Source organism: Rhodococcus sp. NCIMB 12038 (assembly GCF_002165735.1).
Taxonomy (GTDB): domain Bacteria; phylum Actinomycetota; class Actinomycetes; order Mycobacteriales; family Mycobacteriaceae; genus Rhodococcus_F.
Window position 1 is genome coordinate 1 of record NZ_NHML01000027.1, and the last position, 56,177, is coordinate 56,177.

Here is a 56,177-nt window from a genome sequence, read left to right on the forward strand (position 1 = left end):
ACGACGCCACACCCGTGGTCCCGCAGCAGCTCGAGGGCGCCGACCGGGAGCAGGCCTGGCAGCGCATCGCCGCCGCCCAGCCCCGCATCGCGAAGTATCAGAGCAAATCCGATCGGCAGTACCCGGTCATCCGGCTCACGGCGCGATGACCCGAACAACACTCTCGCGACGAGGGGTTCTGTGGGGACGTCAACCCGCCCGGTTGCGACTCAGAGTCCAGGTGTTGACGGTGCCGTCCCTGCGGTAGTCGAGTCGGTCGAGAACTGTGGCGGCGATCACGAGGCCGCGGCCGCGTTCGGCGAGTTCGTCCGGGAGTTCGACGGCCGTGAGATCAACCGACACCGGATCGCCGTCGTCCTCGAACCGGGCCTCGACTCTGTCCGGCAGAGCCCGGACTTCGAGTGTCATGGTCACGGTGTCACCGGAAGTGTGCTCGATGATGTTCGCGGCGATCTCGGCGACAGCGGACTCGAACTCGATGCGCCGGCGACCGTCCAGCGGGTCGTGCACCCACAGTTTCGCGAGAAGTTCGTGGACCTCGTTCAGGCTTTCCTCGCGGGCGGCCGTGCGAATCCGTCGGGAAAAGGAGCCGAGTTCAGCGGCCATCGAATGCGGCATCGACGGAGTCGTGGCTGCGGAGTACACGATTGAGGTTGGTCAGCGCGAGCACGGTCTCGACCTGCTCGGTGGGCTGTGCGATGCGGAGGTCGCCGCCGGCCTGCCGGGCGGCCTTGAGACCGGAGATGAGTGCCCCGAGCCCCGAGGAGTCGATGAAGTCGGTAACGCTCAGATCGACCACTACGCGGTTCGTTCCGCCGTCGACGAAGCCACGCAACAAATTTCGCAGGCGTGGCGCCGCCACCATGTTCAGCCTACCGACCGGACGCACCACAGCCACACCCTCTTCCGTCGTACAACTCTCGAACTCGATCATGCAGTTTCCTCCTGTCGGAATCCGCGATATCGGACCGCGGGGATGACGACACTCAAGATGACCAGGTCGAACGCAACCCAGAACAGGTTCACACCAACGCCGAGCACGGAAATGTTCCCGAGCACCAGATGAATCACGCCGATTACCGACGCGAGGACGAGTGCCGCCATAGCTATCAGCTGGTACCGCACCAGATACCACGGGGGCGCACCACGTTCCTGCCGGGTCTTGGGCGTCACCGCGAAGCCCAGCGGCCGCCCCGCGTACACGTTGAGGACAGCGGTCCAGCACGCTTTGATCCACACCGGGAAGAGAGCGAGGCTGTACTGCTGGCCTCGCCAGGTGGGAGTGCCGCGGCTGACCACGAAGAACACCAACTGGTTGAAGGCGAGGAACGGAACGAGACGGCCGAAGAACTCCCAGCTGTAAGCCTGCACGGGCATGACGCCGACGACGAGGTACACCACTGGTGCGGCGATGTAGACGACGGCGGCGAAGCCGGAGAGGTAACTCCACATCGTCGCCCAGTACATCAGTCGCTGTGCAAGGGTGAGACCGCGTTGCAGCAACGGGTTGTCCCGGAACATCACCTGGATGGTGCCCTGTGCCCACCGCAGGCGCTGGGTCAGCATCGTGCCCGCGTCTTCCGGTGCCAGACCGTGGGCGAGTATCTCGTGGTGGTATGCGGTGTGCCAACCCAGTTCGTGCAATTTCATGCACGTCGCCATGTCTTCGGTGACCGAGATGGTGACCATCGGCAACACCGGCTGTGCCTCGTCGTCACGACCGACGTCGACCGCCCGGATCAGCGTGCGGACGGACTCGATGGCGCCGAGCGGTGACCATTCGCGCTCGGCCAGACGCGTCAACGCAGCATCGTCGAGGACCGCGACGGGAGCGTCGGTGTCGTGCAGGTCCGTTTCCAGCGCGGCGATGACCGCCAGGTCGTCGCGGATCGACTCGACGTCTGCGTCGACGATCGTACGTGCGGCGGCGTCGACCCGTTGCTGGAAGTCGTAGGTGACGTCGGCGACTGGTCGGTCGCCGCGAAGCTCTTTCCGTGCCGAATGCACGGCCTCGGTGACCTCGTCGAGGACTTCAGCGATCTTCCTCTGGTCACCGGGCAACTCGGCCCGGGCCTTCGTGACAACCTTTGCGGCCGTCCGCAGTGCCCGTTGCACGTCGCGTTCGACGGCTTCGACGTATCCGGCGATGCCGAGCTGCATCAGTGCGTCGCGGCGTAGCACGGCGTTGGACCCGCAGAAGAAGGCCGCGTTCCAGCGATCTTTGCCCTGTTGAATGGGACCGTAGAACAATGGTGCCTGACTACCGAGAGGGTCGCCCGTGGGCACGTTCACGAAGTACTGCGGTGTCTGGACGATTGCCATCTGCTCGTCCGCGAAGTATCCGAGAGTGCGATCGAGGATTGCTGGATCGGGCACCTGGTCGGCGTCGAGAATGAGGATGAACTCACCCTCGGTGAGCATCAGTGCGTTGTTCAGGTTGCCGGCCTTGGCGTGCCGGGGTTTGTTCTTCCAGGACGCCGCACGGGTCACGTAGCGCACCCCGAGCTCATCTGCGGCGGAGGCCAGTTCGGGGCGATCCCCGTCGTCGAGAATCCACGTGGTGTGTGGGTACCGGATCCCGTGTGCCGCGGTTGCGGTCGCGAGCACCAGATCGTCGGGTTCGTTGTAGGTGGTGATGAAGACGTCGACGGTGAGGCCGCGGGGCGGTGGCGATGGCGCGGGTCGCTTCCGCAGGCGCCACATCGTCAACCCGAACAGCAACGAGTCGATCAGACTGTAGGTTTCAGCGGCCACCAGCGGCACGGCGATCCACCACGCCGACCAATTGACCGAGAACAGCCATCGCCACACGATGTAATTGAGACCGAGCAGGGCGGTGAGGACGATCAGTACCCGGAGACCGGCAAGCCGCAGGGGTGACACGTGTGCCTCCTCCTCAGCAATCGTGACGTCGAAGGGCGACGACGGTGATGTCGTCGAGGGGCGGGGCGACAGCGGCGAGGTCGTGAACGGCTGCCAGCAACCGTGTCGGCGACGGGTGCGCAGCGGCGAACGCGGGCACCGACTCCCATTCGCCGTCGATGGCGTCAAGGTGGTCGAGCAGGCCGTCGGAGCAGATCACGAGCATGTCGCCGGGGTGCAGCGTGCTGTACTGCACCGCCCAGGAGTCGTTGTCGACCACCCCCAGCGGCAGTCCGGAGCTGCGGAGCTGTTCCACGGTGCCGTCCCGCCTGACGATCATTGCGAGACCGTGCCCGCCATCGACGTAGTGCAGTGCGCCGGAGTCGACGTCGATCCGCGCGTGGAACAGCGTCACGAACGTGCCGGTACGGTCGAAGTCCTCGGCGAGTTGTGCCGCCACAGCGGCCACTGTGCGTCCGAGGTCGGGGCGATCCTCGCCGTACGCGGCCAGCGCATGAGTGACGCCGCGCAACGCCGACCGGACCGACGCCGTGAGGATCGCGGCGCCGAGGCCCTTTCCCATGACATCCGCGAGGCTGAACATCGCATCGGCGCCGACCCGGTAGTAGTCGTAGAAGTCACCGCCGACAGCGAAGGCCTGCACGCACGACGACTCCACTTCGTACCCCGGCAGATCGATCTCGTGTCGAGGGAGCAGTTCACGCTGAATCCTGGCGGCACGCCCGAGTTCATCGGAGTGCTCCAGTTCCCGCTGCGCCCATTCGGCGAGTTCGACGAAAGCGGCCAACTGCGTCGAGTCCAGTGTCCGGGGCTCGGTGTCGTAGATGCAGAACGTCCCTACAGGGTGGCCACCGGGCCCGTACAGCGGATAGCCGGCGTAGAACCGCACCCCTCCGTCCGCGGCCACTCCGGGGAGATCCGCGAACGCCGTCTCGCGTCGCGTGTCCTCGAGAATCAGCATCGGATCCTCCGGGTGGTGATAAGCCCGGGCGATCGTCGTCTGGCACACGGTCTGCGCTCGTGGAATGTTCTGCATGTCGAGGCCTTGCGTCGACTTGACCCACTGCCGATCCCGATCAAGGAGCGACACCGCTGACATCGGAACCCCGAAAAGGTGACGCGCCATCCGCGTGATCTGGTCGAAACGCGCCTCGGGCGTCGTATCCAGAATCGCCAGCTGTTCGAGTGACCGAAGCCGCGCTGTTTCGGTGCCTTCGGCAATCGTCGGGATGTCCATGTCAGCGGTACCTCCTCCCCAATGCTTCCGCCAGAGCGGCAGCCGATTCCGGTGTGCTCGTCAGCCGCCAGTCGGCCTCCTTGTCGTGATCGAACCATATGAAACCGGACACGTCGTCCTCCGCTGTGAGGAAGTCGACGAGCGCGCCGATCCAGTCGGCCTTCGACCCACCGGCGTCGGCGCTTCCTACCTCGGTGACCAGGATCGGCTTACGTGGCGCCAGGTTCCGCAGGTCATCCAGGCTCGGACCGAATAGCTCGGCCGGTTCCACCCACGAACTCGACGGCTGCGTCGTGCCCCAGTTGTATCCGTCCACGCCGAGAACGTCGACGTAATCATCGCCGGGATACAGGTCGGCCATCGGGCTGCTGCCCTCGAACCGGACGTTGGATGCCCATACCCAGTGCACGTTGTCGGCGCCCTTCGATGCGAACAGGTCGTGGATGTGACGCCACGCCGCGACATAGTTGCTCGGCTGCGTTCCCTGGGCCACACTCCACGGGTACCAGGTTCCGTTCGGTTCGTGGGCGAAACGGAGGTAGACCAGTTCCTTCCAGGCGATCAGTTCGTCCGCCCACCGGTACAGGTAGTCGTCGTGGACACCGGCGGCAATCGACGACGACGAGAACTCACCCGATCCGAACCGCCCCTCGTCGAGCCACCGCCAGGGTTCCCAGGTGATCACCGGCACGGCGCCGAGGTCCCGCACGGCCCGCAGGCCGTCGATCGGAGGAGGCGAGATGAAGTCGGAGTACGACAGGACCACGGTCGGTGGTTCACCGACCACCTTCGCGACACTCTCGAACTCCTCTACGGCCGTAGGGCCGCCCGGTGTGCTGACGCCGAACCGCAGGCAGGCACGTACTTCCAACGGGGTCATCGGCCCGTGGCAGCCGGATTGACTACTGCCACAGGCGGACACGACGATCGCCACCACCACCGCAGCCAAACACAAGCGAGTCGGCCTCATGACGCCTTGTTCTCATCATCCGCCCCGTACGTGCTTCCCACCGTTACCCCGGCACGGTGAGAAATTATCGCACTGACAGGCCCGCGGTGTCCCATGAAATCCTCGAGTCCCTCTGTCGACTCCGCGGATGTCGCCTCGTCGGCACCGCTCGTTACCAGTGGTGTCGCCCCTGCCACCGCTGGGACGTGTCATCCGGAATCGAGAAGCGCCGCTCACCGGGCCGCCCGTAGCGTCATGACCAGAACACGACGGTTGGACCAACAGGAGAAAGCCCTCACGACGAACAACCAAGCAGGCAAGCGCAAGCCGGGTACGCCGGGTACGTTTCCGCGATGGATGCAGCGGAAAATGAACGCCCGCATGAACCGCAAGATCCGACGCGGCCACGGCCAGTTCATGGGCATGGACGTGCTGATCCTCAACACCGTCGGCCGTCGGAGCGGTCAGCCGCGGCAGTCACCCCTGGCGTGGTTCGCCGACGGTGACGACGCCCGGCTGGTCGTCGCGTCGGGCGGGGGGAGCCAGAATCCCGACTGGCACGCCAACNTGATGGCGCATCCCGGCGAGGTGTCGATCGAANTGCCCGGCAACGACGCCACACCCGTGGTCCCGCAGCAGCTCGAGGGCGCCGACCGGGAGCAGGCCTGGCAGCGCATCGCCGCCGCCCAGCCCCGCATCGCGAAGTATCAGAGCAAATCCGATCGGCAGTACCCGGTCATCCGGCTCGTCGCGCGGTGACGTCGCGCTCGGCACCCGGAATCCTGGGTGCCGTCGCGGCCCGCGACAGGTGCATATGTCTTGACAAAGTTTCGACTAGAACGTACTAGTTGTGTACGACGTCTCCCCGACAGGAAGTGCACAGCGGTGAAAATCGGACTACTCACTGACTCCGTCAGCCATCTGCCCTTCGAAGCCGCTCTGGACCTGGCGTGCACCCACGGACTGTCGTCCGTCGAGGTCGCTACGGGAAACTGGTCGGAGAGTCCACACGCGGATCTGCCGGCCCTGGTGTCGTCCGAAGGGGCGCGGGACGAGTTCCTCGGCAAGATCACCTCGCGCGGGCTGACGCTCAGCGCCCTCACCGCCAACGGCAACCAACTCCACCCCGTCACCGGGGACCGGCAGTCCGAAGTCGTCCGCGACACCATCAGGGCGGCCAGTGCACTCGGAGTCCCGACAGTCGTCCTCATGTCGGGATTGCCGGGCGCCGAGGGTGACTCGTCACCCAATTGGATCACCACGTCCTGGCCACCGGAGAACCTGGACATCCTCGCCTACCAGTGGCAGGAGGTGGCGATCCCCTATTGGAAGGAACTCGCCGCCTACGCGCGCGACGCCGACGTGCGTCTTGCCGTCGAAGCCTGTGGCGCCCAACTCGTCCACAACGTGTCGACTCTGCACCGGCTGATCGACAGCGCCGGGGCCGACGTCGTCGGCGCCAATCTCGACCCCTCGCACCTCATGTGGATGGGCGCGGACATCCCCGCCGTCATCAGATCCCTCGGCGAGTCCATCTTCCACGTCCACGCCAAGGACATCCGGATCAACCGGTGGAACGCCGAGAACGACGGGCTGCTCGACACCGTTCCGATCACCACCCCGCACGACCGCGCATGGAACTACGTCACCCTCGGCCTGGGACATCCGGGCGGGCAGCAGTTCTGGGCCGACTTCGTGTACAACCTCCGCTCCGTCGGCTACGACGGCACGATCAACATCGAGCACGAGGACGCGCTCGTCAGTTCGACCGAGGGCGTCGGCCGGGCGGCCGATCTGCTGAAGCAGGTCGTGCTCACCGAAACCCCCGACTGGACACCGGCCCGCGTATAAGTGGACAACCGTATAGATGGACCAGCGTGTACGCCGGGTAACCCTTAATCTATGAGCGACAACGGCGCGGAAAGTCGACCCGCACAAAGTCGGACGCCGTGGGACCCGGGATACCTAGGAGCGCGACCATGCCGCTGGCACCGTTCGACCCCATCACCGCGATCTACACCCCGGCGCACGCCTGGATGTACGAGACCATCGTGGCACCGGCCGTCTACCGCTCCCGCAGCGTCATCGACGAGTACTTCCTGCCGCATCTCCCACCGAACGCGCGCGTTCTGGACGTCGGATCGGGTGGGGCGCTGTTCACCAAGTACCTCGCCGACCAGCGCCCCGACGTGCACATTCTGGGTCTCGATCTGTCGGAGGCGCAGATCAAGCGCGCGACCAAGCGCATGCGCAACTACGGCGACCGGGTGCGGTTCGACGTCGGCGACGCCACGAAGCTGCAGTTCGCCGATCGGAGCTTCGACGGCGTGATCAGCTACGGCTCCATCAAGCACTGGTCGTCGCGCGAGGCCGGGCTGGCCGAGTGCGTGCGCGTCCTGAACCCGGGCGGGCCGTTGCTGATCACCGATGCGGACCGCAGCACGAGTTTCGAGGACGCCGAGAAGTTCGTCGAGGACTACAAGGCACCGCGTTGTCTCGGTGCCGTCAACCTCGCGATCTTCCACACCTGGATCGCCGGGCGCTCCATCAGTCTCGACGAGGCTCGGGACCTGGCGAGCCGGCTCGAGCTCGACGACGCGCACGTAGCCCGCATCACCGACATGCCGCTCGTGATGATTTCCGGTCGCCGGCCTGCGTGAACATCGCCGTCAGGCGCCCGTCCTGGCCGGCAGTGACGCGATACCGCTGACGAACGCGGAGAGCAGCAACTCCGGCTCTCCCACCGCGTGGATGGTGGGGTGGGCGGTGAACAGTTCCTCGAGCATGACCCGCAGTTCCAGCTTCGCGAGGTTCACGCCCAGGCAGTGGTGGATGTCTTTCGCACCGAAACCGAGTTGCTTGCCCGCGTTCGGGCGAGTGATGTCGAACCGGTCCGGATCGTCGAAGACACGTTCGTCGTGGTTGGCGGACAGGTACCACATGACGACCTTGTCCCCGGCCGCGATGTGGGCGCCGCCGAGTTCGGTGTCTACGGTCGCGGTGCGCCGCATGTAGGGCACCGGAGACGCGAAGCGGATCACCTCGTCGATCGTGTTGTCGATGTGGCCGGGGAAATCGGCGAGCAGCAATTCCTTCTGGCCGGGGTGCTCGCCGAGCAGGTGCAGCGCCCACGCCAGCGCTTGCCGGGTCGTCTCGAAACCCGCCGTGATCAGCAGGATGACGAACGACCCGAACTCCGCCGGCGTGAGGGTCTCCCCGTCGACCATCGTCGACACCAGGCGGGACGTCAGATCGTCGCCGGGGTCCGCCTTACGTTTCTCGCCCATTTCCAGGGCGTACCCGTAGATCTGGCCGAGACCGGCCGCGCCGCCGGGGGCGGTGACGAACTCCTGATCCCCACCTCCGGAAACGACGTCGGCCGCCGCCACCAGGATCATCGGCCGGTCGCTCTCCGGGATCCCGAGCAGCTCGCAGATCACCTGCACCGGCAACCGGGTCGCGACCTCGGGGACGAAGTCGAACACCGTGTTCCGCGGCAGGTCGGCGGCGATCTGCCGGGCGTAACCGCGTACCCGCTCGGCGATGCCCCGCACCGACGCCGCAGTGAACGCCGATTGCACGATGCCCCGCAGATGCTGGTGCCGGGGGTTGTCCATCGCAATCATCGACATGGCGAATTCGAGGATCTCGACGGGGACGTCGTCGATGGTGAAGCCCTTGGCGGAGGAAAAGACCTCCGGGTTCCGGCTCACCGCCACCACGTCGTCGTAACCGACGACCGACCAGAAGCCCGGACCGGCTGTTTCGGTGTGGAACTCGATCGGCGAACGCCGGCGAAGCCCGGCGAACAATGCGCGACGATCCGCGAAGCTGCGGTCCCAGAACATGCGTGCGGCAGGCGAGATGATTGATTCGGACGCAGAACCCGTCACCGGTCCCCCTCGGTCGGTCGAACAGACACTGCGACCCTACTGGGCGAGCAGCGGTTGCGCAGGTGAGGCATCACCGCAGGTCAACGGCTATGATCTTAGATTCGGCCTCCGGTGCGCCGGAGATGAACGGGGAGGACGACCTGTGACGTTGAGGGTTCGACTCGGCGACCTGCGAGAGTTGCGCGTTCATCCGTTGGCGATGACAGAAGCAGGGTTCCGGGCCGGCTTGACCCAGCAGGACGCCTTCACCCGAGGTCGCGGCCCCTTTCCCGGCGACGCCGAGACTGTCTTCTCCGAACGTGAACTGTTCGTCACCGCACCCGACGACGAGGTGCTCGCGGTCGCGACGATCACCGGGGTCCGCGAGTACGACGGCGAGTTCCTCGTCGACGGCGACCTGGTCGTCGACCACGAGCGGGTGGGGACGCGGCTGCTGATCCGGACCCCCGCCGAGAATGTGTTCTCCTGCGCCGACGAGGAAACGGCGTGGGCGGGCTCGATCGAACGGGCACGGTGGATCTACGTGCGGGCGCTGGTCGAGGTCGCAACGGTCAAGACCGCCTCCTACGACCGTCGGCTCGCGGGCGCGGATCCCGCTGCCGACCCCGAGGCGACCCTCGCCACCGCGGACGAGACGATGCAGGTGGTGCCCCGGTACGTGATGATCCACCGCAGCGGGAAGCTACGACTCGGCGGTCCGTACGCCGACGTCGCGGACTGGGACGGGCACGTGGAACCCTGGTCCGACCACGGATACGTCGACTGCCTGCGCCTCGACGACGTCCTGGGTACCAGCGGCGACCTCGACATAGACGCTCTTCGGCCACTCACCTCGCGGGCGGCCGCCGCGGAACTCCTCGAGTCGCTGGGATGGGACAAGGTCATCCGCCGATTCGTCGACGCTCGCTGACCGCCGGACGCGCAGAATCCAACGCAAACGGCTTGGTCTGTTCGGCCGCGATCCGGGTCTGATCGGTGGCATTGTAAGTGTGGGCTTTTATCTCATCGCATGATCCGTTACCACTCGACGGGAGTTCACGCATGGCCACGCACCTCCACCTCGGACACATCTTCCACATCGCCGGCGCACCGAAAGTGACCGAAGCCGCGGCCGCCCTCGTTTCGATACCCGACGGCGCCCTGGTGCTGGACGACGGTGGGCGAATCGTGTTCTGCGGTGACCGCGCCGAGATCCCGTCCGAATACGAGTCCGGCACCGTACACGACCACCGGCCAGGGTTTCTGCTGCCCGGGTTCGTCGACACCCACGTCCATTTCCCCCAGACCTACGCCGGCGACTCCTACGGCGGCGGGCAACTTCTGGAGTGGCTGACCCTGTGCATGTTCCCGTCGGAGGCGAAATTCGCCGACCCGGAGTTCGCGCAGCAGGCGGCCGTCGAGTTCACCAACCGGCGCATCTCCGCGGGCACGACGGCCGCCATGGTGTTCGGTTCGGCGTTTCCGCATGCACAGGACGCGCTGTTCACCGAGACGCAGAAGGCCGGCCTGCGCATCGTCAGTGGCCGCGGAATTCAAACCGTCGGTGACGAAACCGCTCAGCCGCTGATGACGTCCGAGGAGGACGCCATCCGGCTCACCCGCGAGGAGATCGAGAAGTGGCACGGCGCCGACACCGGCGACGTCGACACCGCGCTCCTGCATGTGGCGATCATCCCGCGGTTCTCACTGTCGGTGACGCCGGAAACCTTGAAGAATCTCGGGGAACTCTACGACGAGGTGCGGGACCGCGGGGTGTACGTGCACTCGCATCTCAACGAGAACAACCGCCCCGGCACCGGCGAGGTCGACTCGACCAAGGAGACGTACCAGGTGAACTCGTACCTGGACACCTACGACGGGAAGTTCCTGCCCGGCTCGGCGGTCGGCGGAAAGAGTCTGCTGGGCCGGCGCACCATCCTCGCGCACTGCGTGCACTGCCAGGACGTCGAACTCGAGCGGATGGCCGAGACCGGTACGTCGGTCTCGCACTGTCCGATCTCGCAGCTGTTCCTGGGATCCGGAACGATGCCGTGGAAGCGCACGGTCGCGTCGGGTGTCACCATCTCTGTGGGAAGCGATTACGGCGGCGGTGACGAATGGCTGATCCCGCGGGTGCTCGGCGACGCGTTCAAGGTGCACATCACCGAGGCCGGTGACGACGGGGTGTCGATGCACCCCGCCGAGATGCTGTTCGTCGGCACCCTCGGCGGCGCACGGGCCCTGGACATGGAGAACCGGTTCGGCAACTTCGACACCGGGAAGGAAGCCGACTTCGTCGTCGTCGACCCGTCGGGCACACCGGCGCTCGACGGTTTGCTGCGCAACGGCTTTCGGTCGGCCGATCCCGAACTGGCTCGCGATCAGACCCTGTTCGCGCTGCTCATGGGGATCCGCGAGACGTCCATCGCCGAAGTGTACGTCGCGGGCAAACGCGCAAAATCGTCCTAGACCGACGGTGGTGGCCGACCTCGCGGGCCGGCCACCACCGCGGTGCTCAGCTGGGGTTCACCGACGAATGATGGTTGGCGATCAACCACTTTCCGTCTTCGTACCGGTACACCCACGTGACCCTCGCCGCCACGTCCTGGCCGTTGGCGTTGATGACCCAGCGACCCACGTTGTAGGCGAGGTTGCAGTCCGAATACTTGTAGCTTTCTTCCATCCGGGCCGTGGGATCGGCCTTGATCAGGTTGACGAAGTACTCCGTTATCTTCTCCGGAGTGTCGGCGATGGGCACCGACAGAGTCGGCAGCAGTATCGCGTCCGGACGGTACAGCGCGGCAACCCTGCTCGCGTCGCCGGACACCAGTGCATCGTTCCAACTCGTGAAAAGCGCATCCAACTCACTGTCACTCGCGCGGACGCAACTGTCCTCGCTTGCGGACGTACTGTCCGATGAACACGACACCACCGAAATTGCCAACGCGAGAACCGCTATGCCTGTGCCGAACGGTTTGGTGTTCATACCAACCTCCGCGGAGAAAGGCGCGTACGGGAACGACCCGCCAACCGATCAAGCGTAACTCCGCGACCATATGACGCGGACCGGATCAGCGCACCCCGACCCACGCACCCGATGCGACCGATGCGGTGATGGCGTCGAGGGTTTCGGCCGCGGCGACGGCGTCGGCGATCGTTGCGCCCTGGGGCTTTCCGTCGACGATCGAAGCGATGAAGTTGTTTCCCTCGATGACCTTGAGGTCGTCGTAGCTCATCGAGGACGCGGAACCCGGCTGGAAGCGCGCGTAGGCTCCGGCGTCGGGCCCCACCCAGACCGTCGTGACCGGCTGGTCTTGATACCTGCTGCCGAGACTCGTGCCGAGTTCGTTCATTCGGCGGAAGTCCCAGTACACCGCACCTTTCGTGCCGTGGATCTCGAACCCGTAGTTGTTCTGCTCGCCGACGGCCACGCGGCTGGCGTCCAGTGTCACCCGTCCGCCCGATGCAAGGCGGATCAGCGCGCTGACGAAGTCGTCGTTTTCCACGGCTCCCAACTTGCCGCCGGTGGCGCGCGCATGCCCGCTGGTGGCCCCCGTCGGGACGGCGCGCTGCGGGATGAAGACGGCGGTGTCGGCGACGACGGCGTCGATGTCCCCGAGCAGGTACCGGACCAGGTCGACGCCGTGGGAGGCGAGATCGCCCAGCACGCCCGACCCACCGCGCGCGTTCTCGTAACGCCAGCTCAGCGCGCCGTCCGGATGTGCGGCGTAGTCGCTGAGGAAGCGGAACCGCGAATGCGTGATGGTGCCCAGTTCGCCCGAGGCGATGAGATCGTGAGCCATCGCGACGGCAGGTGCGTGCCGGTAGTTGAACCCGACGGTCGACTGGACGCCGGCCTTCTCGACAGCGGCAGCAACAGCCTTCGCGTCCTCGGACGACAACCCGACCGGCTTCTCTATCCAGATGTGTTTGCCCGCCTCGGCCATCGCGACGCCGATCTCGCGGTGCAGGAAATTCGGTGCGGTGATGCTGACCGCGTCGATGTTCTCGTCCGCGGCGATGTCGCGCCAGTCCGTCAGCGCTGCGCCGAACCCGAACTGGGCGGCGGCTTCCTCGGCACGGCCGGGTACCTCGTCGGCGACGGCGGCCATTCGGATCGCGGGCGCTTCCGGGAAGTGGTGGCGCTGCCGCAGATACGCGTTGGTGTGCACTCGGCCCATCCAGCCGAATCCGGCCACTGCAACTGCGATCTCGGTGGGGTGGACGTTGGTCAAGGTCGACTCCGGAACTACTCGGTGCGGCGGGTGTCTCTACGACACTGCTGTGCGCCGGGAGCGAAGTCAATCGTTTGTGCGGACAAAGTGGCCCTCGAGGGGAATTTGATGGATTTTCGCCGGGCGCAGGCAAGGGACCGCCGGCCCCGGACCAGCGTTCCCCCTGACTTCCTCGACGGCTATGCGTCCGCGCGTCGCACCAACGTCGGGACGCCGGCGTCGACCCGAACCACGCACTGATCGAGCGACTCGAACATCTCGTCCCCTGACGATCCGGAAACGGAGAGATTATGCAACACTTGCCCTTCCGAGGCGAGAAGCGAGAACCATCGGTGATTCCTGCGTGGTCATGCGAGTACGCCCCCTTCGAGATGGAACCAGATGCCCGAATTCGAGCTGTTGTGAATGCCGAGCGCGTACCACTGCCTGCTGGGACCGCCGAACACCGGTTCATTGGCCGTGCCCTGCCACTGTGTCACCAGGACCTTCGTGCCGCCACCACCCTGACTGGCATCGAGTTTCGCCGTCGCCAATTGCAGCCCCTTCCAGATGTCCCCGAAGGAGAAAGTGAATTGATTCGCGATTCGGTGTCGCACCGGACCATCAGAAGGCCAAGCAGGTCCAGGAGTCGTTCGCCCGCACGATGGGACGCGACGGGCTGCGCGTCTTCTTCGACGTCGAGGTGGGCCGCGACATCACCCATGCCGAGTTGCTGCGCCGGTATCACGCCGTCGTGTACGCGGTCGGCGCCGTCGACGGCCGACAACTCGGCATCCCCGGCGAGGACCTGGCCAACAGCGCCTCGGCATCGGAGTTCGTGGCCTGGTTCAACGGACACCCGGACTTCGCCGACCGCACGTTCGACCTGTCGCACGAAACTGTGGTGGTCATCGGCAACGTCGCACTCGACGTGGCCCGGGTCCTCACCTCGGATCCCGAGGATCTGGCGCACACCGACATCGCCGATCACGCCCTCGACGCTCTCCGGCACTCGAAGGTCCGCGAGGTCGTAATCTGCGCCCGAAGGGGCCCCGAGGACGCCGCGTTCACCTCCCCCGAGTTGCTGGGGTTGTCGTCGGGCACGGGCATCGACGTCGTCGTCGATCCCGAGCAACTCGACGCACTGGCGCTCGACGACGTCCGGCTGGGGCAAACAGAGGAGGGCCGCCGGCACCTTCCCCGATGTCAGCGGCCCCTCATCCGCTCCGGGAACGCTACGCAATGTAGGTCTTACCCGGTCGCGGGTGACAGTGACGCCATATCGCCTCTCGGCAAGTGGTCGCTCGCGGCGACTTTTCTGGTGTGGTACCCGGGGTATGAGCGCCACTGTCAGTTCCTTCAACAGTGGACTGCAGGGTGATATTCCGACGAGCTCGGATAACCGCAGGGTAGCATTAGTGCTACTATTTGGCATGGAGAGTCTCGGGCTGAAAGAACTGCGCCAGCATGCCAGTGACTACGTCAAACGTGCCGAAGCCGGGGAGACGATGCTGATCACGGTCGCCGGCCGGCCGAGCGCGCTCCTCGGCCCTGCCGGGCGGAAGACGTGGTGCGCCTTCGATGAGGTCGCCGATATCTTTCGGACGGATACCGACCCAACGTGGGAGACCGACCGCCGCCTGATCGACGACCCGATCGCGGACCCCTGGGTTTCGCGGTGAGGACGGTGCTCGACACGAGCATTCTGATCTCGAGCGATGTCCCACCCATTGACGGGGAGGTCGCGATCAGTGCTGTGAGCCTGGCGGAACTGCACTTCGGGCTCCTGGTCGCCACCACGGCGGACCAGCGAGCTCAGCGGTTGCAGCGGCTGATCGCCGTGGAACGCAAGTTCGAACCCCTCCCCGTCGACGCGGGTGTCGCTCGAAGTTACGGGCAGCTTGCCGCCGCCGTGCGAGCATATGGCCGCAAACCTCATCCCCGGGCCCTTGATCTGATGATCGCAGCCACCGCGCACGCGAACAACGCCCGACTCCTCACCCGCAACGCGGACGATCTTCGCGGCATCGAACACCTAGTCGCGGTCGACACCATCTGACGATCCCCTGCGGCCGTGGAATCGCAGTCACACTACAGGCATCCGGTGATCCTTCCGGGTTACGCCGGAATCGTGAGGGTAATCGGAGTGATAGGTGCCGTGGCGTTCCGGAACACCAGCGGCGCCGAGGCTGCGCCGGTTCAGCCCGAGAGCCGGTGCCGCCGAGCCTCGTGTCCCGCAAATGAGCAATCGCAGCAAGGAGGGATCACCGTGCCACGGTCGTCGATCAAGGACGAGAAGGTGTACAAGGAAGTTCGCAAGGATGGCGCGTCGAAGGAGAAGGCCGCACGAATTGCGAACTCGGCCGCCAATCGTGGTCGGTCCGGCACCGGCCGTAAAGGCGGCAAGTCGTCGTCGTACGAGGACTGGACTGTCGACGAGTTGAAGAAAAAGGCGAAAGAGGTCGGTTTGTCGGGGTATTCGTCGAAACGGAAGGGTGAGTTGATCGACGCGCTCCGCAATCATTGATGCCTCGTACGCAGGGGTTTTCTTCCGTGCGAAAGCGCGCTATCTTTTTGCTCAGAGGTTGAGAGCACAGCCCGGTAGGTAGTCCCGCCGCCGGGAGGAACCCATGGCCTATTTCCGCTCTGTCTCCGATTCGTCAGGATCAGCGCGGCCGCGTACCGGCATGTGGGGCGGCGCCGGTCCCTCCGGCTTCCGCATCGAGATCGATGAACCCACGGGCGGCCCGGGTGTGATCCGGGTGCGCGGTGACGTCGACGCCCTTACCGCACCGGTGCTGAGCGCGTGTCTCGCCGAGGCGGTGCTCACCGGCCACAGTGCGGTCGTCGATCTCCTGCACGTTCCGTTCATCGGATGTGCCGGGCTGGCTGCACTCGATCATGCTGCCGGCCGGATGACCGAGCAGCGCTGCCGCCTCACGGTCGCCGCCCCGCCCCGGCTGCACTCGACCCTCGACCGAATTGGAATCGGTACGACGGTGCGCTGCTTCGATACCGTCGCCGAAGCATTCCATGCAGCATTCGTGCACTCTTCCGCCGACACCACAGGCCACGAACCGACGTTCCCCACCCTCGACGGGCCGCGTTCGATGCACTGCTCTCTCGATGCACTGCCTTCCGTTGTACGTCCAGACGCGGTGGACACGGCGTGATCCTGACGGTCGGCGACCTATCCCAGAGCTCGATACAGATTGTGGTGCAAAGCACTTCGCCCGTTCAGCGACTCGCGACGACTCGGAATGTCTTCAGGCTCGCATCGGTAGCATCCGGTATGGCCATACCCGCGTGGCGGGCGCTGCACAGGTAGTCGACGACGGCCGCGTCGAGGCGTTCACCCGGCACGACTGCCGGTATCCCCGGCGGGTAGGGGGTGAGTTGTTCGGCGGCGATGCGTCCGGCCGCCTTGTCGGCGTCGACCATCTCCGCCGATCCGAAGAACGCCCCACCCGGAGACATGACCGATTCGAGTTGCAGCTCGTCCGGCGTCGGAAGATCGATGCGCGGAGCCGGTTCGAACGATTCCGCGGCACGCGAGAGGAGGGAGAGCGAAGCCACGAGGCGGTCGGTGGTTGCGTCATCGTCGGCCATCGACATCGTCGCCAGGATACGTCGGTGGTCGGTCATGCCCATGTCCAGCTCACAGTGTTCGCGCAGCCAATCCGCGCACTGATACCCGGAGGCACCGGTCTCACTGACATCGATCAGAACTTGCAATCGGTCGAGATCGTGGGATGCCTCCTTGCCCAGCAGTCGGTCGTCGAGAACCTGTAATCCATCGATGTCGTCGATACGCGCACGGGTGCGATGCGCGAGCCGCAATGCCGAGCCGAGCAGGTCCGCGCCGCGCTCGACCATCTGCCGGCGCCATCCGTCGATCGCGGAATAGACCATCACATTCGGGCTCGTCGTCATGAGCAGGTCGGCGCAGGCGAACAGATGTGCGCTGTCGACGAGATCTCCCTGCACGTGCAGGACCGATCCCTGCTCGAATCCGGCACCCATCTTGTGGACACTCACCACACACACGTCCGCGCCGGCGTCCATCGCCCACGTCGGAAGCTCGTCGTGAAAGGGCAGATGCGCACCCCATGCTTCGTCGATGATCAACGGCTTACCCCGGTCGTGGCACACCTCGGCAATAGCCGCGATGTCGGCGCAGGTGCCGTACGGACTGGGACTGACCACGACAGCACCGGCCGCGTCGGGATGCTCCTCCCACGCCTGCTGCACCTGCCGGGGTGACGGCGGATGCGAGAAGTGCATGTCCGCGTCCCACCGCGGCGCGATCCAGCGGGGTGTGACCCCGCTGAAGATCAGGCCCGCGACGATCGACTTGTGCGAGTCCCGGCCGACCAGCAGACCACCGGGATCGTTCCCGGCCACGGCCATCATCGCGGCTTTCACCGACAGGGAACTGCCGCACGTGGAAAAGAACACCTTGTCGGCGCCGACCGCCTCGGCCATCAACTGCTCGGCACGCGCGAGATACCCGTTACTCGAGTTTCGGTCGTCGAGTCCGAACGAAGCCAGCACGTCGGACCGGAACGGGTCCATACCCAGCACCTGGGTCACCCGTTCGTCGGTGCCTCGCCCCTGCCGGTGACCCGGTGGGGTGAATCCGTACCTGTCTCGGCGGTGATAATCCGCCACTGCGTCCAAGAGCGGTGCTTCCGACTGATCCATACAGGTTCTTTACCCCGGCACCGCTCGAAATCAACCGGCGCCGACCGAGGGCTCGTTGTTTTCCCGTCCACAGCCGTGGGTAGACGGCCGTGACGAGGGCGGGACCGGCTCGCCCGTGGACGCACATCACACCGGAGGTTTCGATGACGCTGACCGCCACGGGACCTGCCACATCCGCTCGGCAGCGTCGCGCCGCGACGACCGATGTGGCCCGCCTGTTCGGTCAGTCGGTACTGCCGTTCGTCGCGGCCGGAGCCATCGCGCGGCGCCGTCCCGTCATGGGGCTGCTCGAGCGGTTACAAGCCGATGCAGGTGCAGTGCGACAGATACCCGCACTCCGAGAGCGGTACGGCGACGGCCCGCTGCCGTTTCGTGTATTCGGCCGGGACCTCGCCGTGGTTCTGACGGCCGAGGACGTCGACACCGTGCTGCGCACCGAGGCCGACCTCTTCACCGCGGCGAATCGCGAAAAGGTGGCTGCACTGAGCCCGTTCCAACCCGACGGGGTCCTCATCTCCCGAGGTGCGCTTCGGGATCGCCGCCGGGACGTGAACGAGCAGGCGCTGGACACCGGGCAGCCGATGCACCACCTGGCAGGCCCGATCACTGAACTGATTCGTGCCGAATCCGAAGAGTTGCTGCGTTCGGCCCGCGCGGCAGGCACCCTCGACGCCGCCACGTTCACACGCTGGTGGTGGCGGATCGTGCGAAGTGTCGTGCTGGGGGCGTCCGCACGAGACGATCACGAACTGACCGATCAGTTGTGGACGCTCCGCTCGAACGGCAATTGGTCATTCGCGCATCCGATCCGGCACGCGCTACGAGACAGGTTCACTCAGCGGCTGCAGCGGTACGTCGAATCGGCACCCGCCGAGAGTCTCGCGGGCGCTCTGCGGGAGGTCCCCGCGAATGCACCGATCGACCCCGTCGGCCAAATCCCGCATTGGTTGTTCGCATTCGACGCCGCCGGCATGGTCACCATCCGCACGATGGCACTGCTCGCGACGCACCCGCGACACCGCACGAAAGCATTCGAGCGGATCGAACCCTCGACCCTCGGCGAACCGCAACCCTACGAATACCTGCGGGGGTGCATCCTCGACAGCACAAGGCTCTGGCCGACCACCCCGGTCATCCTTCGGGATTCGCTGGCTCCGACGGAGTGGGAAGACGACCATGGCCGGTATACGATTCCGGCCGGTAGCGCGTTCGTCATCCTGGCACCCGCGTTCCACCGGGACCGGCTGGCGTTCCCGTTCGCCGACCGGTTCGAACCGGAGATATGGATCGACGGGCGGGCGGAACAGTATCGCGGCCTCGTTCCGTTCAGCGCCGGACCCACGACCTGTCCCGGGCGCAACGTCGTCTTACTGGTGACCAGTACGGTCCTCGCGAACCTCTTCACCCGCGCCGACTTCGCTGTCACCTCGCGCATCTCGCCCGATCCCGACCGGCCGCTCCCCGCCACGTTGAACAATTTCGGACTCGAGTTTTCCGTCCGATGAGGTCACCGACAACCGGTTCGGCCGGAAGGGACAGATAGTTGGCACACGTACCGCGCAAGGTCGTGATCACCGGCGCCAGCGGCAATGTCGGCACCTCGCTCCTGCGTCTCTTCGCCGCACAGGAACCCGCGACCACGGTGACCGCTATCGCCCGCCGAACGCCGCCTTGCACGCCACCCTACGAGTATGCGGATTGGCACGAGATCGACCTGGCAGGAGGTGATGCGTACAGGGAACTCGTGCCGCTGTTCGAGGATGCGGATGCCGTGGTCCACTTGGCGATCGCGTTTCAACCGGCCCGAGATCGCGATTATCTGAGACGCACGGCAGTTGACGGAACGCGGGCGGTCGCGGAAGCGGCACGGGACGCCCGGGTGCACCACCTGGTCCACCTCTCCTCGGCGGCGGTGTACTCCCCCGGTGCGTACGGCGAACGCGTGACCGAACAGAGGCCCCGCCGGGGCATGCCGGGATCGATCTACAGCGTCGACAAAGTTGCCGAGGAAGACGTCCTCGACGAGGTCGAAACCGCATCTGCGACTGACGGACACGCGCCTCTCACCGTCACCCGGCTCCGTCCCGGTCTGATCGCACAGCACGACGAGGCCACCGCTCTCCTGCGGTACGCGGCACCGAGTTTCGTGCCGCGCAGTCTGACCCGGCGGATACCGATGCTGCCGGTCCTCCCGCTCGACCGTTCGCTGACACTTCCTGTCGTCCACACGGACGACGTCGCCGACGCAGTGATGAAAGCGCTTGCCCGGCGTGCGCCCGGGGCGTTCAACATCGCGGCGGACGAACCACTGACCGCGGCGGATGTCGGGGAGGCCTTCGACGCCCATCTCGTCCACGTGCCGTCGTCGGCGTTGCGTGTTGTCGCCAACCTCGCGTGGACGCTGCATCTTTCGCCTATCCATCAGGGTTGGATCGATCTCGCCTACGCCACCCCACTGGTGGATTGTTCCCGTGCCCACACCGTGCTCGACTGGCGCCCGCACCACACCGCCGAGGAGGTGATCCGCGAACTCGTTGCGGGGATGGAGGGCCGGTCGCACAGTACGAGCGCCGTCCTCGGCGAACGGTCCCCCATCGGGAAGCTACGAAAACTCATGACGTCCGGGCCCGTGACCAGGCGTAAACTGCCGTAGCCTCAGGATTCGACGACCACACGGATTTGCCGGATGGTTCCATCGGCGGCATCGGGAATCTCCATACCGGCGTCTACGCCGCTGCGCAGATAGTCGACGACCTGCCGGTCGAGACGCTCTCCCGGCACGACGGCAGGAATGCCCGGTGGATACGGGGTGAGTGGTTCGGCGGCGATGCGTCCGGCTGCCCGGTCTGCGTCGACCATCTCGCTCGACCCGAAGAACGCGTCTCGAGGTGACATCACCGACTCGAGTTGCAGCTCTTCGGGACTCGGCAACGAGATCGGTGGTGGCCGATCGAAGGATGCCGCGGCCTGTGCCAGGTTCTCGAGGGCGGTGACGAGCCGGTTCGTGGTGTCGTCGTCGTCGGCCATCGACAAGGTCGCCGCGATGCGGCGGTGATCGTGCATGCCGACGTCGAGGTGGCAGTGCTGACGCATCCAGTCGGTGCACTGGAACCCGGACACACCGAGTTCGCTGACGTCGATGAGGATCTGCAAGCGGTCGAGGTCGTGCGAGGCCTCCTCGCCGAGCAACCGGTCCTCGAGCACGGTCAGTCCGTCGACGCCGGCAATCCTCTCCCGGGTGCGGCCAGCGAGCGCGAGAGCGCGGCCGAGGAGGTCCGTGCCGTGCTCGACCATCTGCCGCCGCCACCCGTCCATGGCCGCGTAGAGCATCACGTTCGGACTGGTGGTCGTCAACAAGTCCGCGCACTGGGACAGATGCGTGCCGTCGACCAGGTCGCCCTGCAGGTGATAGACCGATCCCTGCTCGAAGCCGGCACCCATTTTGTGGACGCTGACCACGCAGACGTCGGCGCCGGCGTCCATAGCCCAAGTCGGCAGATCGTCGTGGAAGGGAAGGTGCGCTCCCCACGCTTCGTCGACGATCAGAGGCTTGCCCCGCTCGTGGCACACCCGTGCGATGGATTCGAGGTCCGCGCACGTCCCGTACGGACTGGGGCTGACGACCAGCGCACCGGCGGCGTCGGGGTACTTCTCCCACATGGCCCGTACCTGGTCCGGCGACGGAGGATGCGAAAAGTGCATCTCCTCGTCCCACCGTGGGGTGATCCACCTGGGCGTGACACCACTGAACACCAAACCCGCCACGATGGATTTGTGGGAGTCGCGGGACACGAGCAGGCCGCCGGGGTCGTCACCCGCGACCGCCATCATCGCCGTCTTCACCGACAGTGAGCTGCCGCAGGTCGAGAAGAAGGCCTGATCGGCCCTGACCGCATCGGCCATCAGTTGCTCGGCCCTGGACAGGTAGCCGTTACTGGATCGGCGGTCGTCCAGCCCGCCGGAAGCGAGGACGTCCGAACGGAACGGGTCGATGCCGAGCACCTTGGTCACCCGACTGTCTGCGCCGCGACCCTGGCGATGTCCCGGTGGGGAAAATCCGTATCGGTCGAGCTGATGGTACTGCTCCAATGCGTCCAACAACGGTGCCTGCGAGTGGTCCATACCCGACGGGTACCCCCCGACTTGCGGCCCTGAACCTCCCCGTGCCGGCCGCACGCGCCGGTCCACTTCCACCGTCGAGCCCCACGCATCGTCTGCCGGGCGTACCGTACGCCGGTGGGTACCCACCACGTCGGTGGCTCCTCGCCCGGAAATGCTTTAGGACAGGGCAATCGTGCAGACCGAGTGGAGATGTGATGACGGTCATCGAGTGCGCAGGAGATGGACGCGCCCGCGGCCTCGCTCACGGTGAGCAGGCCCGCGAATTGATCCACACTGCACTGGACCGGTGGCGGAACGCGACGAGCGCTCGCAGTCGCGAGCACCTCGCCGCGACGGGACTGCTTGCCACCATCGAGGCGGCCGTGCCCGACCTGGCCGAGGAGATGCGCGGCATCGCCGAGGCGGCAGGAGTCCCGTTCGCGGAGATCCTCGCGTACAACTTCATGGACGAGCAGTGGTGGGTGCACCGGGAGCACCTGGAACTGGGTTGCAGCGTCCTCGGACGGTCCGACGTGGGTGGCGTGATCCTCGCCCAGAATATGGACCTTCCCGAGTTCATGGATGGATCCCAGGTCGTTCTGCGCGTCCTCCCGGAGTCAGGGCCGGAAGCACTGGTACTGAGTTCGGCGGGAATGATCGGGTTGACCGGGATCAACGCTGCCGGTGTCGGAGTCTGCGTCAACACTCTCGGCATGCTGCACCACAGCCGTGCCGGTCTGCCCGTCGCCGCCGCGATCCGGGGCGCGCTCGTCCAATCCTCTCGTGCCGCAGCGGCCGACTTCCTGCACCGCATCTCACACGCGAGCGGACAGCACTATGCGATGGCAGATGCGCACGGACTCCACGGCGTCGAGTGTTCTGCCACCGAGATCGTCGTCAGTTGCCCCGCGGGTTCGCCACTCCTGTTGCACACCAATCACCCACTGGCCAACGGCGACATCGACCCGGATGCCGCTCACGAACTCGAGCGCGACGGGCGGACAACCGATTCCCGAGTTCGCCTCGAATTTCTCGAAGAACACGTGACCTCGGTCCTCGATCTGACCGACGCCGAGCGGCTGCTCACCGACCGGACCGCGCCCCTGTGCGTCACACCGCGGCACGGCCGCCGGACGAAGACCTTCGGGTCCGTTGCCTTCGATCTCGGAACCCTCCCACCGAGAGCGCGCTTCTGCCTGGGTCTACCGGACCGCCAACCCTGGGTCGAGCCGGGATGGCACTCGCCCCGGCAGCACGCCGAGCCGACACCATAGCGACTGGGCCAGTGGTCGCACCGACCAGCTGCATCGACCAGTGTGCTTCGGGGTACACGACATTCGCCGGACACACCCGATCCCGAGGCGGCTCCCGGCGTGAGGAGGACATCATGGTCTCGAGCGGTACTCGCCTCCGGCAACGGCGCCGTCCGGCAGCGCCGCACCTTCCGTACGGGCACACCGCACGACCTGCTCGACACGATCGGGCGGACCACCCTCGCGAGACATCCGACACCACGCGAAGGCTGATCATGTTCTCCCGCATCACCTTGACGGGACGGAGAGAACGGTTCGGTCACCCCAGCAGTTGCGGGCCCCGGATTGCGCCCTCTCCCCCCGGGGTATTTCGACACATACGCCGTCGTCGTGTCCGGACGCGACGACGACCAGGCCCTCCGGTTCAGACCGGAGCCGGCAGGGCCGCCCCAAAAGTGCTGACAATCCGGATGAGTCGGTAATGAGACGTCCTCGAAGCGAGAGGTGGAAGTTTGATGAGCAGCGTGTTCGACGAGCGTGCAGAACGGATCGCTGCGGCAGCCCGTGATCGGCACCTCACCATCGCCACCGCAGAATCTCTGACGGGCGGGAGAATTTCCTCCGTTCTCGGTGCCGCCCCGTCCGCATCCGAGTGGTATCGAGGCAGCGTCGTGGCCTATGCCAGTTCCGTGAAACACGGACTGCTGCGGGTTCCCGACGGTCCGGTCGTCAGCGAACCCAGCGCACGAGCAATGGCGTCGACGGTAGCCGATCTGCTCGGAGCTGATCTGGCAGTGGCGGTCACCGGCGCAGGCGGACCACAACCTCAGGACGGACAACCGCCCGGGACGGTGTGGTTCGGGGTCTTCACCGACGGTCGGGTTCGCGCCGAACTGCGACACTTCGACGGCGACCCCGGCGACGTGGTGGACGCGACCACCATGCACGCCCTCGTTCTACTCGAAGACGCGCTGTTGCGATAAGCGCAGGGACTCTCACCGCGGCCGTCCGCTGCGGCCGCGGCGACTTCCCCGGTACGCCCCGACGCGCACACCGGCGAGCCATCCGGGCTGAAGTGCCAGCCCCGGTGGACAGTTCAGCACCGGATCGAACGTCGGTTGTTCGTCGTCCGGTCGCTCGTGTACCTGTGTCAGCGTCACCTGCCCGGCCGGAACGGCCGACCCGGTCATCGAGACGAGGTCCAGACGAAACCTCAACGGTGTGTCGGCGATGGACCGTCTCAACGCGGCCAGTGAGGTCGATTCCGGATGCCGGCCGACCGGGACCGCGAGGACCCACCGGGTGTCCGACGTGCCCGACGAATACGGCATCAGACTGCTGTAGCGGGCGCTACGCCACTGCCGGGCGGGTAGTGGGAGCATCCGAGTCACTGCGGAGGTCCCCGAGCTGGCCAGTAGAAGATCCCACTCCGTATCGGGCGGATCGAGCGGGATTTTCAACGCCAGCCCGAGCACGTCGGGTACGGCCGACGGCGTTCCCACTCCTCCGGACATCCTCGCCGTCACTTCGATCCGCCTTCCCGTCGGCAGTGTCCACCAGGGCGAATCCAGTTCGACATGCCCCGTTGCCACCAGGCCACGCGGATGAAAGACCCTGACGCCGCCTCGCAGTGCCGCGGCGACCTGAAACGGTGCGCGGACGAACACGGTCCTTGCCGCACCGCCGATTTGTCCGGTCAGGTTCACAACGCCCGCCCCTCGTATTCGTGGCCACTGTCCGTCGATCGGAGCCGGTACCCTTGCGCGGGATCGTAGGTGATCAATCCTCGATCCTCGAACGCCCGCAGCCAGCCCTGCATCGGCCATCGACCCCAACGGCGTTCAAACAGTCGGGAATTGACGAGAATGTCGCGGAGATGCTCGACGGGCGGGTCGGACACCGGATGGTACTGGTGGAATGCGTCGGCACCACCGACCCAGCGCAGGCCCACGCCCGCGGCTGCGGCGGTGTAGGCGAAATCGGTGTCTTCACCGCCGTACCCCGTGTAGTCGGTGCAAAATCCCCCGATCCGATTCCACGTATCGGCGGTGACGGCGAAGGACAACGACCAGAACAGGTCGTAGTCCGCACCCGGCACTACAGTCCCGGCGGGGGGCGCCGGCCGAGCAGAGTGAGGACGACGAGCTTCGTGGACGTGGTCGAGGTCGTATCCTCCCGGGCCGGGGGGCGGCAGATAGGTGACCGGACCGCACAGGAGAGCGCTGCGATGGCACTGCCGGCGAGCCACGTCGGCGTACCGGCGGATCATCGCGGGTCCCGCAATGCAGTCCACGTCGAGGAAAATCAACAGCTCCGCTCCTGCGGCCAGGGCTGCTGCGGCACCGGCATTCCGGGCGCGCGCCAGGGGCAGTGGTCCGCGATCGTGCTCGATCCACAGGACCGCAGCGGTGCTGCCCTCGGCCGACACCACGTCTGCCACTGCGGGGTCGCCGATCGCCACGACCACATGCGCGTTCGGAACCGATGTGCTTCGTTCGAGGGACCGCAGCTGAAGCCTCAGATGGGTGTCACGGTGGGCGGCGATCGTGACCACCGCAGTCCTCATCGCGAGGCCTCGATTCGTTTGGCCAGGCTGTCGATGACCGCTGCCGCGCGCCCGGCCGCACCTGCGGTCTGCCAGCGTGGCCAGCGGTGACCACCCACGGTCGTGGCGGCCTCGATCAGGTGCGGCCACTCGGTCAGGGACGGCCACCGCGGTACCGACACGGCGAGCTCGTTGGCTGCCAGCGCCGCCGCAGTGGCGTGCTGTTCTCCGAACGGGCGGGGTTGGGGAATGATGATCGCCGGGCGTCCGGCAGCGGCGACATCGGCGACCGCGTTCTGACCGGCGTGCGAGACGACGACGTCGGCAGTCCTCAACTGCGGCCAGGGGTCGTCCACCCAGGGTGCACCCGGGACGCCGAGCGCCTGCCACCGATATCCCCGGTGCTGGTTGGCGCACAACCGGATGTCGTCCATCGACAGATTCGAACCGCCGGTACCGCTGAGCACCAGCACCCGGGGGCGCCCCGCCGAAGGGCCGTCATCGCTTGGGCGGCCGTCGAACCGGCTGATCCCACCGACGAAGGTCGTCTTGTCCGCAAATTCTCTGAGCCACAACGGGTCGTACATCTCCTGCGGCCATGCTGCGAGGATGTGCTCGGCGAGCTGATACCCGAGGTGATGAGCAGGATCGGTTCGGTCTCCCGGCATCGCCACGACCACGACCGGCACGCCCAGAAGCCGGGCCAACACCGTCACTTCCACCGACACGTCCACCACCAGCAGACTCGGCCGGACGGTGTCGATCCAGTGGACCACCTGACCCATCCGCGACGCCAAACCCCGATCCAGCGCGGGCGCCCAGTGCAGGACGCCGTTGGCGGTCGGATTCTCGGCCGTGTCGCCGTCGTCGTCGCGGACCAGGCAGACGACGTCGGCGAAGCACTCTGCGTCCGGTTGCGGCGCCGACGTCAGTGCGGTGACGGGCGTGGTCAGAGCGGAGCAGATACTCTTCGCCCGTGCGCGGTGCCCCTGCCCGTGGTGATGAATGTAGTACCCGATCACAGCATCACCCCGTTGTGTCGCAGCGTCTTCCCGATTCCGTGCGCGTGCGTCAGTCGCCGATACGTGTCCACGTATGCATCGACCATGACGCGTTCGGAACAACGTTCCCGGGCTCGGTCGCGCGCCGCCGAACGAGAGAGCACGACGGTCTCCGGAATTGCGCGAACCAAGGCGTCGAGGTCGTCGGGTGGTACCAACCGGCCGCAGTCGGGGGTGAGCACTTCCGGAATCCCACCCCGCGCGAACGCGGCGACCGGCGTGCCACACGCGAGCGCCTCGGCCACCACCAGGCCGTAGGGCTCGTCCCACAACGGTGTTACCAGTGCCGCTGCGGAACTGCCGATCGCCGCCGCCAGCGCCGGCTGCGCGAGATGACCCAGATATGTGACGTCGGATCCGAGACGGGGCCTGATCGACCGCGCGAAGTAGTCCGGATCGCTGATCGGACCGGCCAGCACGAGCGGCAACCCCGCCCGCCTCGCGGCCGTGATCGCCAGGTGAGCACCCTTTTCCGGCACCAGACGGCCGAACCAGATCAGGCGTCGCCCTCCGTCGCCTGCCGGCCAGCCGGCGAGGTCGACGCCGTTCGGGATGACATCGATGTCGCCGACGACATGCCGCCACGCGTCGGCGGTGTGTCCGCTCACCGCAGCGAAGTGCGCCCCACGTCCGGAGCCGACGGCGATGGCCGACTCGAGCCACGGGGTCGGTGGTGTGTGGAGCGTGCACAGGATGGGTGCGGGCACCGTCGCCGCCATGGCCACGGGCAGGTAATGCAGGCTGTGGTTGTGCACCACGTCGAATTCTCCCGCCAACGGACCGGCGAGATCGAGCATCAGCTGCAGGTACGCATGATGTTCTGCCATGAACTCGAGGGGCGGCATGGACGCGTCCGCTCGGGCGGCTGCGCTGACCTCGAGCGTCCGGACCTCGAGCTGGGCACAGCCGAGTCCCGGATCCGAGCCCGGGCCGGCGAACAATGTCACCCGGTGCCCGTCCGCAGACAGACTGCGTGCCAGCCACCACACGTGCGATTCGAGGCCGCCGGCGAAGGGCTGCCGGATCGGAAATCGGCACGACGCCACGAGGGCGATCCGCAGCGGTGTGCCGCTCACGAGAGGGCTTCCTCGTAGATGGCGTAATGCGCGCGGGCCAGTTGGCGCCGCTGTGATTCGCGTTCGGTCGCGGTCGCCCGTTTCGGTTCGGCGTCGTAGAGCGCCCGGATGCAGCGTTTCAACGACTCCGCATCGAAATGCTGTTCGTCGAATCCGAAGACCGCACAGTCTTGTTGCTCCCCGTAGAAGCCGCAGCTCGGCGCTGCCACCGCCGTCCCGAGGTCGTAGCAGGCCTCCAGCCAACCCGAATGGGTGCCGAAGCGGTACGGCAGCACCGACACCGACAGCGACGTCAGGTAGTCCCACAGTTGCCCGTCCGAGAAGTACCGGTGAACGAGGACGTCGACGTCCTTCCGATCTCCGTAGCGCACGAGACGAATACCCGCTTCCGGGGCGTACCAGTGGTTCGCCGGATCGAAGATCTCGCTGTGGACGTTGATTCGCAGTCGGGCACCTTCGAGCTGGGAAACCGTGCCGGCAAGTACGTCGAGGACCGGGAACGGATCCATGTTCGCGCGGAGACTTTTCACATGCACGCCCACCACGAATTCCGCGGTGCGGTGCCGGGGCCGGTCGAGCAGATCGCGCCCGACCACGTGCGGATGGGGGAGCACCGTCGCAGTGCGAGCCCAGTTCGATTCGATCACCGACGCGGCACCCGGGGTCAGGGTGACGACGGCGGTGGCGGCGGGAACCAGCACGTCGAGCAGTTCGAGATGCGGTTCGGGGTCGGGTTGGTGGGGATTGCGCAGATCGTGCACGGTGTACACCAAGGGAATTCGATGCACAGACAGTTCGTGCAGAATGTCCTTCATGTCGGCCGGGGCGATGGCGTCGAACCCGAAGTGGATGTGAAACACGTCGAATTCGCGGTGATGCCGACTGATCCACAACGGATCCAGCATCACCGGAGGCCACCACCCGCCCGGCACCTTCCGCCCGTCGGCCGGCACCGGATCTGGAAGGCGGACCACGTGGTCATTCCCGTCGGGCTCCGCAAGATGTCGAACATATACATGCGAGGCCGGCACCGAGGCGACCCTGATCATGCGCACATCCTTTCCGACACGAAGCGTCGACGAGACGGTTCTTCTGTCCGGAGAATCCACACGGAACAGCGCGGCCGGACACTACCGGCAACCGGACTTGCTACCAATCAGAGTATTTCGATGCCGCTCTCGATTTGGCAGCATCGGCGCCAGCAGAGGCGAGGGGCGGTTCAGCCGTTCCCCGACGACTTCCTCCCGCCCCGCCTCTTGAGCGCGACGTACGCGATAACGCTGACCAGAATCAGGATTCCAATGATCTCCACGGGGGACGAGTACCCGGCAGAACGCTGTCTCAAGCGATGGACCACCGAACCGGTCTGCACTGCAGGGCCATTCGAATGCTCGTCACTTCTTGTCTTCGGCCCTACCGACGCCTCCCTGGTGCGCGGGCCCCACCCCGGAGTCGCTGCCCTCGGTCTCGGCGGTTTGAGCGGCAGGCTTCTCCTCCGCCGGTGACGCGACCGCGCCACGTGGGGTCTCCTCGGGTTTCGGTGACTGCGTGCCGCCGGTGTCGACATGCTCGTCGCGCTCCGGGCGCCCCTCCTGGGTGCTCGTCGTCCGGCCTTCGTACGGCGGGATCGGTGGCTTCGCGTCGCCGGGAGGCAACGAGCCGCCGGCTGGCGCGGGGTTCGTGCCCTCCTCGGCGGTGGAGGTGACTTCGTCCTGATCAAGCGACCCGGCCTCGCGCCCCGCCTCGTTTGCGCCGGCCTGATCCGGACCCGCATCCCGCGATCCCTGGGGTCCGCGTTCGGACTGTGGTTCCTCGTGCAGTTGCTTGCCTGGTTCGGTACCCATGATTTCTCTCCTTACCGACGCACCAGAACGCCGGACTCTCGGATTGTTCGGGGTGTGACCTCTGCATTAGCTATGCCCAGGGACGCGAATGCGAAACAGCGTCTCGCAGTCGGGACAAGTCGGGTGTCGCGCTCCCCGTGGAGCGTGATTCGGTTTTCGAACATCTGGGCACTCCGGGAAGAGCAGACCGTACAGCAACGTTGGCGCCCATCCCATCGATATTTCAGCGAGGAGCTTCGTCGTGTCCAAGAAGAACCCGCCCATTCCCGGAACTCCGGGGTCCGGTACTCCGGCGCTCGCCGAGCCCACCGAGCCCACCGAGCCGTTGCCGCCGAAGTCCGACCAGCGGGCGCCCGAACTGCGGACCGCGACTGGGCAACCCGTCGAGGGGCCGGACACGGCCCGCGGCCAGAAGGGTGAGCGCCTCACCACGGCGCAGGGCGCGCGACTTTACGACACCGACCACTCGCTCAAGGCCGGTGAGCGGGGACCGACCCTGCTGCAGGACCACCACCTACGCGAAAAGATCACGCACTTCGATCACGAGCGGATTCCGGAGCGGGTGGTGCACGCACGGGGCGCGGCCGCCCACGGCATCTTCCGTGCGTATGGTTCCGCCGAACCCGTCAGCAAGGCGGCGTTCCTCGCCAAGGACGTCGAGACGCCGGTCTTCGTCCGGTTCTCCACCGTGCTCGGCTCCCGGGGGTCGGCCGACGCCGTCCGCGACACCCGTGGATTCGCGACCAAGTTCTACACCGGCGAAGGCACCTTCGACCTGGTGGGAAACAACATTCCGGTGTTCTTCATCCAGGACGGCATCAAGTTCCCCGACATCATCCATGCCGGCAAACCGCACCCGGACCGCGAGATCCCGCAGGCACAGAGTGCGCACGACACCTTCTGGGACTTCGTGTCCCTGCACACCGAGGCGACGGCGCACACGTTGTGGAACATGTCCGATCGGGGCATCCCGCGCTCGTATCGGATGATGGAAGGCTTCGGCGTCAACACCTTCCGGATGGTGAACGCGGCGGGCGAAAGTTCACTCGTGAAGTTCCACTGGAAGCCGAAACTGGGTGTGCACTCCCTGGTGTGGGAGGAAGCGCAGATCGTCAACGGCATGGACCCCGACTATCACCGCCGCGACCTCGCCGACGCGATCGAGTCCGGTGCCTACCCGCAGTGGGAGCTGGGTATCCAGGCGTTCCCCGACACCCCGGAGCAAATGTTCGAGGGGATCGACCTGCTCGATCCGACGAAGATCGTGCCCGAGGAACTGGCGCCGGTGCAGCCGATCGGGCTGATGACGCTGGACGCGAATCCGACGAACTTCTTCGCCGAGACGGAGCAGGTGGCGTTCCACCCCGGGCACCTCGTCCCGGGGATCGATGTCACCGACGACCCACTGCTGCAGGCACGGCTGTTCTCGTACCTGGACACCCAGATCAGCCGGCTCGGCGGACCCAACTTCGGGCAGATCCCGATCAACCGGCCACACGCGGAGGTCAACGACATGCTGCGCGACGGCATGCACCAGAACGGGGTCCATCCCGGGGTGGCGCCGTACCGGCCGAATTCCCTCGACGCCGGTTGCCCGTTCCTGGCCGGGGCCGACACGGCGTTCGTCGAGGTGCCGGTGCCGATGCCGGAATCGACGAAGCTGCGGGGCGCGCCCGCCAGCTACGACGATCACTTCTCGCAGGCCCGACTGTTCTACGCCAGTCTCAGCGCCGTCGAACAGGCCCACGTTGCCCAGGCCTACACGTTCGAGCTGGGCAAGTGTTACGAGCAGGTCATCAAGGAGCGCGCCCTCGGGGTCATCGCGAATATCGACCCCGGCCTGTGCGCGACGGTCGCCGAGGGCCTCGGTCTTCCGGCACCGGAGCCGACCGTCGCGTACGACGTCGCGCCGACGCCCAGCCCGGCACTGTCACAGGTCGGCGCCGAGTGGCCCCTGGACGGCAGGAACATCGGCATCGTCGCCGACGAGTCCGCCGATCTGTCCGAAGTCGGCGACCTCGTCGAGAAGGTCGGCAAGAACAGCATGGTTCCACTCGTCATCGGACCGCACGGTGGCGAACTGGGCTCGGGCAAAGCCGCCGTGCCGGTGTCCCGAACGTTCCTCACGATGCGGTCGGTGGAGTTCGACGCCGTCGTCGTCGCGTCTCCGACGTCGGACCCGCGGGTGCAGGTGCTGCTGACGGAAGCGTTCCGGCACTGCAAGGCGATCGGGGGATGGGCCGCGGGTCGCGGACCCCTCGAAGCGGCCGGAATTCCGGCCGACGCCCCCGGCATCGTGATCGCCGACGACGCATCTGCCCTGTTCGACGGCATCACTGCGCTGATGAAGTCCCACCGGGTTTGGGAACGGCTCACATGACAGCGCAGGGATGCGTGCACCCGGGGTGCTGACATCTGACAGATGCCGCGCCGGGCCGGCAACCCGAGGATTGTCTCAACGCCGGTCCGGCCCGAGACCGACCACCTTCGCCGCGATCGCCGCGACCGGAGTGTTCGAGGTCTGGGAAAGTTTCACGAGTATCTCGAACGCCTGATCCGCACCGACGGAGAACCGTTCCATCAGCATCCCCTTCGCCTGCCCGATCAGATCGCGGTTGACCAGCGCCGAACGAAGCTGTGATTCTCGCTGACCGGAGGTGACGGCGATTGCGGCGTGCGCTGCCAGGACCTCCCCGACGGTGACCGCCTCGTCGCCGAAAGCGTGCGCCTTCATCGCCAACACATTCAGTGCACCGGCAACATCGGAGTGGGTGTAGAGCCGGAACGACACGATGCTTCGTACTCCGGACCGGACGGCCTCGCGGGTGAACTGCGGCCACCGCCGCTCGTTTTCCAGGTCGTCGCTGCGGGTGACCGACCCGTCCGCGGCCGCATCGACACACGGTCCCTCACCAAACTGTGCCTGCACTGAATCCAGCTCGGCGGGTAGAGCCGACGTCGGGGCGAACGAGTCGTACTTCCGTCGCCCGGTGATGGTGAGGATGTCCGCGCTGTCCGCGCCCGGGATCAGGTCGACCGCGGCCTTCGTCACATTGCGCAGGGTCCCGCCCAGATCGGACGGTGCCGTCCACGACCGAGCGAGATCGGCCATCATGACCCCGAGACTGTCATGATCGAAATCGTTCATCGGTGGCACCGCCCGTCGCATCAGCGTCGGTGCCCTCAGCACGTCGACACTTGCGGCCAGACTCGGCCACGCGTAGAAACCACCGCAGGCGCATTGCGCCTCACCTCGAACACTACGCCCCCACACCCTCTGCACAGCATGTTCGCCCACCGGCAAGATCAGGACGTTCAAGCCTGCCCGAACCAAGTGGGATTCGTGTGATCGACGTCAAGCGCGGGTAATCCAGGAGTGGTCGTACTCCCGATCCGCAATCAAGACCGGAACGACATCACGGAGATGGAACCCATGACGACATTGCCCCAGCCCGATCCGATCACCCGGCATGGTCGAGATGGTGAAGATCGTGCGATGGACGGACGGCACACGCTGTCGGTGGCGGAAGGCATTTTGATCCGTGAGTCTTTCGGCGCAAACCCGGTCCTTCAGGGCCGGGATAGCCGATCTGGATTTGTCGGACTGTGGGGTTATGGTCTGGGTCATGGTGGGGAGGGTGGTGAAGCGGGCGTTCAAGTACCGTTTCTATCCGACTGCGGTGCAGGCGGAACAGCTCGCGCGGACGTTCGGGAGCACCCGGTATGTCTACAACCGGGCATTGGCCGAGCGGACGCGGGCCTGGTCGCAGGAACAACGCCGGATCACGTACAGCGACACCTCGACGATGCTCACCGGATGGAAGCGCGATGCCGAGACCGCGTGGTTGGCGGAGCCGTCGAAGGGGCCGTTGCAGGAATCGCTGCGGCAATTGCAGGGCGCGTTCGAGAAGTTCTGGCGCAAGCAGACCCGCTACCCGCAATTCAAGAAAAAGGGCCAATCGAAGGATTCGGCGACCTATTATTCGAACTGCTTCACCTACCGGGGCGGGCAGCTCCGGTTGGCCAAGCAGTCCGAACCCCTGGATATTCGGTGGTCGAGGCCGCTACCGGAGAGGGCCGTGCCGACGCAGGTGACGGTGTCGCGTAATGCTCGCGGTCAGTACCACATCTCGATCCTCGTCGAAGACACCATCACCGAGCCCCCGTTGACCGATCGGGTGGTCGGGCTCGACGCCGGGATCACCAGCCTCTACACGCTCTCGACGGGGGAGAAGATCACCAACCCCCGCCATGAACGCAGGGACCGTGCGCGGCTGGCGAAGGCGCAACGGGCACTGGCCAAGAAGCAGAAAGGATCGCGTAACCGGGCCAAGGCCCGACTGAAGGTCGCGAAGATTCATGGCCGGATCGCCGATCGGCGCCGCGATTATCTGCACAAACTCTCCACTCGACTGGTGCGCGAAAACCAAGTGATCGCCATCGAGGATCTGAGTGTGCGGAACATGGTGAAGAATCGGTCGTTGTCTCGGGCGATCTCCGATGCGGCATGGTCCGAATTCCGGACCATGCTCGAGTACAAGGCCGACTGGTACGGGCGGCGGGTGGTGGCGATCGACCGGTTCTATCCGTCGTCGAAGACCTGCTCGGTGTGCGGGGCGATCGCCTCGGCGATGCCGCTGGACGTGCGGGAGTGGACGTGCCGGTGCGGCGCCGTCCACGACCGGGACGTGAATGCTGCGAAGAATATTTTGGCCGTCGGACTGACGGTGACAGCCTGCGGAGACGGTGTGAGACCACCCCGCACATAAAGTGCGGGGAGGCGACTGTCTGTGAAACAGGAACCTCGAGACGTGAGTCCCGAGGGGAATCTCGGTCGTTCACGGCCGAGAGGACGTCAATGCGCTTCGCCGTTACGGCCAGACCGATGCATTCGACGAACTGCTCCGGGTCGCGCAACGTCACCACCTCAGCGTGCTGGCCGTTGCCCACGCCCTGGTGGATCTCGCGACGAAAGCCTCTCCCCCGCTGGGGTCCCCCGACCGTCACGCGGACCCCACCGCATCCCTCGCCGAGTGGGAGTCACGTCTCGACTAACGGCCAGGGTCTCCCCGACGACGACGGACGCGCCCTGCTCGCACGGCCTCTCCGGGACGGCCGATCACCACGCGGTCAGGTCTCGTCGGGGAGGGTTTGGCCGGGGCGGTCGACATCGCCGCGCCACGCGCCGGTTTCGGTGCCGCGAGCCTCGATGAACTCCTTGAATTTGGTCATGTCGGCCTTCACTCGATGTGTCAGGACGCCCAGCTTGTCCGCGACGTTCTCTACCACACCGTTCGGATCGATATCCATCTGCGCTGTGACCCGTGTGTGGGTGTCGTCGAGCCGATGAAAGGTGATCACACCGGCATGGTCGGGGCCGGCATCGGATTTCCACGCAACCCTCTCATCCGGGTGTTGCTCGGTGATGGTGGCGTCGAATTCGCGTGTCTGCCCGGCAATGTCGATGACCCAATGAGTATGGGTGGAATCAACTTGCCGAACTTCTTTCACGCCTTCCATGAACTGGGGAAACGACTCGAACTGGGTCCATTGGTCGTAGGCCACTCGGATCGGAACATCGACATCGACAGCTTCGGTAACAGTGCTCATGCGATTTCGCTTACCCGCGCCTTCCCCGTTCTACACAGTTCGCCGGCGCGTCATTGCCCCACCGAGCCTCCACTCCCCCAACCGTATTCATCTTTACGGCAGGGTCCTGTGGTTCAGTGTGTGTTCGTCCGCGGAGCCGTTGCAGCGGGTGTACGCGAGAGGAGCAGACCCAAGGCGATCATTCCCACTCCGAGAACGAAGTGCAGCCAGTTGTCTGCGGTGTTGAGGGGCACGAAGTTAGCGGCACTGTCCTTGTCTATGAGCAGACCGTAAATCCACAGCACCAGATAGACAACCCCGCCGCCGACGAGGAATGCCTTGGCGGTGTCGGCTCGGCGGGACAGGACGAGGCCGGCGACGCCGAACAGCAAGTGCACGATGTTGTGCAGGATCGACACCTCGAAAATGCCGAGCAGCTTGGCTTCGGAGTGATGTCCGGCGAAGGTGAGAGTGTCGTAGTCGGTGGTGATGCCGGGAATGAAACCGAGGATCCCGACGAGCAGGAACACGGCGCCGACTACGAGGGCAGCGAGCTGGAGTGGGGATCGGGTCAGCGGCGAGGAGCTGGATCGTTGAGTCATCGTTCATGCGCCTTTCTCGAAGCTGTGTAAGGAGATCGGATTCTTCGTTCGTGGTGGTCCGGGCAGTCCCCGAGTGCCCGCGCCGGGCCCTGGAGAAACCAGGCGCTTTTTCTCTGTGATGTGGGAAGACCTTCGGGGTACTCACGTCGTGGGCGGACGAGTTGACCCCGCCCGGCGAAGGGATTGGCATGAACACATCGGACACCGCGGATCCGAGTCGCAGGATGGCTGCGCTCGCACGCACCCTGTCCGCGCCCCGGACGGTCGACGAGCGGCTTCGCGCCATTACCGCCTCCGTGGTCGACTTGATGCCTGCCGAGACGTGCGCCGGCATCCTGCTGGTCTCCAAAGGAACGGCGTTCGAGACGGTGGCACCGACGTCACCGCTGCTCCGAAAACTCGACTCGGTTCAGAAAGAGCTCGGGCAGGGTCCTTGCGTGGCAGCCGCGATCAAGAATCTCGTCGTCCGCAGCGACGATCTTCGTACCGAGACGCGATGGCCACAGTTCGCAGCAGCCGCGGTGGATTCGGGAATCCTCAGTTCCATCTCGTTCCAGCTGTTCACGGCCCGGGAGAAGATGGGAGCGCTGAACCTTTTCGCGTTCGAGCCGAACGCATTCGGCCCCGAGGAAGAGGCCACGGCCGAGGTGCTGGCGGCTCATGCTGCGCTGGCGTTGACGGCGGCGCGGACGGAAGAGCAGCTCCGATCCGCGATCTCCTCCCGAGACATCATCGGGCAGGCCAAGGGCATGTTGATGGAACGGTTCGGCATCAACGCAATTGAAGCTTTCGAACTTCTCACCAAGTTGTCTCAGGAAACGAACGTTCGACTCAACGCCGTCGCGCAGCAGGTCATCGAACGTAGGTGAAAGGGCTCGGGTGAGGGTGATCGAATGTCAGATCACCCCCACCCAGGGTGGGTGCCGCCGATGCGGGTCCGTATCGACCCGTCAGTCAGATGGTGGCGGCACCAAGCCCCCGCAAGCAACAGATCGGCCCTCACCCCGGCCAGGGGCACGACGTCCGCACCCGACAGCTAATCGAGTACGGCGTCGACCGTCTTCTTCAGGGCCGACGGTTGCGCAGGAGACCTGGGGGCCTTCTCCTTCAGTTCGAGCAACCGAACACCCATTTCCTGGAGTTGTTTGCGCCCCAGCTCCTCCCGCACTTTGGGGAACCACTCTTGTTCTTCTTCTTCGATGTGATGCTCGACAGATTCGATCAGCACGGTGGCCTTCGCGTCGAACCTTTCGTCATCCGGTTTCATCCCCGCAAGCTCCGTCACCAGCACGTCGGCGACGTGGTGTTCCTCGTAGGATTCGAGGATGTCGTCCTCGAGGTCAGGCGCGAGTTCACGTACGCCCGGGTACATGACCTCGTTTTCGATGTACGTGTGCACCGTCAGGGCCTCGATGATCTTGTCGACGATGCGGCCCTTTTCGACGCGGGCGTCCGGCCCGGCGCCGCGAAAGTCCCGGAACAGCTTTCGAATTTCCTTGTGGTCGCTTTTCAGGAGAACAATCGCGTCGGTCGACATTGATACCTCACAGTGGTGGTCGGGGAGAGCGGGGCGAGTGCGATGTCGTCACTACGCATTACCCACTAGCGGCGACGGCTAACACCGTCCTCTCGATCACCTGTGCCGGCGGAGTGGCCCGATCCGGAGCGAGAACGCGATCGCGGGCCGGGGTGTACCGCGCCGGACGACGACCCGGACTCGGCGTGGGCGTGACGCCGGAGGACGAGGTGCCTGCGCAGGTGACCGATCCGGAGCCGGGCCGGGGTCTTGCGCGGCGGCACGGTCGTAGGCAGCACGCCGTGCCGGGTCACGGAGCAGCGCGTAGGCGGCGAGGATGCGTTGCAGTTCCTCGTCCGCCACGGGGTCGGTGGCCGGCTGAGTGGTGCGGGTGTCCGGATGGTGTGCGTGCAACAAGCGCCGGTAGGCGCGGGCAATCTGCGCCGGGGATGCCTCAACCGTCAGTCCCAGGACTCGGTACGGGTTGCTCTCGGTGGTCATCACCGAAACCTTCTGCGAGTGGCACCGCCTCTGTGTACGACGGGCCGAATGGCGGTGACTCCGGTCGCCGGGCAACCGGAGTCACCAGAAATCAGGGCGGCCTCGGCACCAACTCGTCTCGTCGGCGCAGGCGCCGGGGCCTGCGGTTGCGGTGGGGAGCGCTGTGCGGCAAGGGAAAACATCGCTTTCGCCCCCTTCTGAGCCCTACAGTTCTCGGTCAGGCGCTGACAGCCTTCCGTTCGGAATGTCCACTGCTGATCTCGATCTTGCGCGGCTTGGCCTTCTCCGCAAACGGAATGGTCAACCGCAGCACACCGGCGTCGTAGTGCGCCTCGATCTTGTCCGCGTCGAGGTTCTCGCCCAGGAACAACTGCCGACTGAACAGGCCCCGTGGCCGCTCGGCCGCCACCATCTCCTGAGTCTCGTCGAGTGCCGGTCGTTCGGCGCGGACCGTCACTGTGTCGCGTTCGATGTCCAGATCCAGCGAGTCGGCGTCGACTCCGGGGAGGTCGAATTCGACCACGAAACGGTTGTCTTCACGCCAGGCGTCCATCGGCATCACCGCCGGACGGGCCGCGGTGCCGAGGATCTGCTGTGTCAGACGGTCGAGATCGCGGAACGGATCCGTACGCATCAACATCGTGTCCACCTCCAGAAACCCTCTCATTTCGCTAGGTAAACTGCAGCAGATGCTGTAGATTCGGTATATCACCAGCCACAAACGATGGCAAGAGAAAACCGGAGAAAATCCCGATCGGAGGCTAGATGTCCGAGAAGTTCCAGTCGAGATCCCGGCGCGGGGTCTACGGCATCTCGGTGGCCTCCGAGCTGTCCGGTTTCGGCATCGCGGCGCTGCGCCTTTACGAGGAGTACGGTCTGGTGACCCCGACGCGAACCAGCGGTGGCACCCGCCGCTACAGCGACTACGACGTGGGCCGTCTCAAACGCATCGCGGAACTCATCGACGCCGGGGTCAACCTCGTCGGGATCGGCCGGGTGCTCGACCTCGAGCACCGCACCGGCGAACTCGAACGCCACAACCGGCGCCTCGAAGCTGCCAACGCCCGTCTCCGTGGCCGAGTGGAAGCGACGGACGTCGCCGACGTGGTTCCCGAAGCCGACCGATTCGAGCAGTAAGTCCATTTACCGGGAAGGGGTGTGTGTCATGAGCGAGAACACCACAGTCCACCTGGCCCTGTCCGAGGCCACACGAGCGCTCGAAACCGTCACCACGGCGCTCGCCACGCTGCGCGACGAGGCCGCCGCCCATGAACCACTCACCGGTGTGCTCGACCGGCTCGCCCATACGGTGGTGGCCGCGGTGCCCGAGGCCGACGCCGTCACCGTCACCCATCTCGAAGTGTCCGGCCCGCGCACGGTCGCGCTGACCGACGAGTCCGTCGCCGTCATCGACGACCACCAGTACGAGGCGGGCCGCGGCCCGTGTCTGCAGGCCGCCACCTCCGGGCAACCGGTCCGCGCGGTGGTCGGCGAGTATGCCGAGCTGTGGCCGGAATTCACCGCCGCTGCGAAGGAGGCGGGAGTCCGGGCGTATCTCTCGGTCCCGCTGCTGCTCGCCACCCCGGGGGAAGGTCCGGGTGAGTTGGCAGGCTCGTTCAACATCTACGCCCGGAGCGCGGGCGCGTTCGACCCGTTCGACGAGACACTCATGGAACTGTTCAGCACCGCCGCGTCGGCCGCGATCAGCAACGCCCGCCGCTGGCACCGTGCGCGCACCCAGGTCGAGCAGCTCACCGAGGCGCTCACCACGCGGGCCGAGATCGACCAGGCCAAGGGAGTGCTGATGGCCGTGCACCGGATCACCGCCGACGAGGCTTTCGCCCGCCTCACCGACACCTCCCAACGCACCAACACCAAACTGCACGAACTCGCCCGCAACTTGATGGCTCAGTCGATCGAGCGCGGCGTCCCGACCGGGAACGGTCGCCGTGAACCGGGGCAGACGTGAACCGGGATCGAGGAGGAGTTCAACCGATGACTACGTGTCCGCACATCACCACCGATCGGGACGAGATCCGCCGGTGGATTCAGGCCCATCACGGCGCACCCGCCCGTGACGGCACGGGCGCCCTGCGGATCGACTTCCTCGGTGGCCCCGGCGAGTTCGAACACCTGTCGTGGAACGACTGGTTCACCGAGCTCGACAACCGGGGGCTCGCATTGTGTTATCCGGGCCCGCACATTCGCGGCGGCACCAGCGCCTGGTTCGAACTCGTCCCCCGGGCCGGTCGACGTGCCGGAGATGTGTCTTCCCCGCCCTGACTCGAAGTCGCAGGGAAAGCTTTAGAGCGTGTCTCATGTGGATGAAGTGATGTGTGGGACATAATGTGACGCGTGGTAGATGAGTTATCACTGAGGTTGGTTCCGGATGCGTTGTGGCAGATAGTCGAACCTTTGATCCCACGTTTTGTCGCCCGCCCGCAGGGAGGCGGAAGTACGCCGGCCGACGACCGGGCGGTGTTCACCGCGATCGTGTATGTGCTCACCAGCGGATGTGCGTGGCGGCATCTGCCGCCCTCGTTCGGGGTCACGGTTCCGACGGCGCATCGACGGTTCACAGCGTGGGTGGCGGCGGGGGTGTTCGAGAAGCTGCACTGCGAGGTGCTCGACCGGCTCGGGATCGCGGGTGAACTCGACTGGACGGCAGCAATCCTGGACGCGGCAAGCGTCCGGGCAAAAAGGGGGGCTCGCTGACCGGGCCCAGTCCCGTCGACCGCGGCAAGAAGGGATCGAAGATCCACGTTCTGTCCGAAGCGAATGGAATCCCGCTGGCCGTGGACGTATCCGGGGCGAACACCCACGACAGCACGATGCTGCAACCATTGGTTGCCGCGATCCCGGCGGTGAGGTCCCGGCGTGGACCACGCCGCCGCAAGCCGGGAAAGCTTCGCGCCGACAAGGGCTACGACTACGACATACACCGACGGTGGCTTCGCGAACACGGCATCATCCCGCGGATCGCCCGCCGCGGCATCGAGCGAAATGATCGCCTCGGCCGGTACCGGTGGAAGATCGAACGCACCATCGCCTGGCTCACCGGCTACCGACGCATGACCATCCGCTACGAACGCCACGGCGAACACTTCACCGGATTCCTCCACCTCGCCGCCGCACTCACCTGCTTCAAGAAACTTCCCACATGAGACACGCTCTAAGAGTCTTTCCAGTGAATCTGCACGATTCGAACCATTCCCATTCCATCGCCACTCGATGACAGTGGTCGGATCGATCCACACCCGTCACCGATGAAGGGACCACCGAGTGAGCGGCCGGCTTCACATCAACGTCAACATCCTCAACGCCGGGGTCTTCGGTGGATCGTGGCGGTTTCCCGGGACGGACGGCCTGGCCAGCTACTCGATCGACCACTACACCTCGATCGCGAAGAAGGCGGAGGCCGCCAAGCTCGACGCCGTCTTCCTTGCCGACGGACCTTCGCTCGACCCGAGTGTCACGCACCGGACAGGCAACAACCTCGAGCCGACCACCGTACTGGCGAGGGTTGCTGCACAGACCGAGCGGATCGGGCTGATTGCGACGCTGTCATCGTCCTACAACGATCCCGTCGAGCTCGCCAGACGACTCGGCGACCTCGATCACCTCAGTGGTGGCCGGTTCGGCTGGAACGTCGTCACGACGGTGGGGCCGATCGCCGCGCGAAACTTCGGACGCACCGGCGAGCCGGACCACGGCCTCCGCTACCGGCGGGCAGCGGAATTCGTGGAGCAAGTCGTCGCCGCATGGGCCGCCCGAACCGACTTCCCTTCGCCCCAGGGTCGACCGGTCGTCGTTCAGGCGGGAGGCTCCAGCGACGGCAAGCAGCTGGCATCGCGTGTCGGCGAGGTCGTCTTCTCCGCCGAGCAGGATATTCGGAAGGCAAAGGGCTTCCGCACCGAGTTGCGCGAAGGCGCCCGGTGTTTCGGCCGGGACCCGGACGGGATCGTGATCCTGCCTGGACTGTCGACTGTTCTCGGTAGCACGGAGGCCGAGGCGATCGAGCGGCGCGAACTGCTGGACGACCTGCTCCCCGACGCCTACGCGCGCGGCCGGCTCGCGGGACAACTCGGCTTCTCGCTGGACGGGCTTGCCGACGACGAGCCGATCCCTGCGGAGCTGCTCACCGAGCCGGACGAGGCAGGCGGGTCACAGACCTTCTACCGGGTCGTGAAGGACATCATCGACCGGGAAAACCCGACCCTGGGACAGCTGTTGAAGAAGCTGTCAGGGGGTGGTGGGCATCGCATCGTGGTCGGCACCCCCGAGCAGGTCGCGGACGACATCGAGCGATGGTTCCGCCACGGCGCAGCTGACGGGTTCAACGTGATGCCCGACGTATTGCCTTCCGGATTCAATGACTTCGTCGACCACGTCATCCCCGAGCTGCAGCGGCGCGGTCTCTTCCGCACGGAGTACGACGGGACGACCCTGCGAGACCACCTCGGTCTCGACGTCCCGGACGTACCGGCCGGAGTGTGGGACAGCGACCTCTCGAAGCCGCTCGCTGAGCGCTCCCACGGAACCAGAAGAGGCAACACATGAGCACCCCGATCCTGATCGACCTCGCCGTCGGCGACGCACGCGCAGGTGCCGAGACCGACCGCTTCGACCCGGTCACGCTCGCCGCGGCTGTCGCGGTCACCGAAGCGGCGCAGAAGGCCGGCGTCGCCGCGCTGCGCCTGCTGGACACTGTCGGTGGCCGCCCCGCGATCGATCCGAGCGTCGCCGGTGCGTATCTCGCCGGCCGGTTCGGCGACATCGGCTACCTCGTCGACGTGCCGACGACCCACAACGCGCCGTACAACGTTGCCCGGCGGATTCTGTCGTTCGACCGGGCCACCTCCGGCCGCGTCGGTGTGGTCCTGCGCCCCGGTGCAGGCGACGAGGTGAGTACTGCCACGGCGCCGGACCCTGCCGCCACCTCTCCATCGGAACGCTGGTCGGAGTACGTCCGGACCCTGACGCGCCTGTGGGAATCCTTCCCCCGGGACGCGCTGATCGGGAACCAGGAACGCGCAGTGGTCGTGGACGACGAATTGATTCGTGCAATCGACCACGAGGGCCGGTTCTACCGGGTCGCGGGGCCGTTGGACGGACCCTCGTCGGTGCAGGGACGCCCGGTCGTCGTGGCCGCCGACCCGGACGTGCTCGGTTGGGCGGCGGTGGCGCAGTCTGCCGACGCGGTGGTCGTCGATCGGAGGCAGTCGGCGGGGGCAGACCTCGCTCTGACTGCCGGCCTCGAACAGGCCGGCCGAAAGCGCGAGGACGTCGCTCTCATCGGACGGGCGACTGTGACGCTGCCCGACGACGCCAGTGCACTGGCCGACGAACTCGCCGGATGGATCGACTGCGACAGGTTGGACGCTCTGGAGTTGGTGCCGACCGGAGGGGTCGACGGCGTCCTGGCTGCGGTGCGCAGGCTGGTGCCGCTGCTGTCCGCCTCGACAGGACCGACGCTGAGGGCGTCCCTCGGCCTGCGCGAAACCGTGGAGGCGTTGTCGTGACCGCCGTGTACCCGGAACACGGGTCGATCGAGGGGAGGTCGGTCTCCGTACTCACCGTGGCGGGTATCCGCGCCGCGGTCCACCCCGTCCTGCGCCGCCTGGGCGATACCGCCGGGGCGCGGGAGAAGGCGCGCGACTACGCTTTCGGCGAGGTCCGTGCACTCGCGGACGCGGGGATCGCGCTGGTCGGCGTCGCCCGGGAGGACGGTGGTGCAGGTGGCTCGCTGCGTGATGTGGCCGAGATCGTCATCGAGGTGGCGCGGGCCGACTCCAGTGTGGCGCAGGCATTGCGAATCAGTTTCATCGTCGCCGAGCAGGTATCGAGCCGGCCCGATCTGCCGCACCGCGACATGATTCTGACGCGACTGCGCAACCGGGACCTGTTCGCCGGAACGAGCAATGAGCGAACCGGAGGCGCGAGCGGGCAGGTCAATGCGACGGCCCGGCGGGACGGTGCGGGCTGGGTGGTCGACGGCGAGAAGTACTACTCGACCGGTGGGCTCTACGCATCGTGGTTCTCGACCCAGGCACTCGCCGACGACGGGACGGTGGTTCGGTTCACCGTGCCCGTCGACCGCGAGGGAGTCGAGCGACTTGACGACTTCGACGCCGTCGGTCAGCGGCTCACCGCCAGTGGCACCACCCGCCTGACCAACGTGCGCGTATCCGATGACGAGGTGACCTTCCCCGACCAGGCCCAGCCGGACAACCCGTGGCCCGGCAGCTTCGCGCAGTTTTATCTCGCGGCGATACAGGCCGGTGTTGCCGCGCGTGCGCTCGACGACGCGGTCGGTTACGTGCGGGAGAAGGCCCGGCCGATCAAGCACAGCTCCGCGGACACGAGCGTCGAGGATCCTTACGTGCGGCAGACAATCGGACAGATCGCCGGCCGTGCCCAGGCGGCGCGGGCCGTCGTGCTGTTGGCAGCCGAGACACTGGAAGATGTTCGGGGGCTCACCGGGCCCGCCGCACGCGCTGCCGGTGCTGCTGCCGCGGTTCACGTCGCGCACGCGAGTGCGATCGCAATCGAGTCCGCGCTCGACGCCGCGGAACTGCTCTTCGACGTGGGCGGCGGCTCGATCACCAATCGTGACCTCGGATTCGACCGGCACTGGCGCAACGCGCGCACCGCCGCCAATCACAACCCGCGGCAGTGGAAGCAGGCGATCGCGGGGGCGTACCACCTGACCGGTGAGGAACCACCGACCACCGGCCTCTTCTGACCACCGACCGACAACAAGAAACCGATCAGAACGGAAGAAACGACACCGATGACCGCCAGCCCCTTCGATCTCACCTACGCCGCCGCCGAGGACCGCGGCGAGAAAGTCCCCTACCGTCGCACCGGAAACTCCGGTCTCGATCTGCCCGCCTTCTCGTTCGGGCTGTGGCAGAAGTTCGGCAGCGACTATGCCTTCGCGACCCAGAGGGAGATCATCCTCCACGCATTCGACCTGGGGATCACCCACTTCGACAACGCCGACCGCTACGGGCCCCCGCACCGCGCGGCCCAGCAGAACTTCGGCAGGGTGCTCGCCAAAGACCTCGCGCCGTACCGGGACGAACTCATCCTGTCGACCAAGGCAGGCAACCCGATCGGTCCGAGCCCGTATCTCAAAGGCGGCTCGCGCAAGTCGATCCTCACCTCGCTCGACCACAGTCTGCGCGACCTCGGCACCGACTACGTCGACATCTTCTACCACCACAGCCCCGACCTCAGCACACCGCTGGAAGAATCGGTCGGTGCACTGGTCAGTGCGGTGGAGCAGGGCAAGGCGCTCTACGTCGGCATCTCCAACTACCTGCCCGACCGCACCCACGAAGCCGCCGAACTGTTGCGCCAGGCCGGTGTCCCGCTGCTCATCCACCAGGCACGCTACTCGATCTACGACCGACGTCCCGAACAGAACGGCCTGCTGGACACCGCCCACCAGGACGGATTCGGGCTCATCGTCTACTCACCGCTGGCGCAGGGTCTCCTGACCGACAAGTACCTGGAGACGATTCCCGAACACGCACGGGCGCAGAACAGCTCGTTCCTGTCGCCGGATGTGATCGACGAGACGTACCGGCAGCGCACCGCCGAGCTCAACAAGATCGCCGAGGCCCGCGGGCAGTCACTCGCCCAGCTCGCGTTGCAGTGGGTACTGCGCCGCCCGGAGGTCACGTCGGCGCTGATCGGTGCGAGTTCGACCGAGCAACTCGATCACAACATCGCGGCCCTGAACTTCCCGGCGCTCGCGGACGACGAACTCGCGCTCATCGAGGAACACGGCGTGCACGGCACCGGACTCGAGCTCTGACCGAGCAGATTTCGGGAGACGACAACTGAAAAAGCCCGCCCAGGCGGATGCTGCAACAACCGCAGCATCGGCCCGGGCGGCCTACTGTGAACGTCCTGGTAGCGCGTCCGCGTTCACTCCCCCAGTAGCGGCAACAGCTGATTGCCTTGACGCTCGATCTCCCGTACATACGGAGTGTCCGACAGCACGAAATGGGTGATGCCGAGGTCCTGATACTTGCGCAGCGACTTCGCGACGTCTTCCGGGGAGCCGACGAGCCAGGTGGTGCCGGCGCCACCGCCACCGACCTTGCCGGGGGCGGTGTACAGATTGTCGTCGAGCACCTCGCCGCGGGTAGCGAGGTCGAGGAGTCGCTGCTGTCCCACAGCGGTCTGGCGGTGCGGGTTCTGCGCAGGTGCACCCTGGTTCTTCGCCATCTCCGCTACCCTCGCCTCCGCTTCGGCCCAGGCCTGATCGGTCGTGTCCCGGACGAAGGTGGTGATCCGCAGACCGAACTCGAGTGGTGCGTGCTCCCGGCCGAGTTCCTCGCTCAGTGCCCGCAGGCGCTCGATCCGTTCCCGTACCCCTTCGAGGGGTTCGCCCCAGAAGAGTTGGACGTCAGCTTCGGCGGCTGCTACCCGCTCAGCGGCGTCGGAGGCCCCACCGAAGTAGAGCTTCGGGTGGAGCCGGTCTCCGCGTGGCGCGATCCGGGGCACCACCGTGGAGTCGGTGACCTGGAAGTGCTCGCCCCGGTAGGTAACGTTCTCCTCCGTCCACAGCTTGCGGACGAGTTGCAGGAACTCCTTGGTGCGCGCGTAGCGGGCGGCCTGGTCGCTCTCGCGTTCGCCGTACGCTCCCAGGTTGTCCTTCCCGGACACGATGTTGATCCGGACCCGCCCACCGGACAGATGGTCGAGACTCGCTGCAGCGGAAGCAAAGTGCGCCGGGGACCAGTATCCGGGCCGAACGGCGACGAGGGGCTCGAACGTCGTTGTCCGGGCGGCGAGGGCGGTGGCGACGGTGAGGGTGTCCGGGCGACCCCATCCGGTGCCGATCAGTGCGCCCTTCCAGCCGTGTTCCTCCAGAGCCTTCGCCTGGGCGGTGAGGGTGTCGAGGCTGTTGTGGTCGACCGTGACGGGCTCGCCGCGGTGTCCCGGCGTCACCTGATTCGGGATGTACCAGAGGAATTCGAGACTCATGGGTTGGTGATTCCTGTTCGGTGGTGGTGGTCAGCGGGCGAGTTCGGCGAGCTGGGCTCGGCGAACGTCGGTGGTTTGTCCTTGGACCAGGACGAAGAGCGCCGACCGTGCATGGAGCTGCGCCGTGTCGTCGCCACTCAGGCCCCGACCGGCCCGCGCTATCAGCAGTGCACGGGTGATCGTGGACAACGCCTCGCCACTGGCGACCTTCGTCGCGAGACGTTCGCCGATCCGGTGCGGACCGCCTCCCGCGGCGGTGGCCTCATCGGACAGCTCGTACGCCATGTTCCGGATCTGTGCGATGCGTGGCCGCCAGGTTGCCGCTACGTCCTCGGCGAGCGGCTGTGCTGTCTGTTCCAGTTCCTGGAGGACCGTTTCTGCAAGCCCGAAGTGGTGACCGCGTGCATCGCTCGCCGTGCCGATGTCGTTGAACCGAGTTTTCTCCAGCGTTTGGGCGGAGAGCACGTGCTCGTCGGGTACGAACACGTCGTCGAGGTCGACCCGCGCGGTCCGGCTGCCGGCGACGGCGCCGAGTCGCAGCGGGCCGACACTGCGCGTGCGGTCGCTCACCGGCACGAGCGCGGTGACCACGGTCTCCGTCTGCCGTTCCACCGCGTCGACTGTCAGGGCGTTGTTGAGCCCCCACCCGCTGACCCAGGAGATGGCGCCGGTGAAGATCCAGCCGCCGTTCGTCCTTTCGGCCGCGATGTAATGGTCGGGGAACCTTCGGACGTCGCTGACTCCGGCGCCGAGCAGGATTTCGCCACGCAGAATTCGCTCGGCGAGTTCCGAAACCGGTTCGCCCGGTTTCCTGGATTCGACGATTCGTCCTGCCATCGGCGCGTGCTGCGCCCACACGAGCCACGTGTTGAAGCACGCGCCGGCGATGATCTCGTGCAGGCGGCGATCGGTGTTGCGGTCGATGGCGAGGCCACCGTATTCGTGTGGCGCTTGATGGTTCAGGAGCCCCAGCGCAGCGAGTTCGTCGATACGTCTTCCGGCGACCCCGTTGCGGTCGGTCGACAGGGCTTCGGGGCGCAGCACTCGTTCGGCGTACTCCCGCACCTGAGCGACGAATGGGTGGCGGTCTGCGGCTGTCACGGATTCGGCCGCACTGACGGCCGTGTTCGCCGCTGTCATGTCGTCCCTTCCCTACTCGGTCCCAGAGGGATGCCTGGCACGCGACGGAGTGACGGTGGCTAGCATCCGGACACCGAGAGACTAGCCCCGGTTGTCGCCGCCGATCGTTCACCGCCTCCGCCGTCCACGACGAGAAACAGGGCCTGACGTGGGACTGCGCGACGCGATCGGACATTAATTCGTCCCGATCGGAAACATGCAGTGCAACTGCACCTTCGGCTGCCGGGGTTTCAATCGAGCTGAAGAAAAGGGGCGCTCGAACAGACGACGAATCGTAGGCTCACGGGCGACCATCCGGAGCGACGGAGAGACCCTTGGTTCGTGGTGCGACCGAGCCGTTTCACCGTCACTGTTCTTCCCGAGACTGGAGTCTTCGTCGATGACCTCGAACACGCCCTTACATCTCGCTGCCGCTCTCGACGGCGCGGGCTGGCATCCCGCCGCGTGGCGCGAACCGAACTCACGCCCGGACGAGTTGTTCACCGGCGCCTATTGGACCGACCTCGCTGCCGTCGCGCAGCGCGGCCTGCTGGACTTCGTCACCATCGAGGACAGCCTGGCGGCGCCGGTGAATCGCCACGCACCCGACGCGGCGGACTCCGTGGACCGGGTCCGGGCGCGCATCGACGCGCACCTCGTCGCGGCGAGGATCGCGCCGGTCACACGGCACCTCGGCCTGATCCCGACGATCACCACGACGCACACCGAGCCGTTCCACGTGTCGAAGGGCATCGCGACCCTGGACTACACCTCCCGCGGCCGCGCGGGGTGGCAGGTCAAGGTGTCCGGGCACGCCGACGAGGCCGCGCACTTCGGCCGTCGCGCCGTGCCGGAAATCACGGCGCAGGACTGGACGGCCATCGCGGAGGGCACGCTGCCGGAGGTGTTGGTCGACCAGTTCGACGAGGCCGGCGACTTCGTCGAGGTCGTCCGCCGGTTATGGGACAGCTGGGAGGACGGCGCGGAGATCCGCGATGTCGAGAACCGCCGCTTCATCGACCGTGACACGCTGCACTACATCGACTTCGAGGGTCGCTACTTCAGCGTCCGCGGCCCCTCCACCACGCCGCGACCGCCGCAGGGACAGCCGGTGGTCACCGCACTCGCCCATCAGGCGCTGCCGTACGAACTGGCGGCCCGCGGCGCCGACCTCGTGTTCGTCACCCCGGCCGACGACGTCGACGCGCAGTCCGTTCTCGCCGACGTGGCCGCGGCGTCCGAACAGGTCGGGCGCACCGGTGAGCCGCTCCGGGTCTACGCCGACCTGGTGGTGTTCCTCGACAACGACCGCGAATCCGGGGCAGCCCGGCTGCGTCGCCTGGACGGTCTCGCCGGGATCGAGTTCGCCTCGGACGCCACCGTATATGCGGGTTCTGCCGACGACCTCGCAGACCACCTCGCGGCATGGCAGCAGTTGGGATTCGACGGTTTCCGGTTGCGACCGGGAGTCGCCGTCGACGATCTGGAGACAGTGTCGTCCACGCTTGTGCCGATCCTGCAACGGCGCGGGCTGCTGCGCACCGAGTACCCCGACACGTTCCTGCGCGGTGTGCTCGGCCTGCCCACCGACGTCCCCAACCGGTTCGTCACGGGAACCCCGGCCGCCTGAGACCCCGCGACCCTTCAGACAAGGACACGTCACGATGAGCACACCCAAGAAGCAGGTCATCCTCGGCGCCTACCTCGGAGGCGTCAACCACCACACCGCATGGTGGGATCCCCGGGCGGGCAGCCAGATCGAGTTCGATTCGTTCGAACACACCGCACGGACCGCCGAGCGCGGCAAGTTCGACTTCTTCTTCCTCGCCGAGGGTCTCGCCCTGCGCGAGCGCGCCGGGCAGATCTTCGACCAGGACATCATCGGCCGCCCCGACACCTTCACGGTGCTCGCGTCCCTCGCCGCCGTCACCGATCACCTCGGACTGGCCGGAACCATCAACGCCACGTTCAACGAGCCGTATGAACTCGCCCGGCAATTCGCGTCGCTCGACCAGCTGTCTGGTGGTCGAGCGGCCTGGAACGTGGTGACGTCGTTCGACGCCTTCACCGGGCAGAACTTCCGACGCGGAGGGTTCCTGGACCACTCGCAGCGCTACGAGCGCGCCGAGGAGACCCTCGAAGTGGTGCGGCAGCTGTGGGATTCGTGGCGCGGTGACGATGTCGTGGCGGACAAGGAAAACGGCCGCTTTCTGCGCCGCCCGGACGCCGGGACATTCGACTTCCACGGCAGCCAGTTCGACATCCGCGGCCGGTTCACAGTGCCGCGCAGCCCTCAGGGCCGCCCGGTCCTCCTGCAGGCCGGCGTGTCACCGCAGGGGCGCGATTTTGCGGCAGGCAACGCCGACGCGATCTTCTCGCCCTACGGGAAGCTGCCCGAGGCCGCCGAGTTCTACCGCGACATCAAGGCCCGCGCGGTCTCGTTCGGGCGGAACGCCGACGACATCAAGATCCTCCCCTCGGCGAGCTTCGTCCTCGGCGACACCGAGGCCGAGGCGTGGGAGAAGTACCACGAGGTCCGAAACCAGCAGGTCACCGGCCAGACCGCGCTGATCCTGCTCGAGCAGATCTGGAACCGCGATCTCTCCACGTTCGACCCCGACGGACCTATCCCGGACATCGATCCGGATCCCGACGCGCCGCCGATCATCCAGGGCCGCGCATTCACATACCAGGACCGGTTCGAAACGGTCGCCACCCTGCGGGCCGTGTCGGAGGCGAAGAAACTCACCCTGCGGGAGACCGTCATCGACCAGTTCGAACGTGGCCCGATCGTCGGCACCGCCGCACAGGTCGCCGAGAAGATCGATGCGTTCGTACAGAACGACGGCTCCGACGGATTCATCATCGGCTCCCACCTCGTGCCCTCCGGACTCGACGAGTTCGTCGACCACGTGGTGCCGTTGCTGCAGGACCGGGGTGCGCTGCGCACCGAGTACACGGGAACCACGTTGCGCGACAACCTCGGCCTGCCGGTGCCGCACGATCGAATCTCCTATCCCGACCCGGTGTAGAACGGAAGGGTTTCGGTCACCGGATGGCTTTGTGGTTACGGTGATTTCAACTATCGACCGCGGCATCGGCGTCATGACACTGTAATTCTTCGATTCTAGTCGTACGGAGAACAGTCATGACCGAAAGTGCCACGCGCACCGAGTTCGTCGTCCGCACAGCCTCGTGGTCCGATCCCGACGCGGTGACATTGCGGGCGGCCATGGCCGCGGAAGTCGGCCCCAGGTATTCCGATCGAGTGTCGGACGCCGTTCGGGCCGCCACCAATGCGGTGGATCCGGAATCGGTGCATCTCACCGTTCTGGTATACGTCAGAGACGTCGAGTCCGCGGAGCCACGAGCCGTGGGCCATGCGGCTCTGCGCTGGAACGGCGACGATCTCGAGTTGAAGCGGATGTTCGTCGTGAAGGAGGAACGGGGAACCGGTGTCTCGACCGCGCTGCTCACCGCCGTCGAGAACGCGGCCCGAGACGCGAGGCGACCACGCTTGATCCTCCAGACCGGCGACCGGCAACCCGACGCGGTCAGGCTCTACGAGAAGAGCGGCTACTCGCGGATCCCGACCTTCTCCCCCTACGAGGCCCTCCCCTTCTCGAACTGCTTCGAGAAGATATTCGGATAGGAATCGCACCGTCACGTGAGCTGGGGTGTGTTCTCCCCCAACGGCAGGTCGAATCGCGTCCGCAGGGTCCGCTGGGGATCTTGATCGAGCCGGGCGCCCGCCCGGACGAGGCGCGGCACCACCTCGTCCACGAACAACCGGAGGTCGTCCGGCAGCACCGGGAGTTGCAGCGTGAACCCGTCGACGACCCCGCTGTCCCACCACTCGACGAGGTCGGCGGCGACGTCGTCCGGTGTGCCGATCACGAGGCGGTGTCCGCTGCCGCTCGTGCACAGCGCGCGCCTCCGCCTTCGTCTCCGCGATGACGGGAACGAGACCGGGAACGAGACGGATCGACTGTGTATCGCGGCCATGGGCCGGCGCCCGCTCACGCGCGTCGCGGGTGTAGTCGCACGCCGCTCCGATCGACAGGAGTGGCGCGTAGATCAGGTCGGCGTGCCTGCCGGCGAAGTCGATGCCCTGCCCGGAACCGCCTGCCTGGGCGATGAGGGGGTGCCCCTATGGTCCGGTAACGCGTCGCGGCCGAAATTTGCCGCGACATCGGGGTTGAAGCTGGTGACGGCGTTCCACACCACACGGCCGCCACTGATGTGGTCGAGTGTGGCGAGCCGTCGCGCCTGATTGTAGGGCGAGTTGCAGCCGTCGAGGCCGTCGGCAGGAACCCGATGTCGGGGACGTTCGCCGCGAGCGGCGAGAGGAGGTCAGCGGCGCGACGTGGAGTGGATCTCACGGACAGCCCGGGCGATGCGCTGCGCCCCGAGACGGAGGTCCCGTTCGCTCTGGTTCGTGAAGCCCAGGCGCAGGCTGCGTGCGTACAGTCCGCTCGCTGCGGGGTCGAAGTAGCGTCCCGACGAGAAGTCCGCGCCGAGCGCGTTCGCGGCGGCGCGCACCTCCGCGAGGTCGATATCAGGGTCGGTCACCGTGGCCCAGGCAAAGATTCCGCCTTCGGCCTGCGGAATCGACACCAGATCACCTGCCTCCGCGGTGAGAACATCGGACAGCAGATCCGCTCGCGCCCGGTAGAGGGTGCGGGCGTTCGCGACGATGCCGTCGAACAGTCCCGGCCTGCCGAGCAGATGCGCCACGGCGGACTGCGTCAGCAACGACGCGTGCTGATCGAGGTTCGCGCGCAACCGCAACAGTCCGGCCTGGAGCCAGGTCGGGGCGACCGCCCATCCCAGTCGGAGTCCGGGTCCGAGGGTCTTGGAGAACGTGTTGACCCGTACCACCCGATCGCTGTCGAGCCGGAAGTCCGGAACGGCCGTGCCCCGGAACCGGAGTTCGCGGTACGGGTTGTCGGAGACGACGACGAATCCGTAGCGCTCGGCGAGAGCGACGAGGCGCAACCGGTCCTCGGCTACGAGAGTCGTGCCGGTCGGATTGTGGAAGTCGGGGATCACGTAGAACAGCTTCGGGATCCGACCCGCCTGCAGGTGGCTCTCGAAGACATCGAGGTCGAGACGTCCCCCGGTGTTCGGCACCGGCAGGAGTTGGGCGCCGTAGTGGTCGAGTACTCGCAGCGCCACGGGAAAGGTCGGGCTCTCGACGGCCACCAGGTCGCCGGGGTCGAGGAGGGCCGCGAATACCAGGCTCAGTCCGTGCAGGGCGCCGTTGGTGACGACGACCCGGTCCGGATCGGCAACGGAATCGTCGCTCTCACGCGCCGCGATCCACTCGCGGAGCGTCTCGATGCCCGGGGCCACCGAGTACTGCAGCGCCCGTGCTCCTGTCGGGGGTGACGCGAGGGCGACCGCGAACGCGGCCGCCAGTTCGTTCACCGGCAGCGCCTCGTCGGCGGGGACCCCGCCCAGCAGGCGGACCGCGTCCGACGGCAGGGAGGCCGGCGGGGGNCCGAACCCGCCCGCCTCGAGCGGGCGGGCGATCAAGCTGGACAACGATGGCAGAGTGGAAGTGATGCTCGTCATGTTCGGAGTTCCTTCGTGGTCGGGAGAGATCGGCGGGTCACGCGGCGAGGGCGCGATCCGGAATCGCGGGCAGGCCGAGATTCCTTCGAAGCGCGTCGGATTCGTAGTCGGTGCGGAACAGTCCGCGCTTCTGCAAGATCGGAACGACGTGCTCGGTGAACGCCTCGACACCGCCGGGACCTTGTCCGGGCATGACGATGAAGCCGTCGGCACCGCCGTCGACGAACCACTGTTCGAGCCGGTTCGCGACCTGTTCGGGTGAGCCGACCGCGCGACCGTGACCTGCGGACCGTTGCTGCAGGGTGATCAACTGCCGAACCGTCCAGCCCTCGTCCACGGCCAGTTCGCGGAACACACCGTAGCGGCTCTGCCTGCCCTGTACCGACGCGACCGGCGGCAGCCACGACGGCGGAATCGTGTCGTCGAGCGCGAGGCCCGACAGGTCGACGCCGGACAGTTGCCCCTCGAGCGCGGTGCGGGAGGCGTCGCTGTAGTGCTGTTCGAACAGGTCGTCGTCGATCCGCCTGGCCTCTTCCTCGGTGCCGCCGATCGTCGTGCTGATTCCGGGTAGAACGAGGATGTTCGCCGGGTTGCGGCCCGCTGCGGCGGTCCGGGCCTTGAGGTCGCGGTAGAAGGATTGCGCTCCGCGCAGTGTCTGCTGCGCGGTATAGACGCCCTCCGCGAACGCTGCCGCGAACGCCTTGCCGTCGTCGGACGAGCCTGCCTGGAACAGCACCGGGTGGTGCTGTGCGGACGGCGGGAGCGGAAGGGGCCCTTCGACGGCGTAAAACTCGCCGCGGTGATCGATCGGGACGGCGGCGTCGTCGTCGACCCAGGAGTTCCACAGCGCCCGGACGACGGACACGTGTTCGAGTCCTTGCCGGTACCGCGCCTCGTGTTCGGGCAGCGGTGCGTCGCCGAAGTTGCGCTCCCCCGCAGCCGACGTCACCGCGTTCCACCCCACGCGACCACCGGAGAGGTGGTCCAGCGACTGCAACTGTCGTGCGAGGTTGAACGGCGCGGTGAACGTTGTGGACACCGTGGGAACCAGCCCGATGTGGTCCGTCAGGGCGGCGATCGCCGAGAACAGTGTCAGTGGTTCGGGTTTCGTACCGAGTTCGGTGTCCGATGTCAGTCCGTCGGCAGCGAACAAGACGTCGAACTTCGCGGCTTCCGCGGTCCGGGCGAGATGGGTGTAGTGGTCGAGGACGCGGCCGGTGTGCCGGACATCACCGGGGCGGACCTGCCCTCGGCCACCGTTGCCGGGCGGGTTGGTGAGAAGGCCGAGCCGGATCTGCCGGCGGGCGGGTTCTGCTGACACGATGCTGTGCTCCATTGTCGTTGTGCGGCGCGTGAATCACGCAGAAATGCGCTCGGTCGCTGCATGTAGTCCACTGTCCGGCAGCGCGTTCCGACAAAGCGTGTCACCAGTCTCCAAGCACCCCCGCCGACCTACAAGAGTTTGTCTCGCACCGATCCGAAGCCGCCGCTACTGCAGCCCGAAGGGCAAGACCACGGAACCGTCAGACCCGTCTCCGCCGGCCGTCCCAGACCGCGCATGCCGACGACAACGCCAGCATTCCGGCGCACACGGCAAGTGCCGCCGCCATCGCACGGCCGTAGTTCCCTGCCTCCACCGAGAGGACTCCGAGATAGAGGCCGGGCACCGCGGCGAGGCTGACGGTCGCCGACAACCGCTGCGACAACTGCAGGAATCCGACGGCCACGCCGCTCACTCCGGGCGGCGCGTGCTCGAGCGTCATCGCACGGTTGGGGGCGTCGACGAATCCGCTCGCGACCCCGGACAGGACGGCCAGGGCGGCGACCACCGCAAGCACCGACGTCCGCGGCAGCACCGTGACCGCGAGCACGTATCCGGCGACCACGAAGAGTTCCGCGACGATCGCACCCACCACCGCGGCGCGACCAAACCGAGCGACCACCCGCCAGCCGACGGCCGACGTCACGGCCATCATCACCGAACTTCCCGACATCACCAGGGCCGCGTGCAGCGGTGCGATGCCGAGTCCCTCGATCAGGTACAGACTCATCACGGCGTTCATCGCGAGAAGGGCGCCGAACCAGAACAACGCGACCGCCGTACCCAGGGTGTAGCCACGTGCCCGCATCAATGCAGGCAACAGCACCGGCGTGCCGCCGCGACTCGCGTACCGCCGTTCCCACCAGCGGAAACACCCCAGGGCCAGGATCGAACCCGACACCGACAGCACCGCTCGCGGCGCCCCGAGGTGCGACACCATCGGCAGCAGCAGAAGCGTCGTCGCAGCCGCGAGCAGCCCTAGACCGACGACATCGACTGTCGCACCCGACCGGGAACGGCTGTCGCGGCGCAGGAACAGCGCACCGAGCACCACCGTCACGACCGCGAACGGGACGTTCAGCACGAGCAGTAGCCGCCACCCCCGCTCGGGACCGCCGATCCCGAGGAGCACACCACCGAGGATCGGACCGATGAAACCGGCGAGTCCTCCGGCCGTTCCGTACGCCGCCAGAGCCTTGGCTCGACGCGG

The 56,177-nt window shown here is 66.3% G+C and carries 58 protein-coding genes and 2 pseudogenes (1 of these 60 running past the window's edge); 28 read left to right on the forward strand and 32 right to left on the reverse strand.

Annotation, left to right across the window (positions count from 1 at the left end; translation table 11 throughout):
* Positions 1-189: 189 nt before the first annotated feature.
* The 5 genes from CA951_RS31535 to CA951_RS31555 are packed head-to-tail and all read right to left on the reverse strand — an operon-like array spanning position 190 to position 5,000.
* Positions 190-606, reverse strand: a complete 417-nt coding sequence (locus tag CA951_RS31535) for an ATP-binding protein (RefSeq protein WP_087560611.1) — start codon at positions 604-606, stop codon at positions 190-192.
* A complete protein-coding gene (locus tag CA951_RS31540) occupies positions 596-934 on the reverse strand; it encodes an STAS domain-containing protein (RefSeq protein ID WP_087560612.1) in 339 nt (112 codons plus the stop codon). Before CA951_RS31540 ends, CA951_RS31535 begins: the two co-directional genes overlap by 11 nt.
* Positions 931-2,883, reverse strand: a complete 1,953-nt coding sequence (locus CA951_RS31545) for a glycosyltransferase family 2 protein (RefSeq protein ID WP_087560613.1) — start codon at positions 2,881-2,883, stop codon at positions 931-933. Before CA951_RS31545 ends, CA951_RS31540 begins: the two co-directional genes overlap by 4 nt.
* A gap of 13 nt (positions 2,884-2,896) precedes the next feature.
* On the reverse strand, positions 2,897-4,120 hold the full coding sequence (locus tag CA951_RS31550; protein WP_087560614.1) for a PP2C family protein-serine/threonine phosphatase: 1,224 nt from the start codon (positions 4,118-4,120) through the stop codon (positions 2,897-2,899).
* A 1-nt stretch (position 4,121) separates the two neighbouring features.
* Positions 4,122-5,000: a glycoside hydrolase family 26 protein gene (locus CA951_RS31555; protein WP_087560706.1), complete on the reverse strand. Its 879-nt coding sequence runs from the start codon at positions 4,998-5,000 to the stop codon at positions 4,122-4,124.
* 324 nt (positions 5,001-5,324) lie between these two features.
* On the opposite strand from CA951_RS31555, the gene CA951_RS31560 reads away from it, so the two are divergent.
* From CA951_RS31560 to CA951_RS31570, 3 genes are all read left to right on the forward strand, one after another.
* Positions 5,325-5,828 (forward strand): nitroreductase family deazaflavin-dependent oxidoreductase, encoded by a 504-nt coding sequence (locus CA951_RS31560; protein WP_087560615.1) that lies wholly within the window; start codon positions 5,325-5,327, stop codon positions 5,826-5,828.
* Between the two features lie 126 nt (positions 5,829-5,954).
* Positions 5,955-6,920: a sugar phosphate isomerase/epimerase gene (locus CA951_RS31565; protein WP_087560616.1), complete on the forward strand. Its 966-nt coding sequence runs from the start codon at positions 5,955-5,957 to the stop codon at positions 6,918-6,920.
* A gap of 128 nt (positions 6,921-7,048) precedes the next feature.
* On the forward strand, positions 7,049-7,729 hold the full coding sequence (locus tag CA951_RS31570) for a class I SAM-dependent methyltransferase (RefSeq protein ID WP_087560617.1): 681 nt from the start codon (positions 7,049-7,051) through the stop codon (positions 7,727-7,729).
* Positions 7,730-7,738: 9 nt separating this feature from the next.
* Here CA951_RS31570 and CA951_RS31575 read toward each other — a convergent pair whose 3' ends face one another.
* Positions 7,739-8,962: a cytochrome P450 gene (locus tag CA951_RS31575; protein WP_087560618.1), complete on the reverse strand. Its 1,224-nt coding sequence runs from the start codon at positions 8,960-8,962 to the stop codon at positions 7,739-7,741.
* A gap of 142 nt (positions 8,963-9,104) precedes the next feature.
* On the opposite strand from CA951_RS31575, the gene CA951_RS31580 reads away from it, so the two are divergent.
* Both CA951_RS31580 and CA951_RS31585 read left to right on the forward strand, forming a co-directional pair.
* Entirely contained in the window at positions 9,105-9,872 is a 768-nt protein-coding gene (locus tag CA951_RS31580; protein ID WP_087560619.1) for a hypothetical protein, read from the forward strand.
* A gap of 131 nt (positions 9,873-10,003) precedes the next feature.
* Positions 10,004-11,410: a guanine deaminase gene (locus CA951_RS31585; RefSeq protein ID WP_087560620.1), complete on the forward strand. Its 1,407-nt coding sequence runs from the start codon at positions 10,004-10,006 to the stop codon at positions 11,408-11,410.
* 46 nt (positions 11,411-11,456) lie between these two features.
* Here CA951_RS31585 and CA951_RS31590 read toward each other — a convergent pair whose 3' ends face one another.
* The 3 genes from CA951_RS31590 to CA951_RS31600 form a co-directional block, all read right to left on the reverse strand.
* On the reverse strand, positions 11,457-11,927 hold the full coding sequence (locus tag CA951_RS31590; RefSeq protein WP_087560621.1) for a DUF4440 domain-containing protein: 471 nt from the start codon (positions 11,925-11,927) through the stop codon (positions 11,457-11,459).
* A gap of 85 nt (positions 11,928-12,012) precedes the next feature.
* Positions 12,013-13,176 carry a Gfo/Idh/MocA family protein gene (locus CA951_RS31595; protein WP_087560622.1) on the reverse strand — a complete coding sequence of 388 codons (1,164 nt, stop codon included), beginning with the start codon at positions 13,174-13,176 and terminating at the stop codon, positions 12,013-12,015.
* A 347-nt stretch (positions 13,177-13,523) separates the two neighbouring features.
* Positions 13,524-13,772 (reverse strand): hypothetical protein, encoded by a 249-nt coding sequence (locus CA951_RS31600; RefSeq protein WP_087560623.1) that lies wholly within the window; start codon positions 13,770-13,772, stop codon positions 13,524-13,526.
* Positions 13,773-13,819: 47 nt separating this feature from the next.
* Between CA951_RS31600 and CA951_RS31605 the strand changes: the two genes are divergently transcribed.
* From CA951_RS31605 to CA951_RS31625, 5 genes are all read left to right on the forward strand, one after another.
* Positions 13,820-14,536: a hypothetical protein gene (locus tag CA951_RS31605; protein WP_087560624.1), complete on the forward strand. Its 717-nt coding sequence runs from the start codon at positions 13,820-13,822 to the stop codon at positions 14,534-14,536.
* A 52-nt stretch (positions 14,537-14,588) separates the two neighbouring features.
* The gene (locus tag CA951_RS31610) at positions 14,589-14,837 is read left to right on the forward strand and encodes a type II toxin-antitoxin system Phd/YefM family antitoxin (RefSeq protein WP_179220384.1); all 249 of its coding nucleotides are present in this window, start codon (positions 14,589-14,591) and stop codon (positions 14,835-14,837) included.
* Positions 14,838-14,842: 5 nt separating this feature from the next.
* The gene (locus CA951_RS31615; protein ID WP_256974166.1) at positions 14,843-15,214 is read left to right on the forward strand and encodes a type II toxin-antitoxin system VapC family toxin; all 372 of its coding nucleotides are present in this window, start codon (positions 14,843-14,845) and stop codon (positions 15,212-15,214) included.
* A 210-nt stretch (positions 15,215-15,424) separates the two neighbouring features.
* Entirely contained in the window at positions 15,425-15,682 is a 258-nt protein-coding gene (locus CA951_RS31620) for a Rho termination factor N-terminal domain-containing protein (protein WP_087560625.1), read from the forward strand.
* Between the two features lie 103 nt (positions 15,683-15,785).
* Complete coding sequence (locus CA951_RS31625; RefSeq protein ID WP_256974167.1) at positions 15,786-16,328, forward strand: STAS domain-containing protein; 543 nt, start codon at positions 15,786-15,788, stop codon at positions 16,326-16,328.
* A 64-nt stretch (positions 16,329-16,392) separates the two neighbouring features.
* On the opposite strand, the gene CA951_RS44960 is transcribed toward CA951_RS31625, so the two are convergent.
* Complete coding sequence (locus tag CA951_RS44960; RefSeq protein ID WP_087560627.1) at positions 16,393-17,859, reverse strand: aminotransferase class I/II-fold pyridoxal phosphate-dependent enzyme; 1,467 nt, start codon at positions 17,857-17,859, stop codon at positions 16,393-16,395.
* Positions 17,860-18,002: 143 nt separating this feature from the next.
* Here CA951_RS44960 and CA951_RS31635 point away from each other — a divergent pair, with 143 nt between their 5' ends.
* On the forward strand, positions 18,003-19,364 hold the full coding sequence (locus tag CA951_RS31635; RefSeq protein ID WP_087560628.1) for a cytochrome P450: 1,362 nt from the start codon (positions 18,003-18,005) through the stop codon (positions 19,362-19,364).
* A gap of 38 nt (positions 19,365-19,402) precedes the next feature.
* Complete coding sequence (locus CA951_RS31640; RefSeq protein ID WP_256974168.1) at positions 19,403-20,512, forward strand: NAD-dependent epimerase/dehydratase family protein; 1,110 nt, start codon at positions 19,403-19,405, stop codon at positions 20,510-20,512.
* Between the two features lie 2 nt (positions 20,513-20,514).
* On the opposite strand, the gene CA951_RS44965 is transcribed toward CA951_RS31640, so the two are convergent.
* On the reverse strand, positions 20,515-21,981 hold the full coding sequence (locus CA951_RS44965; protein ID WP_087560629.1) for an aminotransferase class I/II-fold pyridoxal phosphate-dependent enzyme: 1,467 nt from the start codon (positions 21,979-21,981) through the stop codon (positions 20,515-20,517).
* Positions 21,982-22,175: 194 nt separating this feature from the next.
* Between CA951_RS44965 and CA951_RS31650 the strand changes: the two genes are divergently transcribed.
* Both CA951_RS31650 and CA951_RS31655 read left to right on the forward strand, forming a co-directional pair.
* Positions 22,176-23,234: a C45 family peptidase gene (locus CA951_RS31650; protein WP_087560630.1), complete on the forward strand. Its 1,059-nt coding sequence runs from the start codon at positions 22,176-22,178 to the stop codon at positions 23,232-23,234.
* A 494-nt stretch (positions 23,235-23,728) separates the two neighbouring features.
* Complete coding sequence (locus tag CA951_RS31655; RefSeq protein WP_087560631.1) at positions 23,729-24,196, forward strand: CinA family protein; 468 nt, start codon at positions 23,729-23,731, stop codon at positions 24,194-24,196.
* A gap of 12 nt (positions 24,197-24,208) precedes the next feature.
* Here CA951_RS31655 and CA951_RS31660 read toward each other — a convergent pair whose 3' ends face one another.
* From CA951_RS31660 to CA951_RS31685, 6 genes are all read right to left on the reverse strand, one after another.
* The gene (locus CA951_RS31660; protein ID WP_087560710.1) at positions 24,209-24,880 is read right to left on the reverse strand and encodes a hypothetical protein; all 672 of its coding nucleotides are present in this window, start codon (positions 24,878-24,880) and stop codon (positions 24,209-24,211) included.
* 35 nt (positions 24,881-24,915) lie between these two features.
* On the reverse strand, positions 24,916-25,779 hold the full coding sequence (locus CA951_RS31665; protein ID WP_143543132.1) for a glycosyltransferase family 2 protein: 864 nt from the start codon (positions 25,777-25,779) through the stop codon (positions 24,916-24,918).
* A complete protein-coding gene (locus CA951_RS31670; RefSeq protein WP_087560632.1) occupies positions 25,776-26,780 on the reverse strand; it encodes a glycosyltransferase in 1,005 nt (334 codons plus the stop codon). The genes CA951_RS31665 and CA951_RS31670 overlap by 4 nt, the downstream gene beginning before the upstream one ends.
* Entirely contained in the window at positions 26,777-27,895 is a 1,119-nt protein-coding gene (locus CA951_RS31675) for a glycosyltransferase (protein WP_087560633.1), read from the reverse strand. Before CA951_RS31675 ends, CA951_RS31670 begins: the two co-directional genes overlap by 4 nt.
* Positions 27,892-28,944: a hypothetical protein gene (locus CA951_RS31680; protein ID WP_087560634.1), complete on the reverse strand. Its 1,053-nt coding sequence runs from the start codon at positions 28,942-28,944 to the stop codon at positions 27,892-27,894. Before CA951_RS31680 ends, CA951_RS31675 begins: the two co-directional genes overlap by 4 nt.
* A gap of 345 nt (positions 28,945-29,289) precedes the next feature.
* Complete coding sequence (locus CA951_RS31685; RefSeq protein WP_087560635.1) at positions 29,290-29,739, reverse strand: hypothetical protein; 450 nt, start codon at positions 29,737-29,739, stop codon at positions 29,290-29,292.
* A 241-nt stretch (positions 29,740-29,980) separates the two neighbouring features.
* Here CA951_RS31685 and CA951_RS31690 point away from each other — a divergent pair, with 241 nt between their 5' ends.
* Positions 29,981-32,119: a catalase gene (locus tag CA951_RS31690; protein ID WP_087560636.1), complete on the forward strand. Its 2,139-nt coding sequence runs from the start codon at positions 29,981-29,983 to the stop codon at positions 32,117-32,119.
* Between the two features lie 75 nt (positions 32,120-32,194).
* Here CA951_RS31690 and CA951_RS31695 read toward each other — a convergent pair whose 3' ends face one another.
* Positions 32,195-32,887 (reverse strand): GAF and ANTAR domain-containing protein, encoded by a 693-nt coding sequence (locus CA951_RS31695; protein WP_087560637.1) that lies wholly within the window; start codon positions 32,885-32,887, stop codon positions 32,195-32,197.
* 207 nt (positions 32,888-33,094) lie between these two features.
* The gene (locus tag CA951_RS43025; protein ID WP_143543133.1) at positions 33,095-33,367 is read right to left on the reverse strand and encodes a hypothetical protein; all 273 of its coding nucleotides are present in this window, start codon (positions 33,365-33,367) and stop codon (positions 33,095-33,097) included.
* On the opposite strand from CA951_RS43025, the gene CA951_RS31700 reads away from it, so the two are divergent.
* Entirely contained in the window at positions 33,366-34,508 is a 1,143-nt protein-coding gene (locus CA951_RS31700; RefSeq protein ID WP_087560712.1) for an RNA-guided endonuclease TnpB family protein, read from the forward strand. The genes CA951_RS43025 and CA951_RS31700 overlap by 2 nt on opposite strands.
* 361 nt (positions 34,509-34,869) lie before the next feature.
* Here the strand turns inward: CA951_RS31700 and CA951_RS31710 are convergent, their stop codons facing one another.
* Both CA951_RS31710 and CA951_RS31715 read right to left on the reverse strand, forming a co-directional pair.
* Positions 34,870-35,349, reverse strand: a complete 480-nt coding sequence (locus CA951_RS31710) for an SRPBCC family protein (protein ID WP_087560638.1) — start codon at positions 35,347-35,349, stop codon at positions 34,870-34,872.
* Between the two features lie 113 nt (positions 35,350-35,462).
* Complete coding sequence (locus CA951_RS31715; RefSeq protein WP_179220385.1) at positions 35,463-35,930, reverse strand: DUF4383 domain-containing protein; 468 nt, start codon at positions 35,928-35,930, stop codon at positions 35,463-35,465.
* Positions 35,931-36,118: 188 nt separating this feature from the next.
* Between CA951_RS31715 and CA951_RS31720 the strand changes: the two genes are divergently transcribed.
* Positions 36,119-36,799 (forward strand): GAF and ANTAR domain-containing protein, encoded by a 681-nt coding sequence (locus CA951_RS31720; protein ID WP_087560639.1) that lies wholly within the window; start codon positions 36,119-36,121, stop codon positions 36,797-36,799.
* Positions 36,800-36,966: 167 nt separating this feature from the next.
* Here CA951_RS31720 and CA951_RS31725 read toward each other — a convergent pair whose 3' ends face one another.
* From CA951_RS31725 to CA951_RS31735, 3 genes are all read right to left on the reverse strand, one after another.
* Positions 36,967-37,467, reverse strand: coding sequence for a hemerythrin domain-containing protein (locus tag CA951_RS31725; protein WP_087560640.1), 501 nt, complete (start codon positions 37,465-37,467; stop codon positions 36,967-36,969).
* Between the two features lie 96 nt (positions 37,468-37,563).
* A complete protein-coding gene (locus CA951_RS31730) occupies positions 37,564-37,947 on the reverse strand; it encodes a J domain-containing protein (RefSeq protein WP_087560641.1) in 384 nt (127 codons plus the stop codon).
* A gap of 217 nt (positions 37,948-38,164) precedes the next feature.
* A complete protein-coding gene (locus tag CA951_RS31735; protein WP_087560714.1) occupies positions 38,165-38,587 on the reverse strand; it encodes an Hsp20/alpha crystallin family protein in 423 nt (140 codons plus the stop codon).
* Positions 38,588-38,712: 125 nt separating this feature from the next.
* On the opposite strand from CA951_RS31735, the pseudogene CA951_RS31740 reads away from it, so the two are divergent.
* The 8 genes and pseudogenes from CA951_RS31740 to CA951_RS31775 all read left to right on the forward strand — a co-directional run.
* Positions 38,713-39,022 (forward strand): annotated as a pseudogene (locus CA951_RS31740) (MerR family transcriptional regulator); the annotation flags it as partial.
* A 90-nt stretch (positions 39,023-39,112) separates the two neighbouring features.
* A complete protein-coding gene (locus CA951_RS31745; protein WP_087560643.1) occupies positions 39,113-39,916 on the forward strand; it encodes an ANTAR domain-containing response regulator in 804 nt (267 codons plus the stop codon).
* A 26-nt stretch (positions 39,917-39,942) separates the two neighbouring features.
* Positions 39,943-40,230, forward strand: coding sequence for a hypothetical protein (locus CA951_RS31750; RefSeq protein WP_087560644.1), 288 nt, complete (start codon positions 39,943-39,945; stop codon positions 40,228-40,230).
* 72 nt (positions 40,231-40,302) lie between these two features.
* A protein-coding gene (locus CA951_RS31755; RefSeq protein ID WP_373414634.1) for an IS5 family transposase occupies positions 40,303-41,111 on the forward strand; the annotation gives its coding sequence in 2 pieces (ribosomal slippage) (positions 40,303-40,650 and positions 40,653-41,111; 807 coding nt in all).
* 118 nt (positions 41,112-41,229) lie between these two features.
* Positions 41,230-42,507 carry an LLM class flavin-dependent oxidoreductase gene (locus CA951_RS31760; protein WP_087560646.1) on the forward strand — a complete coding sequence of 426 codons (1,278 nt, stop codon included), beginning with the start codon at positions 41,230-41,232 and terminating at the stop codon, positions 42,505-42,507.
* Positions 42,504-43,469: an LLM class flavin-dependent oxidoreductase gene (locus CA951_RS31765; RefSeq protein ID WP_087560647.1), complete on the forward strand. Its 966-nt coding sequence runs from the start codon at positions 42,504-42,506 to the stop codon at positions 43,467-43,469. Before CA951_RS31760 ends, CA951_RS31765 begins: the two co-directional genes overlap by 4 nt.
* Complete coding sequence (locus CA951_RS31770) at positions 43,466-44,692, forward strand: acyl-CoA dehydrogenase family protein (protein WP_256974170.1); 1,227 nt, start codon at positions 43,466-43,468, stop codon at positions 44,690-44,692. The genes CA951_RS31765 and CA951_RS31770 overlap by 4 nt, the downstream gene beginning before the upstream one ends.
* A gap of 48 nt (positions 44,693-44,740) precedes the next feature.
* Positions 44,741-45,772, forward strand: a complete 1,032-nt coding sequence (locus tag CA951_RS31775; RefSeq protein WP_087560648.1) for an aldo/keto reductase — start codon at positions 44,741-44,743, stop codon at positions 45,770-45,772.
* Between the two features lie 113 nt (positions 45,773-45,885).
* On the opposite strand, the gene CA951_RS31780 is transcribed toward CA951_RS31775, so the two are convergent.
* Together CA951_RS31780 and CA951_RS31785 are read right to left on the reverse strand one after the other, a co-directional pair.
* Entirely contained in the window at positions 45,886-46,950 is a 1,065-nt protein-coding gene (locus CA951_RS31780; RefSeq protein WP_087560649.1) for an LLM class flavin-dependent oxidoreductase, read from the reverse strand.
* Positions 46,951-46,980: 30 nt separating this feature from the next.
* On the reverse strand, positions 46,981-48,090 hold the full coding sequence (locus CA951_RS31785; protein ID WP_087560650.1) for an acyl-CoA dehydrogenase family protein: 1,110 nt from the start codon (positions 48,088-48,090) through the stop codon (positions 46,981-46,983).
* A gap of 379 nt (positions 48,091-48,469) precedes the next feature.
* Between CA951_RS31785 and CA951_RS31790 the strand changes: the two genes are divergently transcribed.
* The 3 genes from CA951_RS31790 to CA951_RS31800 all read left to right on the forward strand — a co-directional run bounded on the left by CA951_RS31790 (position 48,470) and on the right by CA951_RS31800 (position 51,721).
* Positions 48,470-49,699 (forward strand): LLM class flavin-dependent oxidoreductase, encoded by a 1,230-nt coding sequence (locus tag CA951_RS31790; protein ID WP_087560651.1) that lies wholly within the window; start codon positions 48,470-48,472, stop codon positions 49,697-49,699.
* Positions 49,700-49,733: 34 nt separating this feature from the next.
* Positions 49,734-51,101 carry an NtaA/DmoA family FMN-dependent monooxygenase gene (locus CA951_RS31795; RefSeq protein ID WP_087560652.1) on the forward strand — a complete coding sequence of 456 codons (1,368 nt, stop codon included), beginning with the start codon at positions 49,734-49,736 and terminating at the stop codon, positions 51,099-51,101.
* 116 nt (positions 51,102-51,217) lie between these two features.
* Positions 51,218-51,721 carry a GNAT family N-acetyltransferase gene (locus tag CA951_RS31800; protein ID WP_087560653.1) on the forward strand — a complete coding sequence of 168 codons (504 nt, stop codon included), beginning with the start codon at positions 51,218-51,220 and terminating at the stop codon, positions 51,719-51,721.
* 11 nt (positions 51,722-51,732) lie between these two features.
* Here the strand turns inward: CA951_RS31800 and CA951_RS31805 are convergent, their stop codons facing one another.
* From CA951_RS31805 to CA951_RS31830, 6 genes and pseudogenes are all read right to left on the reverse strand, one after another.
* Positions 51,733-51,966, reverse strand: coding sequence for a hypothetical protein (locus CA951_RS31805; protein ID WP_087560654.1), 234 nt, complete (start codon positions 51,964-51,966; stop codon positions 51,733-51,735).
* Between the two features lie 19 nt (positions 51,967-51,985).
* Positions 51,986-52,207, reverse strand: a pseudogene (locus tag CA951_RS45235) (LLM class flavin-dependent oxidoreductase); the annotation flags it as partial.
* Complete coding sequence (locus tag CA951_RS45240) at positions 52,147-52,311, reverse strand: hypothetical protein (protein ID WP_087560655.1); 165 nt, start codon at positions 52,309-52,311, stop codon at positions 52,147-52,149. The pseudogene CA951_RS45235 and the gene CA951_RS45240, both read right to left, overlap by 61 nt.
* 111 nt (positions 52,312-52,422) lie before the next feature.
* Positions 52,423-53,646 carry a PLP-dependent aminotransferase family protein gene (locus CA951_RS31820; RefSeq protein WP_087560656.1) on the reverse strand — a complete coding sequence of 408 codons (1,224 nt, stop codon included), beginning with the start codon at positions 53,644-53,646 and terminating at the stop codon, positions 52,423-52,425.
* A 37-nt stretch (positions 53,647-53,683) separates the two neighbouring features.
* Positions 53,684-54,967: an NtaA/DmoA family FMN-dependent monooxygenase gene (locus CA951_RS31825; protein WP_218780542.1), complete on the reverse strand. Its 1,284-nt coding sequence runs from the start codon at positions 54,965-54,967 to the stop codon at positions 53,684-53,686.
* A gap of 202 nt (positions 54,968-55,169) precedes the next feature.
* Positions 55,170-56,177 carry the 3' portion of an MFS transporter gene (locus tag CA951_RS31830; protein WP_087560658.1) on the reverse strand. 354 nt of this gene lie beyond the right edge of the window, so the window shows 1,008 of its 1,362 coding nt (coding positions 355-1,362); its start codon lies beyond the right edge, outside the window; it ends in the stop codon at positions 55,170-55,172.

What these genes read in the sequence shown, in the direction of transcription:
- CA951_RS31680 (WP_087560634.1), bottom strand. Translation starts at nt 28,944, where the DNA reads ATGATCAGGGTCGCCTCGGTGCCGGCCTCGCATGTATATGTTCGACAT.
- CA951_RS31715 (WP_179220385.1), bottom strand. Translation starts at nt 35,930, where the DNA reads ATGACTCAACGATCCAGCTCCTCGCCGCTGACCCGATCCCCACTCCAG.
- CA951_RS31540 (WP_087560612.1), bottom strand. Translation starts at nt 934, where the DNA reads ATGATCGAGTTCGAGAGTTGTACGACGGAAGAGGGTGTGGCTGTGGTG.
- CA951_RS31700 (WP_087560712.1), top strand. Translation starts at nt 33,366, where the DNA reads ATGGTGGGGAGGGTGGTGAAGCGGGCGTTCAAGTACCGTTTCTATCCG.
- CA951_RS31795 (WP_087560652.1), top strand. Translation starts at nt 49,734, where the DNA reads ATGAGCACACCCAAGAAGCAGGTCATCCTCGGCGCCTACCTCGGAGGC.
- CA951_RS31685 (WP_087560635.1), bottom strand. Translation starts at nt 29,739, where the DNA reads ATGGGTACCGAACCAGGCAAGCAACTGCACGAGGAACCACAGTCCGAA.
- CA951_RS31725 (WP_087560640.1), bottom strand. Translation starts at nt 37,467, where the DNA reads ATGTCGACCGACGCGATTGTTCTCCTGAAAAGCGACCACAAGGAAATT.
- CA951_RS44960 (WP_087560627.1), bottom strand. Translation starts at nt 17,859, where the DNA reads ATGGATCAGTCGGAAGCACCGCTCTTGGACGCAGTGGCGGATTATCAC.
- CA951_RS31785 (WP_087560650.1), bottom strand. Translation starts at nt 48,090, where the DNA reads ATGACAGCGGCGAACACGGCCGTCAGTGCGGCCGAATCCGTGACAGCC.
- CA951_RS31800 (WP_087560653.1), top strand. Translation starts at nt 51,218, where the DNA reads ATGACCGAAAGTGCCACGCGCACCGAGTTCGTCGTCCGCACAGCCTCG.
- CA951_RS31605 (WP_087560624.1), top strand. Translation starts at nt 13,820, where the DNA reads ATGGGACGCGACGGGCTGCGCGTCTTCTTCGACGTCGAGGTGGGCCGC.
- CA951_RS31790 (WP_087560651.1), top strand. Translation starts at nt 48,470, where the DNA reads ATGACCTCGAACACGCCCTTACATCTCGCTGCCGCTCTCGACGGCGCG.
- CA951_RS31780 (WP_087560649.1), bottom strand. Translation starts at nt 46,950, where the DNA reads ATGAGTCTCGAATTCCTCTGGTACATCCCGAATCAGGTGACGCCGGGA.
- CA951_RS31720 (WP_087560639.1), top strand. Translation starts at nt 36,119, where the DNA reads ATGAACACATCGGACACCGCGGATCCGAGTCGCAGGATGGCTGCGCTC.
- CA951_RS31570 (WP_087560617.1), top strand. Translation starts at nt 7,049, where the DNA reads ATGCCGCTGGCACCGTTCGACCCCATCACCGCGATCTACACCCCGGCG.
- CA951_RS31750 (WP_087560644.1), top strand. Translation starts at nt 39,943, where the DNA reads ATGACTACGTGTCCGCACATCACCACCGATCGGGACGAGATCCGCCGG.
- CA951_RS31765 (WP_087560647.1), top strand. Translation starts at nt 42,504, where the DNA reads ATGAGCACCCCGATCCTGATCGACCTCGCCGTCGGCGACGCACGCGCA.
- CA951_RS31610 (WP_179220384.1), top strand. Translation starts at nt 14,589, where the DNA reads ATGGAGAGTCTCGGGCTGAAAGAACTGCGCCAGCATGCCAGTGACTAC.
- CA951_RS31635 (WP_087560628.1), top strand. Translation starts at nt 18,003, where the DNA reads ATGACGCTGACCGCCACGGGACCTGCCACATCCGCTCGGCAGCGTCGC.
- CA951_RS31655 (WP_087560631.1), top strand. Translation starts at nt 23,729, where the DNA reads ATGAGCAGCGTGTTCGACGAGCGTGCAGAACGGATCGCTGCGGCAGCC.
- CA951_RS31735 (WP_087560714.1), bottom strand. Translation starts at nt 38,587, where the DNA reads ATGTTGATGCGTACGGATCCGTTCCGCGATCTCGACCGTCTGACACAG.
- CA951_RS43025 (WP_143543133.1), bottom strand. Translation starts at nt 33,367, where the DNA reads ATGACCCAGACCATAACCCCACAGTCCGACAAATCCAGATCGGCTATC.
- CA951_RS31730 (WP_087560641.1), bottom strand. Translation starts at nt 37,947, where the DNA reads ATGACCACCGAGAGCAACCCGTACCGAGTCCTGGGACTGACGGTTGAG.
- CA951_RS31585 (WP_087560620.1), top strand. Translation starts at nt 10,004, where the DNA reads ATGGCCACGCACCTCCACCTCGGACACATCTTCCACATCGCCGGCGCA.
- CA951_RS31555 (WP_087560706.1), bottom strand. Translation starts at nt 5,000, where the DNA reads ATGACCCCGTTGGAAGTACGTGCCTGCCTGCGGTTCGGCGTCAGCACA.
- CA951_RS31625 (WP_256974167.1), top strand. Translation starts at nt 15,786, where the DNA reads ATGGCCTATTTCCGCTCTGTCTCCGATTCGTCAGGATCAGCGCGGCCG.
- CA951_RS31665 (WP_143543132.1), bottom strand. Translation starts at nt 25,779, where the DNA reads ATGAGGACTGCGGTGGTCACGATCGCCGCCCACCGTGACACCCATCTG.
- CA951_RS44965 (WP_087560629.1), bottom strand. Translation starts at nt 21,981, where the DNA reads ATGGACCACTCGCAGGCACCGTTGTTGGACGCATTGGAGCAGTACCAT.
- CA951_RS31550 (WP_087560614.1), bottom strand. Translation starts at nt 4,120, where the DNA reads ATGGACATCCCGACGATTGCCGAAGGCACCGAAACAGCGCGGCTTCGG.
- CA951_RS31695 (WP_087560637.1), bottom strand. Translation starts at nt 32,887, where the DNA reads ATGAACGATTTCGATCATGACAGTCTCGGGGTCATGATGGCCGATCTC.
- CA951_RS31710 (WP_087560638.1), bottom strand. Translation starts at nt 35,349, where the DNA reads ATGAGCACTGTTACCGAAGCTGTCGATGTCGATGTTCCGATCCGAGTG.
- CA951_RS31650 (WP_087560630.1), top strand. Translation starts at nt 22,176, where the DNA reads ATGACGGTCATCGAGTGCGCAGGAGATGGACGCGCCCGCGGCCTCGCT.
- CA951_RS31775 (WP_087560648.1), top strand. Translation starts at nt 44,741, where the DNA reads ATGACCGCCAGCCCCTTCGATCTCACCTACGCCGCCGCCGAGGACCGC.
- CA951_RS31535 (WP_087560611.1), bottom strand. Translation starts at nt 606, where the DNA reads ATGGCCGCTGAACTCGGCTCCTTTTCCCGACGGATTCGCACGGCCGCC.
- CA951_RS31590 (WP_087560621.1), bottom strand. Translation starts at nt 11,927, where the DNA reads ATGAACACCAAACCGTTCGGCACAGGCATAGCGGTTCTCGCGTTGGCA.
- CA951_RS31745 (WP_087560643.1), top strand. Translation starts at nt 39,113, where the DNA reads ATGAGCGAGAACACCACAGTCCACCTGGCCCTGTCCGAGGCCACACGA.